Consider the following 57,671-nt stretch of genomic DNA (forward strand, 5'->3'; position numbering starts at 1 on the left):
CGCTGGAATTGTCTGCCGGGGTCTCCCCGACCGACCGTGTCATCGTCAATCCGAGCGATTCGATCGACGACGGCGATCAGGTGCAGGCCAAAGCGCTGGCGGTCAAGACCGCCCCGGCGGCCAAACCCGAAGGCAAGGCGCCAGGGGGCCAGTCGTGAACGCCCCAATGCGCGGCGCGCGCTCTGGCATGGCGCTGCTCGCCGTCGCCACATTGCTCGGTGGGTGTGCGGTCGGCCCCGATTATCGTCGGCCTGACGTCGCGGTGCCGCCCGACTGGAAGACGGACACCGGGTGGCAGCTCGCCCAGCCGTCGCACGCGGCGCTTCAGCCGGATTGGTGGAAGGCCTTCCGCGACCCGGTGCTGGAAGCGCTCGAAATGCAGGCGCTCGCGCAGAACCAGACGCTCGCCGCCGCCGTGGCGCATTACGACCAGGCCCAGGCGACGCTCTCCGGCACCTCGGCACAACGGCTGCCGGAAGTCGACGCGTCGGTCGGTCTGGCCCGCCAGCGCGTCTCGGCAAACCGGCCGGTCACGAGCTATACGTCGACCAGCATGTCGACTGTTCAGAACAATGTGCAGGCGGGTCTGGGTGTGAGCTACGACACCGATCTGTTCGGCCGCCTCCGTCGTCAGGTCGAAGGGGCGCGCGCCTCCGCCGAACAGGCGGGGGACGATCTGGCCAACGCGCGTCTGGTGCTCACGACACAGCTGGCCACCGCCTACGTCCAGCTACGGGCCGCCGACGACGAAATCAAGGTGCTCGACGAATCCGTCGCGCTGCAACGCAAGGCGCTCGACTACGTCAGCGCGCAGCACGATCTTGGCGCCGTGTCGGGTCTGGATGTCCTTCAACAACAATCGGAACTCGACACCACGCGGGTACAAGCGCGTCTGCTGCATCAGCAACGCGACCAATACGAGCATGCGATCGCCGCGCTCGTCGGCGTGCCCGCCCCGGCGTTTTCGGTGCCGGCGGGGACGCTGCCCGCCACGCTGCCGGTGATTCCGGTCGGGGTGCCAAGCGACATTCTGCAGCGCCGCCCGGACGTGGCATCGGCCGAGCGCGCCATGGCGGCGGCAAACGCCCAGATCGGCGTGGCGAAGGCGGCGTTCTTCCCCAGCCTCACGCTCAACCCAGGCATCGGTTGGCAGAGCACGGAATTCGCCAATCTGCTCTCGGCGCCGAGTCTGCTCTGGACGCTGGGCACGCTCGCCACGCAAGCGGTCTTCGACGGCGGTCGGCGTCAGGCAAATGTGGACTTTGCGAGTGCGGGATACCGTGCCGTCGAGGCGAATTACCGACAGACCGTGCTCTCCGCGTTCCAGCAGGTGCAGGACGGCGTGACCGGCCTGTCGGTGCTCGACGCCGCCGCGCGCGAATCGCACGCGGCTGTCGTCGACGCGCAACGACTCCTGAGTCTGGCCAACGACCGCTACTCGGGCGGGCTCACGGCCTATCTGAGTGTGATCACGGCGCAGCAGGGGCGCCTGGCGAGCGAGCGCCAGGATGTTCAGATCCGTGCTCAGCAATGGGTCCTGTCGGTGGCGCTGGTCAAGGCGCTGGGCGGCGGCTGGCAACCGTCGGAGCCCGGCGCCGACTCGTATAATGCGCAAAGATGAGGTGGCGAGATGAAAGTATTGATCGTTGAAGACGAACACAAGGTCGTGGACTACCTGCGCGCCGGGCTGACCGAGCAAGGCTGGGTGGTCGATGTCGCGCTCGATGGCGAGGAAGGCATGCATCTGGCGCTGGAATTCGACTACGACGTGATCGTGCTCGACGTCATGCTGCCCAAGCGCGACGGCTTTGCCGTGCTCGGCGCGCTGCGCGAGCGCAAGTCCACGCCCGTCATCATGCTCACGGCCCGCGATCACGTAAACGACCGCGTGCGCGGCCTTCGCGAAGGTGCGGACGACTATCTGACCAAGCCCTTCTCGTTCATCGAGCTGGTGGAGCGCCTGCACGCCCTCGCCCGTCGCACGCGAGTGCAGGAATCAACGCTGGTCTCGGTCGGCGACCTCTACGTCGACCTGATCGGTCGCCGCGCCACGCGCGATGGCCAGCGGCTCGATCTGACGGCCAAGGAATTCCAGTTGCTGTCGGTGCTCGCGCGCCGGCAAGGCGACATCCTGTCGAAGACGGCCATCACCGAACTCGTCTGGGACGTCAATTTCGACAGCCACACGAACGTGGTCGAGACCGCGATCAAGCGATTGCGTGCCAAGCTCGACGGGCCGTTCCAGTCCAAGTTGCTGCACACCGTGCGTGGCATGGGCTACGTGCTGGAGGTCCGCGAGGCCTGAGTGCCGCGCGTCGTTGCCATGTCATTGTCATCGTGAGCCATTCGATCTCCCGCCGCCTCGCCGCCATGTTCGCGATCGTGGCACTGTCGGTGTTCGCCATGGTCGGGGCCGGCCTCTTCCTGATGCTGCGCATCCAGTTGGAGCGGCATCTGCGCGAATCGCTCGACGATCGGGCCCAGATCGCCCACATCATCGTCTATCACGGCGCCACGCCGCAGAAGTGGCAGATCGTGCGCGAAAAGCTCAGCGACATGACGCCGCGCGACGGTGCCACGACCTATGCGGTGACGAGCGACGACCCGAATTACACGTTCGGCAAGCCCTTGACCGGCATGTTCGTCAAACGCCTGGCCAACGGCTACGTTCGGTTACGCCCCGATGGCGGGGGCGACGACATGCTGAGCACGCGCGAGATCCTGCCGCCCTATGGCACGCGTCCGGCCGTCACCCTGCAGGTGGCCGCCAGCTACTCGCGCAACGAGCGCACGTTGCGCGCCTTCGGCCTGGGACTCGCGGTGCTCTCCGCGCTAGGCTGCCTGAGCGTGCTGCTGCTCAGCTATTGCGCGACACGACTGGGTCTGGCGCCGCTCACACGCCTGACGCGCGAAGCGTCCGAGATCCGCCCTGACAACCGTTCGCAACGGCTCGACACGCGTTCATTGCCCGTCGAACTCGACGATCTGGCACATTCTTTCAACGGCGCCCTGGCGCGACTCGATAGCGCGTACGAACGCCTGGAATCGTTCAATGCCGACGTTGCGCATGAACTGCGTACGCCAGTGACGATTCTGATCGGGCAGACGGAAGTGGCGCTTACGCGAGAGCGACCGGTCGAGGATTTGCGAGCGTTGCTGCAATCGAATCTGGAAGAGCTGGGGCGCATGCGCACGATCATCAACGACATGCTGTTCCTCTCGCGTGCCGATCAGGGCGAACGGGCCACGGGGCTGAGCACGGCGTCGCTCGCGAGCGAGGCGGCGCACACCCTGGAGTTTCTGGAGATTTTGCTGGAAGAGGCACAGGTCACGGCCCGCTTGCAAGGGAGCGCCGTCGCTCAAGTGAACAAGGCGCTGTTCGGTCGGGCGTTGGCCAACTTGGTGATGAACGCCATCGAGCATTGCGCCCCGGGCGCGAACATTGATGTTCACCTGCGTATCCAGGCCGATGACGCCCGCACCGTGTGCATCGATGTCGTGAATCCCGGCCCGTCGATTTCGCCCGATGTGCTGCGGCACCTGTTCGACCGCTTCTACCGGGCGGAGGCGTCGCGCACCAACAGCCGCGAGAATCATGGCCTGGGGCTGGCCATCGTCAAGGCGATTGCCGACATGCATGGCGGCACGGTCTGGGCCCATAGCGCCAACGGTCTCAATACGTTCGGGTTCTCGGTGCGCGCCGACGCGGCGACCGGCGGGGATACAGACGCGGAGGCATCGAAGCGCGGTCACGGCCGAAACCTCCAGCCCGTCGGTCAAGGCACCGTTTGATCGGCGCCTCCGGCGCGCTGCCCTAGTCTCGCCCCACGCTCACCCCACGCTCACCTTGGCACGGCGCCGTCGTTCGGCGCGCTTGTGAGCGAGACGGTGAGAACGGTATCCTTGCCCCATGAACCGTCGCATTCTCATTGCTCCCGAAGACGTCGAACTCACTGCCATGCGCGCCCAGGGCGCCGGCGGCCAAAACGTCAATAAAGTCTCCAGCGCCATCCATCTGCGCTTCGACGTGATGCGTTCGTCCTTGCCCGACGATGTCAAATCGCGTTTGCTCTCCCGGCTCGACCAGCGCATCACTCAGGACGGCGTGATCGTCATCAAGGCACAGCAGCATCGCTCGCAGGAACTCAACCGGGCCGATGCCCTTGCGCGTCTGCAGGCGCTGGTCGATGCGGCAGCCGTAGCGCCGCGTCGGCGGGTTCCGACCCGGCCCACGCTCGGCAGTCAAGTCCGCCGACGAGACGCCAAACAAGGTCGCGCCCGCGTCAAGGCAACGCGTGGCAAGGTTCATGCGGGTCGCGAGGATTGATGATAACAATAACAATCTTTTAACAATAAAAGATCATCATTATTAGCTTTCATGGAAATTCTCTTGAGAAAATGCTAAGATAAAGCATCTTTTCCATGCAAAAGCACATCATGATGAGCTTCATTGCACCGCTGATCGCGGCACGCAAGGCAGCCGGCCTGACGCAGGCGGAACTCGCCGATCAGGCGGGGTTGTCACGCATGACCGTACAAAAAGTGGAGTCTGGCGCGTTCGATCCGCGCCTGTCGACCGTGCTTGAGGCCGCGCGCGCCCTCGGCCTCGAACCGATGCTGGTACCGGCGGGTCTGCGACAGGAGGTCGAAGCCTTTCTTCGCTCCGGCGGCAAATACCTCGCGCAACCCAGCGGCATCGCCGCCCCGCCCTCCATCGTCGAGACGCTTGCCGGCTAACCAGCCATGGGATCACGCCACTGCTCATGAACATCAAATACCTGCGCGCGTACCTGCACATGCCCGATGGAACACGCCGCCCCATCGGCTATCTGTCGCAGTACGGTGACATCCTGCGCATGTCGTTCGATGAAGACTACATCGCCGACGCCCAGCGGCCGGCGCTCTCCCTGGCCTACCGCGGCGCCAACGAGACGGCCACGCGAGCCATTCTCGCGTCGCCCCACGATGCGCGTCTCGTGCGCACCGACGGCCGTTGGCCGATGTATTTCGAGAACCTGCTGCCCGAGGGCCATAACCGCGAACGGCTCGCCGCCGAGCGCCGCTGCAGCCCCGACGACGAGTTCGAACTGCTCGCCGCCGCCGGACACGACCTGATGGGGGCACTCGAGGTCGAGCCCGTGCCCTTGCGCGAGGGCGTGCCCGACATCGTGCATCGCTGGCACACGGCGCTTGGTCTGGAAATGGTGGAACCCGGTTTCGTTGATACGCCGGTGGAAGACGCCGCATCGCTACCCGGCGTGGTGACCAAGTTCTCAGCCGTTCGCGATGGACGGCGCTACGTCGTCAAGCGCCAGGGGCGCGCGGGCTCGGTCATTCTGAAGTTGCCGACGACGCGCCACCCGGATCTCGTCGAGAATGAATTCACCGGCTACCGACTGTGCGAGGCGCTCGGCCTCGATTGCGCCAAAGCCGAAATCATCTCGCGACGCGATGCCGACTTGCCCGAGCAGGTACCGTTCGAACATATCCTCGCCGTGCCGCGCTTCGACCGGCTGCCCGACGGACGGCGCGTGCATATGGAGGAATTCGCGCAGGTGTTGCAATATCCACCACGCAGCAAGTACGGGCGCGGGCTGGACATCGACTACACGACGATGCTGCGGGTGCTGGATCAGCTATCCGCGCAACCGGTGCGCGACGTACGCGAGTTCTTGCGTCGTCTGATCGCCTTTATCCTGCTAGGCAATACCGACGCCCACCTCAAGAACTGGGCATTGATCTACCCCGACGCCCATACGCCGCAGTTGGCGCCGGTGTATGACCCGGTGTGCGTCGCCGCCTTTTTTCACGACGTGCCGGCATCGCATTATGGCGTGAACCGGGCGATCGACAAGACGTTGCGGGCATTCGACTGGGCTGCCCTCGACGCGCTGCTCAAGGGCGCTGGGCTGCTTCGCGTGAGCCGCCTGAGCGCCATCGCGCGGGAGACCGTCCGAGACGCTCAGGCCCAATGGCCGGCACTGCTCGCGGACGCCCCGGCCGCCGTGCGCGCCACCGTGCTCGAACGCCTGAACGGCGGCGTGGCGCTCACGACCTGAGACCGCAGCGACCTTAGCGGGCACCCGTCGGCTTACCGCGCCTTTCGACGAGCGTCGTGGCGCGCCCAGAGGAACATCAACATGCCGGCGCACGACAGCAAGACACCGACCCACCCGGTCGACGTCCAGCCGTAACCTGCGGAAATTGCCACACCACCGAGCCATGCACCGGCGGCATTGGCCATGTTGAACGCCGAATGGTTGAGCGCCGCCGCAAGTGTCTGCGCCTCACCAGCCACATCCATCAGGCGAATTTGCAACGCCGGGCCGATGATGATGATCGTGCCGATGCCAAGCACGTTGACACCGGCCAACCAGGGACTCGATGCCGTGAAGGTGAAGGCGCCCAGGAGCAGCGCCGACCAGATCAGCGTGCCGCCGATGGCGCGCATGAGCGACGCGGCCGCGACCAGGCGCGGCCCGACGACGGTACCCGCGACCATGCCGACACCGAACAATGCCAGGTAGAACGGCACCCACGCTTCCGCAACGCCAGCGACTTGCATGAGCGTCGGCTTGATGTAGCTGAACACCGCGAACATGCCCCCGAAGCCGATCGCGCCGATGCCCAACGTGAGCCACACCTGGGCGTTACGCAACGCGCTCAGCTCGCGCATCGGACTCGCGCCGTGAGGGGCCGGCACATTCGGTACCCAGCGCCAGACCATCACCGCTGTCAACGCGCCGATGAGGCCGACAAGGACGAACGCAGCACGCCAGCCGAGCCACTGCCCGAGACCGGCGGCCAGGGGCACACCAAAGAGCGTGGCGAGCGTCAGCCCCAGCATGATCTGCCCCACCGCGTGCACACGACGATGTGGCGGAACGAGCGATGCCCCGACCAACGCGGCGACACCGAAGTAAGTGCCGTGCGGCAGGCCGCTGAGAAAACGCAACACGATCAGCGCGAGGTAACTCGGCGCGAGAGCGCTGGCCAGATTGCCGATGGCGAACATCGCCATGAGCGCGATCAGGAACGCACGGCGCGGCTGGCGCACTCCCAGCACGGCGAGCAGCGGTGCGCCGATCACGACGCCCAGTGCATACGTGCTGATCGCATGACCGGCTTGTGGAATGGTGATGTTCAGGCCTTGGGCGACGTCGGGCAACAGCCCCATGATGACGAATTCGCCGGTACCGATGCCGAAGCCGCCCATGGCAAGCGCCACGAACGAGAGCCAGACGGGAATGGACGACGGAGGCAACGCTTCGGCCGCCTGGGCGGGCAGGATTTGGGGGGCACTCATTGGGATTGGGTCATGACAGCCAGTCCGGGACTGGCGAGGTTGTCGGCAACGACAAGCGAACGATATCGGGCGCGGCAGGCGGTGGATGTCCAACCTGGCGCGCGTCGCCGCCGACCCATAAAGGAGGCCGATTCTACGCCAACGCGACAAATTCTGCAGACAGCACGCCGCGACGCCGCTGCCCGGAGCAGGCGATCACTGGTGACGTGTTTTCGCGCGCCACTGACCGGATCCTTCGTCCTTTTCGTAGGTCTTCTTCACTGCGGCCCAAGCCACTTTGTGTGCCGTTGCTTCACGCGATTCATGACCGCGCCGCTCGCCGGGATCCCGGTATTCTTCCCAGGCGGCATTGAACGCCTTGAGGTAAATCTCTTCGCGTGCGCGGGCAAGTGATCCTTGACGCTTGCCGGCAGCTCCTCGGTCTGACGATAAGGCATGACTTTCCTCCGTTGGCGATCCGGCCCTGACGGACAGGAGTCGCTCCGTGTGCCGCCGCTGCCCGTCAAGTGGATCGCTCAAAGCAGACATATTTGCCCGGCGGCCGCAGCGGCGGCTCCTCAACCGGGGGATCCAGCGGTCTGTCGGGGGGAGGCGTCGGCGACGGCTCCTCCTCGTCGGGCGGCGTTTTCGGCGGCGGTGTCCCGGGCGGCTTGCCTGGGTCGTACGGCTCAGGCAGATGTGCGTACCGTCGTGGCGCTTTCGTCATCCAGCAAATCTCGGATTGACTCGACATGAGCAAGACCTCACCGGGCTTAATGCCAATAGGGGTCGACGGTGTAATACGTATGCACCTGTTCGGCCCATTGCATGTCAGCCATGCTTGGCCAATTATCCTTGTCGAAGCCTGGCGCCTTCTTGAGCGCTTCCTTGTCGATATCCAGAATGAAACGCTTGTTTCCGACGTCGAGCTGCAAGGCGTGCCAAGGAATGGCAAACAGCTTGTCGCCCATGCCGAGAAACCCGCCGAACGACAGCACCGCGTAGGCGACTGTGCCCCGTTGCACATCGAGCATGATGTGCTTGACCTTCCCAAGGCTTTCGCCCGCGCGGTTCACAACGTCTTCAGCATCGAGCGTGTCGGCGGCCATCACCGACGGGCCTGGCCCCTCGGGCAACTTGTGCGAATCGCCTACGATGCGGGCGCCTGACTGGGGCGTTTCGCCCCGACCGGTTTGCAGGGTCATGATCTTCTCCTTCTTCCAGTAATGTCGAGGCGCGCGGCACGCGCCGCCGACGGGGAGAGAATGCGGTTACTGTTGCGATTTCCGTTGCGGTTACTTGCCCATTACCTTGATGTCGTCCTTCACATCGACGACGCCTTCAACGCCCTTGACCGTGTCGACGACGAGGGTCTTCTGAGCGGATTGCGGCACTGAACCGGTCAGATGCACCACGCCATGACGCGTCGTGACGTGCACCTTGGTCGAAGGCACGTCCTTCTTGGCGAGCAATTCGGCCTTGACCTTGGCAGTGAGTGCCGAATCGTCAATCTTGCGGCCGGTATCGCTCATCACGCCGCTGGCGCCCGACTGATCGGCAATCTTGATGATGCCGCCCTGATCGAGGGCATGCGCGGCGATACCAGTCGTAGCAAGTGCACCGGCCATGACGAGTTTGAGTAGATTGGCTTGTTTCATGATTAACCTCCCGAAATTGAGTCGTCGCACCCATGGCATCGCTGCCTCGGGCGTCACCTCCGGCACGTTTGACGTGCCGCACCCCTGCGGCGACCGAGTCTTAGGTGATCCCTTCCCTGGCATTGAAATGCGGGGGAGTCTTTCGCTGCCTTCGGCACCCGGCAACCTTTTGCGTAAAGGGTTTGCCCGAATGTCCGCTTGCTCCATAAAGCGATGTCGCCCGAGTCAGATCTTGTGACCCTCCTGACTTTCTCCGGGACGGCTCATCGGCTGCGTGCGCCGCTCGTGCAATCGGTTGTCGACGCCGCTCACGCCGGGCACTTTCGAGACGATCGCCTGTACCTCATGTTGCATCCAGCGCTCCGGTACATCGCCGGTAAGCAGCGCCAGCCCCGAGGTCACCGTGACATCGATGTGCGAAATATCGAGGTCGGCCACGACGGCTAGCCGCCGACGAATGTCGTCTCGTATTGCCGCATCGCTCGACTGCTGCGCCTCATGCGGTTGCGCGGGTGTCGGACGCTCGCCTGCGGGCGTCGACGCGCCGGTTGTCTCGGCGTCACCGTCCTCGTGCGTCAACGCGTGCTCCTCGTCCGCCGTCCTTGGGCGGGATGTCCCATGCGGTACGGACGCAATCGGTGATGGGGGAATGCGCTTCGCCATGACAACCTCCTGTACGGCCGTCCGTGCTTTGGTGAATGGCACCCGACCTGTTGAAACCGATTGTAGAGAGCCCGTCTCGTTTGGCGAATCGGCGGAGTCCGAAAGATGTGTAGGCGGACACCGTCAAACGATGCAGCACCGAGGCCGCATTGAAATGCATTTCATTAATTTTTATTATAATCAATTACTTAAAACGCACATCTCATGTAATTTAGAGAAAAAAGTGGCGGCATTCGGACAATATCGCGTCCCAATTCCATCACTTCATCGGACGATTCCTGCGAAGCAGTCCTCCACCGGACCCTACGTCGACCGACGGCGTGCCGCGTTGCACGGCGCACCGATATCGAATGCGTGGCAACGCGAATTGGCATTGACCGGTATCAACAAGCGTTTCATTGGTCGACTTATGCTTGTTACGTGATTTTCCTGATCCGCAGCAGAACGCCATGCACAAACCCATCTTCATTACGCCCGGCGTTGTGGCTCATGGCATGAATGGTCACGCAACCCATCGCTTCCCACTGGACAAGGCCTTCCGTACGAGGCGAAATCGATCTGATAGCAGGACCTGCCACCACGTGACCATCGCGATGATGCTCCACAGGGTCAACGAACCACAGCCGTACGTCCGGTAAGGGGATGGATCATGAGAACCGTAAGCAGCCGTCGCTCAGTAACCAAGGCGCTTACGTATCGGAGCCTGGTCATGTGCCTCGACTTCGGGACGCTCTACCTGCTTACCGGCACCATTCACACCGCGGTCGGTTTCATGATCATCAGCAACATCTACACGTCCGTCGGTTACCTGGCTCACGAGCGTCTTTGGGCGCGTATCAAGTGGGGCATTGTTGAAACGTAGCGATGCGTTCGTTCGTCATGGCAGCGGTTGATCGACGCTTGTCTTGCCGACGAGCGGCCCGAGTGTCGGTCCGAGGGACTTCAGGAGCTGGACGGCCATCGCGCTGGTGTAGGTATAGTGTGTCGCGTAGGGCTCATGCACATAGGCGCTCAACACACCGTAGAAGCGGTTTCCGATCATGAACACGAATGTCGCCGTGCGGTTGACCTTGCGCGATTCGATGAGCTTGGCGCCGCGTGCATAGACGTTGAAACGCTGGTCGCCGGTGCCGGTCTTGCCGTAAACCTCGAGCGTGCGGCCCGAGCCTAGCGGCAGGCCGTCCGCGAGGCGCTTGCCCGTGCCGCCCGTCACGACGTCACGCAGCAGACCCCGGACGACGTCGACGATGGCGGGTGAAATCACGACCTGCCCCACGTCAAATGCGTGGGAAAAATGCGTCTCATATGGCGTGGCGGCCGCGAACGTGAGCGAACTCAGGCTTTCCTGTTGCACCTTTCGGCCGTCATTGGCGATGATGCCCATGAGTGTCGCAAGCGCGGCTGGCCGGTCACCCGCGGCGCCGATGGCGCACCCATAGGACGGCGTGATGCGCTTGAATGGATAGCCGAGCGAGCGCCACGCGCGCACGATGGGGGCGTACGCCTGAAGCTCGATCGTTTCCCGGATTCGGCGGTCTTGGGTGGCGTGAAAACGCGTCTTGAAGAGCCACGAGTACGATTCGAGACGCACGTCGCGGCTCGCGTCGCGCAAGTCGCTCTCGGTGGCTTGCGGATGGGCACGAAGGTAGGCGAGCAGCCAAAGCTCGACCGGATGCACGCGCGCAAGATAAGCGCGGTCGTTCAGGTCGAACTTGTCTGGTCCGTACTTTGCATATAGCCCCGCCATCTCTTCGGCGCTCATTGAGGCCGCCGGCGTGCCCTTCAGCGCCGCGCGCATCTGGCCCTCGAACCAGGCCGGCGAGCCGTCAGGCGCCACGCTACGCAGGGCTGCCGCGAGCCTGACGGGCGACTTTGGCATCCCCGCGACAAGCTTCGCCACCGCCTGGTCAGCCGCAAGCCCCGCATACCTTTTATTGAAGCGGTCGAGAAAGGTCAGGCTCTCTTCGTCGGCAAAGCGTGTCAGATACTGCTGCCGCAGCACCGGATCCGTGAGCCAGTGCGCCGACGGCCCCGCCTGCCTGACCATCTCGTAGTGGACAATGTCGCGCATGAGCCTCACGAATACGAGGTTGACCGAGCGCTGGAACGCTTCGTGCACGGTCAGGATGCGGCCATTGTCGGCGGGCTCGAAGTTCGAGAACGCCTGTTCGCCGCTGCCGGTGTGGAAGACTTCCCCGGGATTGGCCGAGTACTTGCGTTCGACGGCGGCCGCCAGCATCGCCGGCAACGAGTGGTCGGTCGTGTGCGCAAGATAGTTGAGCGCCCACGATGTCAGTGCGTCGAGCGCATCGGGCTTCACGCGCGCGAGTTCGGGGGGGGTGAGCGAAGCATAGTGTGCGTGGAGATCGGAGACGATCTGCAGATACAGGACGAGGGTGCGAAGCTTCGCGGTTGACCCGAGATTGAGGCGGGCACCCTGGTTGATGTCGAACGGCTCGTTCACGGTGTCGGTTTGCACGCGCAGCACATTCTCACCGCGGCGGCGCTCATAGAGCGAGAAGCTGAAGGCGATCTTCGCAGGATCGTCGCCGGGGCGAAGCATCTCGAAGCCATAGAGGCCGGCCTGCTGCGCGCCAGCCACCGTTTGTGCACGCGCAAGCTGCTTGCTGACAGCTTGCTCGAGCGCATCGGCGAGTGTCGAGCTGGCAGTGAGGTCGAGGCGATCGAGCGCGTAGGTATTTTTGAGGCCGAGTGTCTCGAGCAAATGCGCGCGCAATACCGAAATCGCCTTACGTTTGGCAAACGGGATTGCCTGCGCGGTAGCCAAACCGTGCCGTACCTGCAGGGGCTGACCGAGCGCGGCGTCGCGCAGCCGCGCCGAGATGACGTGGTTGTCGGCAAGCAGCCGCAGGTAACTGTTCGTCAGCGTCTCGAGCGCTGCATTGTTCCGTGTAAGGAAATACGACGGTGCGCGTTGCGCGATCAGGAGTGAGAGCACCTGCTTGAATGCGAGCGCTTCGTTGGTGAGTCCGCCGGTGACAGGCGCCCCGGTTTGACCTCGAGCGTCCGTGTCGAGCGCTGCGAGCAGATGGTTCGCCTCGTCGAAGTCGCGGCCGTACCAGGCCACGAGCCCGTCGCCAATGCCTTCGATCTCGCCGATGCCTGGCTGCGCACCAAGCGGCTCCGTATTCAGGTAGGCGACGACGATCCTGCGGCGTGCCGGGAGCGTCCGCTCACCGCCGAGATAGGCGCGCAACGCCGCCGAGACCATCTGCCGGAGCTTCTCGGACGGGTTGACGGTACGCCCCCCCGGCGAGTGACGATATTTCTCGATCTGGGTTGCGAGCGTGCTGCCGCCGGGCATTGCATGGTGATGGAGCACGTGTTTGAGTGCCAGATCAATGACGGCGAGCGAGAAGCGCTTCCAGTTGATCGCGGGATTGAGGTACGGTTCAGCAGCATCGAGCAGTGATCGGTCTTCGATGAAGGTCAGCGCATCGGCAACAACCGGTGGTACGGCGTCGAAATTGGCGTAGGTGCGCAACGGGTAGCGCGCCCCGTAAAGCGGCGCGCCGCTCGCGTCGAAGAGCCGAAGACCGGCTTGAGCCTTTTCCTCGTAGGGAACGAAGAGTCCCTGGTCTGCGATGCGGGCCATCGTGGCCGAGTCGCGCGCCTGAGCGGTGACGACGAAGCCACGTGCGGTGAGGCGAGCGGCAAACTCGGGTAGTCGCTCATAGCCCATGCGCAGGTCGTAGGGACCGCCGTGGGAAGGGAAGCGGATGGTGTCGCTCGGGCCTTGCGCAACCCTGAAGGAAACTTGGCGGTCAAGTGCCGCAAAGTACTTCGCCTGGAGGCGCGAAGTCTGCATCTCGCGTGCCACGAAATAGACCCCGATGGCGCACAGTGACGCGGCCGCAAGCAAGAGAAGCCATTTCAGACGTATGCCAAACGGCTTTGTCGCTACTGCGCGCAACGTCGAATTGGCGGGCGGGCGGTTCATGTCAGTTCCGGAGGACGCCCGCATGCAAGCATGCGTGGCGGTGGACGTCCAGCGTACCTAGTGTCGCGCTTGTGAATTCGCGCTTGTCAATAGTAGTTTAGTCACGCCCGATCGCCGATGCATTGGGGGAAGCCTGCATCGCCCCCGTTCGGCTCACGCAATGAAATCGGCGGCCATGTCGGCATCGGTGCGCGCCTCTAGCTGACCGTCACGACACGCCTTTCTGAACACCTCGTAGTCGCGTTCGATCTGGTCGGCGTAATCGGTCGCGTAATGGACCAACGCTTGCGCGAGCCGGTTGCCTTTGCCCACATACCCAACCAGCTCAGCCGCACAACCGCCCGCTTTGGCGTGCGCGCGCGCCAGCACCCATCCGCAAAGCCCGGCGTACTCACGGAAGCCGTCGGCGCGAAACAGCTCGAATTGCGCCGACACCTTCATGTCGCGCAGTTGACGTCCATACACGCTGCGCCCGAACGGGCCGCTGCCCCAGCCCAGAAAGGCGTCGGAGGCCGCCTGCATCAGTCGCTGCCCCTCCACGACGCGACGCCCGTCGTGCTTCGACGAGGCGCTTTTGAAGAAGCGCGAGACGACCGACTTCGACGCCTCCTTGAACTGCAGGAAGAGCGGTTGCTCGTGGGTATCCATCATCAGCAACACCAGACACCGGGTGCCGACGCTACCGACACCCACGACCTTGAACGCCAGATCCTCCTGCGTGTAGCTCGACAACATGAGCGCACGATCGGGCGAGAGCGAGTTCAGATAGCTCTTGTAGACGGGGGCGAACAGCGTGCGCCAATCGCCCAGGCCGAGCCAGTCGTCTTCCGTGCCGAACAGCGTGGTGGCGCCGTGCACATGGAAAATGCTCGGTGGTGCATCACGAATCTGCCAATGATCGCCCACCTGCTGGGCAAACTTGGGAAGCACGTTTTCATGCGTGCGCCCGGTGGCGCGCGCAATGCCGCGTTTCACGCCCTCGCGCACGCGCTCGCTTTGAGCGAGGTCGAGCATGCGCTCGAACGTCACCTGCTCATGCCATAACGCAATCGTCGGCATGTGGGCGTATTCATTCAGGCGCCGCGCGTACGTCTGTACCGCCGTGCGCACCATCTCGACGCCCAGCGTATCGCCGAAGCCGAATTGGCGGGCGGCCAGTACCAGGCTGGCGCACAAGCGCTTTAGATCCCACTCCCAAGGTCCAAGCGCGGTCTCGTCGAAATCGTTCAGATCGAAGATCAGGGTGCGCTCCGGTGTGGCAAAGCCGCCGAAGTTGGCCAGATGGCAATCGCCGCAGATCTGGAGCGTGAGACCGGTGTGCGGGGTACCCGCCAGATCGTGGGCCTGGACAATGGCGCTGCCCCGATAGAAAGCGAAGGGCGACGCGAGCATGCGTCCGTAGCGCAACGGCACGAGCGCATCGACGCGTCCCTCGCTGCTGGTTCGCAGCAGTTCCACAACGTCTCGGTCGACGTTACCGACATGCGCGTGGCTACCACGCGGTGTGGTGTCGCGCAGCTTGCGCCCGGCAGCAATGCGGGCTTCGAACGGCACGACGGGAACGGTGGGCGATGTTGCGACCGGAAACGCGGCGGAAGATGCGGCGGGGCTGGCCGTGGCCGAGCGCGAGGCAGACGACAATTTAGCGGGCATGACTGGCTCCCTGTTCGTGCAATGCCGCAACCATTCCACACACGCCACCGGCACGGGTGAGCGCGCCGCAAGCCGGCACTTTTCACGGTGCCAGCGGGGCATTTAACTATCAAAATTGACGCGGCGCGAGGAAATCCCGCGGAAATCAGGCAAAATTGAGGGCTGCCGTAATCTACCGCCCGCCGGCACCCGATGTCATACGCGTGTCATGTCCGAGACTTCGTGATTCTGGCGGTTGGCCGCCCAAGAGGGGCGCAGGTGATGCAGCTGATGCACGCGACGCCGCGTGCCGGGTCTCCACCCACGACACGGCTCAAGACGGGCATGGACGGATTATTCCCCATGATATCGGCAGTGTCGAGCGTCGGCACGACGCGCCCGGACGTCGGCGAAGTCCCCCGCTCACGCGCCACCCGACCCAATCGGCCGAGCGCTGTCGGAAACATTCCTACGTGCCCCTCAACTATCGGCCGTCCTTGCCGATAACCAGTTAAGCAGGACTTTTCGGTCGGTTCTCATATGTCCAGTTCGTACAGTGGTTGGCTCGTCGCACTATCGCTCGCGGTTGCCGTGCTTGCGTCGTACACCGCACTCGACCTTTCGGGTCGCATCTATCTCCTGACGCACCGCGGCATGCGTCACGCGTGGCTCGCCGTGGGCGCGGCCGCGATGGGCATCGGTATCTGGTCGATGCATTTCATCGGCATGCTCGCGCTGTCGCTCGCGCCGTTCGGGGCGCCGCTGGGTTCGCACGCCAACCTCGCGCTAGGATACGACCCCGTCATTACCGCGGCCTCGCTCGGCATTGCCGTCGTTATCTCGTGGGCGGCGCTCTGGCTGGTCGCCCGCGAGCGCTTCACCAAGCGCCGGCTGGTCACCGCAGGTGTCACGCTCGGCCTCGGGATCGCGGCCATGCACTACACCGGCATGGCGGCCATGAAGATGTATCCGAGCATCGAGTACGATCCAGCACGCTTTGCCGCCTCGATCCTGATCGCGATGGCGGCGGCCACGGCGGCACTGTGGATTGCGCGCACGCTGCGCGACGGCAGTCTGCGTTACGTTATGGCCAAACGCATCGGCGCCGCTGGGGTCATGGGACTGGCGATCACCGCCATGCACTACACCGGCATGTCGGCGGCCAACTTTATGCCGGGCGCCATCTGTGGCGCGGCGGGCGGGGTTAGCTCCCCGTGGCTGGTCACGACCGTCAGCCTGTTCACCTTCCTGATGCTCGTCACCACCCTGCTCGTCTCGCGCCTGGACGCCCGCACGAGTTTCCTGGCGAACTCCGTTCTGCAGCTGAACTCGCAGATCGCGAGAATGGCGACCTACGATGCGCTGACCGATCTGCCCAATCGTCGCGCCCTGCATGACTCCGCTGCGCGCATGCTCGTGAACTCGCGTCGCGACGAGCGCCGTTTCGCGGTGCTGTTCATGGATCTGGACGGCTTCAAGACCATCAACGACTCGCTTGGCCACAACGTGGGCGACGACGTATTGCGCGCGTTCGCCAAACGGCTTCGCAAAAACGTCAATGGCGACGATGTGGTCGCCCGACTCGGCGGCGACGAGTTCGTGGTGCTGCTGGGCTCCCTGTCGTCACCTGCGGTCGCGGGGCGCGTGGCGCAACGCCTGCTCGACGATATGCGCGACGGACTTCGCGTGGGCAATCAATCGCTGCACGTCATGCCCAGCATCGGCATCGCCGTGTTTCCGGACGATGGCGATACCATCGACATGCTGCTCAAGCACGCCGACACGGCCATGTACGAAGCCAAGCGCGCCGGACGCGGCATCTTCCGCTACTTCGAGCCGCGCATGAATGCCGCCGCTCAACGCACGTGGGAGATCCAGCAGGCGCTGCACGACGCGGAACACGAGCAGTATTTTTCGCTTCACTTCCAGCCGAAGTACCGGGGCGACACCGAGGCGCTGGCGGGTGCCGAGGCATTGCTGCGGTTGTCGCATCCCACCTTCGGCGAACTGCAGCCGGCCGACTTCATCCCCGTCGCCGAGCGCACCGGACAGATCGTGCCGATCGGCTATTGGGTCGTGCGGGCCACCTGCCGACAGATCAAGGAATGGGACGCCGCGGGTCTGCCGCCCGTCAAGGTCGCGATCAACCTCTCGCCGCGCCAGATGGCCCAGTCGCAACTGGTGGAAAACATCGTGGAGATCGTTCGCGAGGCGGGCATCGCCGCCGACCGGCTCATGTTCGAAATCACCGAGACGGTGGCCATGTTCGACGCCCAGCACACGATCGACGTGATCCAAGCCTTCCACGAGCAGGGTTTTGAAGTGGCGATCGACGATTTCGGCACGGGCTATTCGAGTCTGGCGTACTTGCAGCGCTTCCGCGTCAAGCAATTGAAGATGGACCGCTTCTTCACGAGCGGGCTGGACACCTGCGGCCGCGAGGGCAGCGCCGTGGTCTCCGCCATCATTGCGCTGGCGCACTCGCTCGATATGGATGTGGTGGCCGAAGGCGTCGAGACGCCGTCGCAGCGCGAGGCGCTCAAGACCCTCGATTGCGACGAACTGCAAGGCTTCCTGCTCGGCAAACCCGTCACGGGCGACGCCTTCGCCCGGATCTTATCGGCACTGCCGGGCGCCTCCGGTGCGGCGGCGATGGCCTGAGAGCGGCCATCCGCGCTCGCCCGGTCGGGGGGCGCCGAAGAAGGGCGCCGCAGGGGTGGCGCCGGGGTTGCCGGCACCGGCTGGAACGACCGTGTTACTTCACCGGGGTCAGGATCGGCGCGCCCTGTTTCTTGATCAGGAACACGACAAACTTGGCCGGCCGCGTGGTACTCGCATTCCGCCCCACCGTATGAATGTCGTTGGGGCCTTCGTGGAACGTATCCCCCGCCTTCAGCGTCACCGTTTTGCCCCCCTTGACGCCCATGACAATGCTTCCCTCGAGCACATACACAAACGCTTGCGCGTCGTGACGGTGCACGGGGTCGACTGCGCCCGGCGGATACTCCACAACGATCATCTTGACTTCCTTGCCCGGGTACTCCGGCAACGGCGTCGAACGCAGCGGCACCACCTGCGCCTCGGGCGCGGCCGTGACCGGGCGCACCCCCATCAGGCACAGGCACATCAGCGTTGCGCCGAACAAAACCATTCGTTTCATGACTTCACTCCATCGGGGGGCCTTCGTCGGCCCGAAAAATCAGCCTTCGCGCGTTTGGGCGAGCCACTGGTCGAGACCGATACGGCCGATCGTCGCGTCGCCGAGCGGAACAAGCGACAGTTCCTCGACGATGCCGCCGTAGTACCGCGCGTTACGATCCGTCACGACCGGGCGCGCATCGCCCTTCGCGCTCAGATAGCGCGCAATGATCTGCGCCAGCGACGCGCGGTCCGGGCCGGCAATGTCCATCGTGGCGTTACGCGGCGCCGCGAGCGCCACCTGTGCGAGGATCTCGACGATGTCGTCCACAGCGATCGGCTGGAACAGCCCGTCGCCGACGCGCACACTGTCGCCATCCGTGCTGAAATCCGCGATGCCGCCGATGAACTCCATGAACTGCGTGGCGCGCACAATCGTGTATGGCACGCCAGCGGCTTCGATCGCAGCCTCCTGCGCGACCTTGGCCGTGAAATACGCGTTCTCCGGCATGCGGTCGGTACCGACGATCGACAACGCAACATGATGACGCACCCCCGCGGCCACCTCAGCCTTGCCGAGATTGCGAGCCGAGGTGCGGAAGAAGTCCAGCACGGCCTGAGGCTCCCAGGACGGTGCGTTCGTGACATCCACCACGACATCCGCGCCGACGAGCGCGGCATCCAGACCTTCGCCAGTCACGGAGTTGACGCCGGTACGCGGGGACGCGGCGAGCGCCTGATGGCCTGCCTGGCCGAGCCGGGTGACGAGACGTGAGCCGATCAGGCCCGAACCACCGATTACCACGATTTTCATGACAGATTCTCCAAGGGGTAACTGAACGCGCGAGACGCGTACTGAGCGTGGCATCGCGTGGAAGTGTCCTCGCCATGGCATTGCTTAAGGGCAGTATGTAACAATCATGTCGTAACAATAAGGGCCAAAAATCATCGATCCGACTAGTCCAAATCAACTTGGCCCGCCCTCATCCACGAGACACCCATGCCCGCACGAACGCCCTCCCTGGACATTCAGATAGATCGCCAGCGACCGCAGCCGATCTATCTGCAGATTTGCGAGCGTTTCAGGACGGCGATTGCCGCGGGGCATCTGCGTCCTGGAGATCGCGTGCCGGCACTTCGCAGCCTCTGCGCGCAGTTGAATACCGCCCGCGGCACCGTCGAACTGGCCTATACGATCCTTGTCGACGAGGGTTATCTGCAGATGCGCGGCGCGGCCGGCACGTTTGTTTCCCCGTCGCTGCCGCCGTCAATCGTGCATTCGACTTACGGAACAGGTCACCAAACACCGCAAGGTGTGCCGCACACGGAACGAACGAACGTGGAACGCGCCGACCCAGCGAAATCGTCAACCGCGTCACCGAGTCGACCGGCACCGCCCCACGTGTCCATCACTGTCGCAATGAGCGGCGAGCCACGACCGTTGCAGGCCGGGCAACCGGCGCTCGACGCGTTTCCCCGCAAGATATGGAGTCGACTGGTTTCGCTTCGTGTGCGCAGCGGCGATCGCGCGATGCTCTCGTGCCCGGATCCGATGGGCTACCGGCCGCTTCGAGAACGCATTGCCACCTATCTGGGTCTGTCTCGCGGTGTCACGTGTCTGCCCGAGCAAGTGTTCGTGACCGGCGGCTACCGCGCGACGCTTGAACTCGTGTTGCGCAGTCTCGCGAAACCGAACGATCGCGTGTGGTTCGAAGAGCCCGGCTATCTGCTCGCGCGCGATTTTCTGTCCGAGTCCGGCATGCAGTTCGTCCCCGTACCGGTCGACGATGAGGGGATCGATGTAGAGCGCGGCATACAACTGGACCCAGAAGCGCGCTTCGCCCTGGTCACGCCATCGCACCAGAGCCCGCTGGGTCATACGTTGTCGCTCGCAAGACGCCTGGCACTGCTGAATTGGGCCGAGAAAGCGTCTCGCTGGATCATCGAGGACGATTACGACAGTGAATTCCGATATTCGGGCAGGCCGTTGCCGGCGCTGAAGAGCCTCGATCGGCACGATCGCGTGATCTATTGCGGCACGCTCAGCAAGCTGATGTTCCCCGGCCTGCGGCTCGCTTACGCGGTGGTGCCGGAGCGTGCCGTGGAGCGCGTCGCGCGGGTGGCGTGCAGCATGAACACCGGCTCTCCAGCGCTATTGCAGGCGGCCGTGGCAGATTTCATGGCGCAAGGCCATTTTGCGCGACATGTGAAGCGAATGCGCACGTTGTACGGACAGCGGCGCGTCTGGATCACACAAGCGCTGACGCAAGCGTTCGGCGAGCGAATTCGTCTGGATTTGCCGCACGGTGGCATTCAGTTCGCGGTGCAATTCCCGGAAGGCCCGCACGGCCCAGTCGACGACGTTGCCGTTGCCGCCCGGGCCAGCGAGGCGGGACTTGCCGTGTTGCCCCTCTCGAGCTGGTATGCGAACGGGCATACACCGCACACGCCGCGCGGCCTCGTGCTTGGCTTCGCAAACGTCGCCGATGCCGGGGAAGCCACTCGTCTCGCGCAGACGTTGCGCGCATGCCTGGACGACTGACTTGCTGACCGACGGTTCGCCAATGCCGACAAATATCAGACACCCCGCGCTACCTGTCTCATGGCCGGCGCACGCGACGCAACACTGACGTTGTCGGCACGCCCGCATGGCTCACGCGACGCTTTTTTCCCGACAGGTTGCCGCGCCCGGACGATAACGTCATCGGCGCGGCCAGCATCGACTGATACGTTGCCGCCAATGCCTCCTGCGCGCTGACCTGCTCGCGCAGCCTCGCCACGACTGCATCCTGCAGTGCCTTCGCGGCCCGCATCGCGTGCTGTGCCTCGGTCATCGCCGCAAGCCCGGTTTCGGCATCCTGCAGTTGACGCTGCACCTGTTTGCGCTCCTGCTGCAGCGACTTGATCGACTCGCGTGCGGCGTCCAGTTCAAGCATCAAGCGGCGTTCATTGGCTTCGGCCCGCTCGCCAAGCCGGGTGCGCTCGACATCCCAATGGGACCGTTGCGCCGCGTGTTCCTCCTGAAGCGCATGCGTACGCTCACGCGCCACCGACAGTGCCTGCCGCGATGCCACCGCATCGGCTTGCGCCTCAATCAACAACGCCTCGGCGCGCCGCGCCTGCGCCTGTGCTTCCTCCCTCGCCTGGCGCGCATCCGCCGCCGTCATCTCGGCAGCGGCAATGCGCTCGTGGAGCACGGCCCGCGCCTGCTCCAGCGCCTCGCGATCCGCTGCCAGCTCGGCTTCGCGCGCGTCCAACACTGCGCGCCGCGCCGCTTCGTCTTCCGCCAGGGCAGCACGCCCCTCGTTCAACGCCAGCGCCCACAGATCGAGCGCGGCACGCGCCACCGATTCCGGCATCGTCACGCCATCCGGTAACCCGGGCGCGGCGGCCGTCGCGCCTTGCAAGCGCGCCCCCAGTCCGGCGAACCACGCATCCAGATAAGGGCTCACGGTATTGGGCGAGCCGCGCCCCAACTGCTGACGAATTCGCTCGATGGTCGGGCGCTGCCCCGCCATCAACAACGTATCGGCCGCCGTCCAGACGTCGTGCGCCGAAATACCTCGCCCGCCTTGCCGCGGCAACGGCGTGGACATGGCGGACGTCGGGGTTTGAGGCGTAGTCATCACGTAGCGCTCCTGAATATCGAGGGCATTGCCAAATAACCCACGATAATGGAAGATTATCGTTATCTATTTGCTGATTTGATTATATTTAGTACATATTACATATTAAATCATATGTCCGGTAAAAAAATAACACCCACGCGACCGTGGCCGGCCGAATCGGCGCCCAGCGCAGCAATGGGAGGCGCGTCGGCCCTCGGTCTGCCCCCACCGCGAAATCCGGCGACGCTCCATGACGACGCGCTCAATGCGGCACAATCGCTCGCCCGGGAAGGCGACTCGCAGAACACGCGTCAGAGCTATCAATCGGCCATGCGCTACTGGATGGGCTGGTATCGCCTGAGGTACGGGCAGGCGCTCGTCGCGCCGCTGCCGGTCGCCGTGATCGTGCAGTTCGTGGTCGATCATGCGCTGCATCAAGGCAAGCACGGTCTCAGAACCGAGATGCCAGACGCACTCGACGCCGCACTCGTCGCTCAAGGCCTCAAGGCCCGTGTGGGGCCACCGGCGCTCGCCACACTGCTCCACCGGTTGAGCGTCATCGCCAAGCTGCACACGTCGCACCACCTGCCGAACCCGTGCGCGGAACCGGCGGTGCGCGAACTGCTGGCAAAGACGCGTCGCGCCTATGCAAAACGGGGCGTTCGCACGGCAAAAAAAGAGGCACTGACGCGCGAGCCTTTGCGTGCGCTATTGGCAACCTGCGACGACACCCTGCGAGGCAAACGCGATCGCGCGCTATTGCTGTTCGCATGGGCGAGCGGCGGCCGCAGGCGCTCGGAAGTCGTACGGGCGACATGCGAGAACGTGCGGCGCAGCGGACCCGACCATTACGTCTACACGCTCGCTTGGTCGAAGACGAATCAGCAGGGCGCAGACCTGCCCGAGAACGAAAAACCGGTCACGGGTGCGGCGGCCGTGGCGCTCACGGATTGGCTGACGGCGGCGGACATCACGGAAGGGGCGATCTTTCGGCGCGTTCGACGCGGCGGTCACGTGGGCGAACCGCTCTCCGAGGCCGCCGTGCGCGACATCGTGCGCGAGCGATGCGCACTCGCCGGTCTCGAGGGCGACTTCTCCGCCCACTCGCTGCGCGCCGGCTTCGTCACCGAGGCCGCGCTTCAGCAGGTGCCACTGGCCGAAACCATGTCGATGACGGGACATACGAGCGTGGCGACCGTCATCGGCTACTTCAGGCGGGCCGATATGCAGCGCTCGCGCGCCGCCGATCTGATGGGCGCCGAAGATACGGGCGGAACCCACGAAGGCCCCGGCGAACGTGCGGGCCCCAAAGCGTGACCCCGATATCGCGAGCCAATGCCCCCGCCGATGCTGCGGGTGGTCGACATAAAGATACATTTTAGTGATATCTTTTGTCGCCCCGTGTGTATGCCATAGTGAATCTACTCCCTGCTGCGACGGGTCCGGTTTCCCCCTACCGAACACTCAAAGGTGCAGATCGTCATGTCAAGCTCCACCGTCTCGCAATCCCGCCACCGCGCACTCATAGAACGACTCGGCCTGTCGACGCCGATCGTTCAGGCCCCGATGGCCGGCACGTCCACCCCCGCCCTCGCGGCGGCCGTCTCCAACGCGGGCGGGCTCGGCTCAATCGGTGTCGCCGCGATGAATGCCGACGCCGCTCGCAAGGCCATTCACGATACGCGCACCCTGACGCGCAAGCCGTTCAACGTCAACGTGTTCTGCCATGCGCCCGCCACGCTCGACGCGTCGCGCGACGCCGCCTGGTTGGCGTATCTCGCCCCGGAGTTCGCGCGTTTCGACGCCGCGCCGCCGACCACGCTCGGCGAGATCTACAAGACCTTTGCGGCCGACGACGCCATGTTTGCCATGCTTCTGGAAGAACGCCCGGCCGTGGTCAGCTTCCATTTCGGACTGCCGTCGCAGGAGAGAATCGATGCACTGCACGCCGCGGGCATCGTGCTGTTCGCCTCGGCGACGAACCTGGCGGAAGCCAAGACGATCGAGGCTGCGGGGGTCGACGCTATCGTTGCGCAAGGGTATGAGGCAGGCGGTCATCGTGGCCGCTTTGAAGATCTCGGCGACCGTGTGCCGACCGATGACGAGCAACTGGGCACGCTGGCGCTGGTGCGGCTGATCGTCACACACACGTCGGTGCCGGTGATTGCCGCCGGCGGCATCATGGACGGCGCGGGCATCGCTGCGGCCCTCGCGCTGGGTGCGCAGGCCGCTCAACTCGGGACTGCCTTTGTCCCATGCCCCGAATCGTCGGCCGATGCGGCCTACCGCGAACGGCTGACCGGCGGCGCTGCGCCGCGAACCGCCTTGATTCGTGCGATCTCCGGGCGTCCGGCCCGCGGCTTCGTGAACCGCCTCTATGCGCTGGAGCAAGCAGCCGACCGCCCCGACCTGCCCGCCTATCCGGTGACGTATGACGCAGGCAAGGCGATCAACGCCGCCGCCAAGGCCAAGGGCAACAGCGATTACGCGGCCCAGTGGGCCGGTCAGGCGGCACCGCTGGCTCGCGCCATGCCCGCCGCCGACCTCGTGGCCACGCTACGGACCGAACTGCGCGAGACGTTCAACACGCTACGCGAGCTTTCCGCCACCTACTGAGCGAGGTACGCCGGCAAAGGTCAGTGACTGCCGCCGAGATAAGCGGCGCGCACCTTGTCGTCGTTGCGCAGGTTTTCCGCCGGGCCGTGCACGGAAATCTGGCCGTTCTCCAGCACGTAGCCATAGTCGGCCACGGCCAGCGCGGCCGCGGCGAACTGCTCCACGAGCAGCATCGTCACGCCCTCCGACTTCAGGTTGCTGATAATGCGGAAGACCTCGTCGACCAGGATCGGCGCCAGCCCCATCGACGGCTCGTCGAGCAGTACGATATCGGGGCGCAGCATCACCGCGCGGGCCATGGCGAGCATTTGCTGCTCGCCGCCCGACAGCGTGCCGGATAACTGATTACGCCGCTCTTTCAGACGCGGGAACAGGTCCATCGCGCGCTCCAGATCGGCCGCCACATCGCCGCGTGGGCGGCTACCGGTCAGACGCGGAAAGGCACCCAGGCGCAGGTTGTCCATCACCGACATGGTCGAGAACACGCGTCGGCCTTCGGGGGAGTGCGCCAGGCCAAGCTTGGCGATGCGATGCGAGTCGAGTCCGTCGATACGCTTGTCACCCAGCGTGATCTCGCCTGCCGTCGGCTTGATCATGCCGGACACGGCACGCATGGTCGTCGTCTTGCCCGCGCCGTTCGATCCGATGAGTGTGACGACCTGGCCGCTCGGCACATTGATGTCGATGCCGTGCAGCACCTGCACCTTGCCGTAGCCGGCTTGCAGATTACGAATGGAAAGCATAGTGGTTCCGTTTGTCCGTCGTGGCTGCGGCGCAGGGCATCGTCCCCGCCGTGCGCCGCATGCGCGAATGTCGTCAGTGCGCCGTCGATGCGCCGCCCAGATACGCTTCGATCACCTTCGGATCGGCCTGGATCTGCGCCGGCAGGCCCTCGGCGATCTTCTGTCCGAAGTCGAGCACGGAGACCGTCTGGCACGTGCTCATCACCACGTCCATGTGGTGCTCGATCAGGATGACCGTAATACCGTGGTCGCGAATCTTGCGGATGATCGTGAGCAATTCACGAATGTCGGGGGCCGTCAGACCGGCGGCCGGCTCGTCAAGCAACAGCAGACGCGGATCGAGTGCCAGTGCGCGCGCGATTTCGAGCAGACGCTGCTTCCCATACGGCAGGTTGCGCGCCTCCTCGTCGGCGAGCGACGCCAGCCCCACGAAGTCGAGCAGTCGCATCGCCCGCGCCCGTGCCGCCCCTTCCTCGCGCTTGTAACGCGGCAGACGCAGCGATACATCGATCAGCGTCGCGCCGAACGTGTGATGCAAGCCGACGAGCACGTTTTCCAGCGCCGTCATTTCGCCGAACAACTGCACGTTCTGGAACGTACGGGCCACGCCCGAGAGCGCAATATCCGACGACGAGCGCCCCGCAAGCGACTGACCCGCGAACTCGATGCTGCCCGCCGTCGGCACGTAAATGCCCGTGAGCACGTTCATCATCGTGCTCTTGCCCGAGCCGTTCGGGCCGATCAACCCGTGAATGGTGCCGCGCTTCACACTCAGATCCACTTGATTGAGCGCTTTCAGGCCGTCGAACTGCATGAGCAACTGGCGCACGTTGAGCAGTTCGTCGGGACCGCCCGCCGCCGCTGTCAGGACCGGGTCGCGCTCGCCGTCGACCGACTCGTCGATTTGCGTGGCCGAGACGGTCAACGTGCGACGGCGATGCAGAATGCGCGAGCGCACGAAGCCGATGATGCCGTCCGGCAGGTAGTACACGACAAATAGAATCATCAGCCCGAAGATCGTCAGGCGCCAGTCGGTGATGCTGTCGCGCCACCAGGTTACGCCGGCCAGGGCCGCCGTCCCCACGATCGGCACCGCCGCCTTGGCGAGCGAGGTGCGCCCGCGGGCGATGGCGGTCACCGCCACGACGGCGGTCACCGCGGCGATGGCTGTCGCGACGATTCGGAAGGTGCCGATGTCGTCGAGCAATTGCGGCAACAAGACGACGATCGCCGCGCCTAACAACGCGCCGCTGCGCGTCTTGCGCCCGCCCATGATGACGGCGAGCAGGAACAGGATCGTCAGCTCGAAGTTATACGTGTTCGGCGAGATGTACTGCTCCGAGTAGGCGTACAGACTGCCCGCCAGGCCGGCGAATCCGGCGCTGATCACGAACGCATACACCTTGTAGCGATACACCGACACGCCCATGCAGTCCGACGCCACCGGTGAATCCCGCAACGCCTCGAAGGCCCGCCCGAGATGCGACTTGAGAATCCGGTGCGCCACGAGCATGCTCGCCAGCAGCAACGCGGCCACCAGCCAGTAGTACTCGGTCTCATTGATCGGATGCCCCCCGACGAGTGGCTTCGTGAGCGTGATGCCCATGGGCCCGTCGGTCAGGAAATCCATCTCGTTGATGAGAATCTGGATGATGGTGCCGAACGCGAGCGTCACCATCGCCAGATACGGGCCGATGACCCGTAGCGCGGGCAAAGCGAGCACGGCGCCGAACGCGGCCGTAATCAGGATCGAGGCCGGAAGCGCGAGCCAGAGCGTGAGTCCGAGCTTGGTGAAGAACACCCCCGCCACGTAGGCGCCGATGCCGAACAGGCCCGCATGGCCCAGCGACACCTGCCCGGTGTAACCCACGACGATATCCAGCCCGAACAGCAGGATCGCGTAGATCATGATCGTCTCGATCATGTGGATGTAATAAGGATTGCCGATGGCCATCGGAAAACCGAACAGCGCAACGATGCCCACGATGGCAGCCAGCGTCGTGGTCACGCGCAGGCCGCCGAGATCGCGGGCCCCGCGTGCGGTGGAGGTCTGAGCGGTCATGGTTACACCTTCTTGATGGCGGTCTTGCCGAACAGGCCCGCCGGCTTCACGGCCAGCACGAGCAGCAGCAGTACGAGACCCGGCACGTCTTTGTAGCCGGTCGAAATGTAGAACGCGGTCGTCGTCTCGGCGATGCCGAGAATCACGCCACCCACGAGCATGCCCATCCCGCTCGACAGTCCGCCGATAATCGCCACGGCGAACGCCTTGAGCCCGAGCACCGCGCCCATCGTGGCGCCGGTGAGCGTGAGCGGGGCGACGAGCACGCCCGCAAACGCGGCCGCCATGGACGACAGCGCATACGAGAACGTGATGACCAGACTGGTGTTGATGCCCATGAGACCGGCGGCGTCGCGGTCGTTGGACGTGGCCACCACCGCCTTGCCATAAATCGAGCGCCGGTTGAAGAACTCGACGGCGGCCATCATGAGCAGCGCGCCGACCACGACGAGCAGCTCCATCGGCAACACGTTTGCGCCGAACAGGTGGATGGGCGACTCGGGCAGCGGCGAAGGAAACTTGAGATCGTCGCGTCCCCAAACGTTTTCCGCGACGTTACGAAAGATGATGCCCAACGCGATCGTCGACATGATCCAGCCGAACTCCGACTTGATCCGCAAGGCAGGCTTCACGCCGACGCGCTCGACCAGCGCCCCTTGCACGAGACCGAACAGGCAGACGATGGGGATCATCAGCCAGTAATTCAGACCCAGGGTATCGACCAGTGTCAGGCCGACCAGTGCGCCGAGCATCAGCGATTCGCCCTGGCCGAAGTTCAGCGTGCCGGACGTCGCGAACGTCAGTTGGTAACCGAAGGCGATCACGGCGTAGATCATCCCCAGCGCGATACCGCTGTAGATGAGTTGAATCAGGATGGTCATGCGGTCCTCTCTCGCGAGTGCGAGCCTACGAGCGATGCACGGGAGGTATTCGAGACGTGTGCCGCGCGCCGGTCCCGAGTGCCGGTGCATGGCCCGGTTGAGCAGACGGCGCGCGCGCTGCCCCCGGACACCCCGTTGCCAGGGGCCCGGATCGCAAGCAACGCGCGCCGTTGTTCATCCGTCATGGCTGCAAAGCGCAACCGAAATGCAAGGGGGTGGGAGGGCGAGTTACTTCGCAGCCTTCTCGCGGACCTTGCTGCCCGCCTTCAGATCGCTGTCGTAGGCATACACGACACGGCCGCCCTTCACTTCGCCCATCACCGGAATATTGGCGGTGATGGCGTCGTGATCGTCATGCGTGAACGGGTGATCGTAGGTCGTGACCACGCCGTCGACCGGCGCCTTCAGGTCTTCGAGCGCGGCGCGCACCTTCGGGCCGTCCGTGCTGCCGGCTTGCTTGATGGCCGCGGCCAGCAGGTAGACCGAGTCGTAGCCCTGCGCCGCCGACACCGCCGAGTCGATGCGGTTGTTCTTCGGCTTGAACATGGCCAGGTACGCGTCGATGAAGGCCTTGCGCTTGGGCGTGTTGGGCTCCTGAATGAACGTTTGCGGCATACGGGCACCTTCGCCGTTCGCCCCCGAGTTGTCGATGTAGTTCGACATCGCGAGCGTCCAGCTACCGACCAGCGGCAGCTTCCAGCCGAGCTTGGCCATGCCATTGGCGATCTGCGCCAGTTCCGGGCCAATGCCGTACGTGAGGATGACGTCAGCGCCGGCCTGCTTGGCCTTGAGCAACTGGGCCGTCATGTCGACGTCCTTGATGTTGAACTTCTCTTCGGCCACCGGCTTGATGCCCTTGGCGGCGAGCGCCTTTTCCAGATCCTCGCGGCCGAGCTGGCCGTAGTTGGTCGAGTCCGCGAGAATCGCCGGCTTCTTGAAGCCACGGCGCGTAATCGCCTCTTCCACGATCATCGGCGCCTGGATGCTGTCCTTGGCCGAGTTGCGGAAGACATAGTTATCGGCGTACTGAGGCGGTTTGAATTGCTGGGTGATGACCGTACCCGTCGCCACGTTGTTGAACACCGGAATCTTGGCGTCTTGATAGAAACGCTGCGAGGCAAGCGCCACGCCGGTATTGATGAAGCCGACGGTCGCGACCACCTTTTCCTTGTTGATCAGTTCCTGCGCGACCTGCACGCCGCGCTCGTTCTTCGCTTCTTCGTCGCGCTCGACCAGCACGATCTGGCGGCCCAGCACGCCACCCGACTTGTTGATTTCCGATGCGGCGAGACGCACGCCGTCGCGCATGGAAACGCCCATCGACGACGAGCCGCCGGTGAACGGGCCGGATACGCCAATCTTGATCGGATCGGCCGCCACAGCCATCGAGGCGGACAGGGCAAATGCCACGGCGCCAGCCATGACCTTGAATCGGAATTGCATAAGGGTCTCCTTCGGTGCGATGCGTTTCGATATGACGCTTTTCTGCTGCGATTTCCTGATGTCGCAGGCCCTGCCGTAGAATGCGCGACGCGCGAGTCGACTTCCCCCCGCCGCATCCCCCCGATGTTGTAATTCGTGTCAGGGCGATGCCGTACCGCACGCGTTGAACGACCAAGCTAGCGCGCCGATTATGTGTTCGCTGAGTTTTGCCCGCAAAGGCGGGAATACCCCTACGCTCGCGAGGGTATACGCGCTGCTATCGCCGATTGGCGCGGGTTTCCAAGGGGTTTGACGGCACGCGCCACGGGTGGCGCGTGTCTTGAGATCGGCACGGAGTGCCAAAGAGTTCGACTCGGAGGGCGGGTCGTAAGGCAGGTGTAAGGGATGGCGATTACTCGCCCGGTGCAATCACTTCGCGCGCGCCGTTTCGCCCCATCGGGCTGACGAGTCCAGCCGTTTCCATCTGCTCGATGAGACGGGCGGCGCGGTTGTAGCCGATACGCAATTGCCGCTGCACCGCTGAGATCGAGGCGCGACGGGAATTCAGCACGAATGCCGCCGCGTCGTCGTAGAGCGGATCGGCCTCGGCATCGCCCGACGATTCGCCGAACAGATCGGCGGAAGCGGCCTCGCTCGGGTCGCCCGCGAGGATCGCTTCATCGTAGTCCGGTTCGCCATATTGCTGCCAGTGCTGGACGACGCGATGCACCTCGTCGTCGGCAACGAACGCCCCATGCACACGTTGCGGATACCCCGTGCCCGGCGGCAGGAACAGCATGTCGCCCTGCCCCAGCAACGATTCCGCGCCCATCTGGTCGAGAATCGTGCGCGAATCGATCTTCGACGACACCTGAAAGGCCACCCGCGTCGGGATGTTCGCCTTGATGAGGCCGGTAATGACGTCAACCGAAGGCCGCTGCGTCGCGAGAATCAGGTGAATGCCCGCCGCGCGCGCTTTCTGCGCCAGCCGTGCGATCAGTTCTTCGATCTTCTTGCCCGCCACCATCATGAGATCCGCCAACTCGTCGATGACCACGACGATGAATGGCAGACGGTCCAGCGGCTCCGGTGCGTCCGGGGTGAGCGAGAACGGGTTGCGCACCTTGTCGCCCGCCGCGCGTGCGGCATCGATCTTCTCGTTGTATCCGGCCAGATTGCGCACGCCAAGCGCGGACATCAGCCGGTAACGCTTTTCCATCTCGCCCACGCACCAGTTCAGGGCATGCGCCGCCTGCTTCATGTCGGTCACGACCGGAGCGAGCAAATGCGGAATGCCACCGTAGACGGATAGCTCCAACATCTTCGGATCGATCATGATGAGGCGCACGTCGTCCGGGGTTGCCTTGTAGAGCAACGACAGGATCATCGCGTTGACGGCCACCGACTTGCCCGAGCCGGTCGTGCCCGCCACCAGTAGGTGCGGTGCACGCGCCAGATCGGCCACGACGGGCTCACCCGTGATGTCCTTGCCCATGGCGAGCGCAAGGTGCGAGCGATGGGTGTCGAACACGGGGGCGGTCAGGATTTCAGACAGGCGAATCATTTGCCGCTGCGCGTTGGGCAGTTCCAGTCCCATGCAGGTCTTGCCGGGAATCGTCTCGACCACGCGGATCGACGTCACGCCCAGCGCTCGCGCCAGATCCCGTACGAGTCCGACGACCTGCGCCCCGCGCACCCCCACCGCCGGCTCGACTTCGAAACGCGTGATGACCGGGCCGGCCGACGCGCCCACCACCGTGACCGGCACCTTGAATTCGGCCAGACGCTGCTCGATCAACTGGCTCACGGCCGCGAGCGCTTCGTCCGAAACGACATTGGCGACATCCAGCGACGTCACAGGCGACAGCAGGTCGAGCGACGGCAAGTCGTAATCGATGACGACGCGGGGCGGCGCAAGTTCGTAGGGGGTGTTCCCCGAGAAGCTGGCGGCGCGCGGCTCAGCCGTCGTCGCCATGCCGAACGGCGGTGACGCGGCGAACGCCGGAATGGCAGGCACGGCGGCCGCGGGCGACGGCATGGTGGGCGTCGATGACGAGATGGCGTCGTCGTGCGTCAACGGTGCGTAGGCCGGATGGCCGGGATGGGGAGACGCTTCAGCGCGCGCCCAGGTGCCGTCGGCACGCAAGACATAATGCGGCTTCGACGCTAACGCTTCGGCCTCCAGCGCGTCGGGTACGTCTACGGATGCAGCGTCCTCTGCCCGGTAGCCCGGTTCGTCGCGCGTGGCGTTGTGTGGCACATCGAAAGGTACGTCGATCGGCAAGTCCTTCGGCACATCGAAAGCTTCGACGCTGGCCAACACATCCGCAAAGACGAACGGACGATGTGGCGTCGAAGCCGCAGGGGCAGAAGGCGAATCGGGTGCGAACGGCGCCGCAGCGGTCATGTCGACGCGCCCGGCGGCCGGTGGCGATGGGTCGGACGCGGCCGACACCGGCATGGCTTTCGCAATGGCGACGGGTTCGATAACGTTCGCCACTTCCATGCTCAAGCGTTCCTCGTCTACCGCGACGCTTTCCCGGCGATCGACGGTGGTCGCCGGATACGCCGATGCCAACGCGGGTACATCAGTTGCCTGCGCCGTGTCGGATGCTGTCCATTGACGCAAGTCGCGAAGCAACGCTTGCGCCTCGTCGCGCAGCACGGCCAAGGCCTGCACGCGCGCCTGTTCGGCGGCACGCGCGGCCGCTTGTTGGGCCAGCACCTCCGAGGTGGGGGCAGGCGGCAAGGCTTCGAAGACGGGTGCGTCAACGTCCTTCGCCGACAAATCGACGGGCGAAAATGCGGAGACGGCCGCGCAAAGCGGTGAGGCGGCATCGGTCGCGGACCAGGACGCGGCCCCCCGCATCGCAGGCGCCGCCGGGCGAGGCGCGACAGCGCCCGACGCCGCAACGTTGGCCGACGTGTCGACGATCGCCGGCATCCCGGCATCCGCCGGGGACGACGGGACAGGCGGCGCCCCCCGTGGCGGCATTTCTTCAAGCCCGAGCTGCGGCTTGCGGAACGGGCTATGCACGATCGTGCCGCGCAGATGGGCGGGCGCGACGCCCACGGGGCGGCGATATCCCGTCGCCCCAGAAATCGACGTCGAATTCAGCGGATCGGCGGGCATCGGCGGCTTCGCGGGCATGCCTGCCTTGGTTGCCGTGAGCGGCGCAGCAACACTAGAGGGAGCGGTCGACGCAACCGATGTCGCGGTCCTGACCGAAGCCGCAGATAAGGAAGCCCCGCTCGCCCTCGTGGTCGCTGCGGAGGCGACGGTGGCAGCCACGGCGGTCCCTGCACGTCCCACCGAGGCGCCCTTGCCTGTCGGACGAAGTCGCGCGCCATTCGCAAACGACGGCTCGGTGCGCGGCGCACCCGGCACCCTCAACGGCGGCGGTCGCATGGCGTCGAGCCGCGCGCGCTCCTCGTCGGACAACTTCCAGCGCGGCTGTGCCGCCAGACCACGGCGGCGCGGCACCGGGTCTTCCCTCAGGCTACCGACATCGTGATGCCCTTGTCCGAGCGTGGGCGTGAAACGCTCGCCACGCTCACCACGCTCACTCGTGTCGAACGACATGTGCGAGAGACCCCGCGCCGGCTCGCGGGCGGCGCCATCGAAACGCGATTCGTAGCCGGGCGCCTCGATATCGTCGTCGGACGATTCGCCGCGCGCGAACATGCCCCACCAAGTGGTGCCGAAGACCAGCGGAAGGGAAAAGAGCAGGACGAAGCTGGCCACGCCAATCGCGAGCGTACCGCCCAACGCGACATGCAAGCCGTGAGACAGGGATTGGCCGACGCTGCCACCCGCGGTGTTGCCCTCCCCGCCCGTCAGCGCGGCGAGCGTGGCACTCGATCCGATCGCGAGCGGTATACCGAGCAGCATGCGCAGCGTGCCGGGGCCGAAGATTCGTATCTCACCGCCAAGCAGACCCCGCACGCCAGGCCAGCACAACGCCAGCAACCAAAACGTCGACAGTCCGAACCAGCCAAACCCCATAATCGCTCGTGCTTCAGGAAAACCCGGAGTGCGATTGTAGCAGGTAGACCACCGTGCGGAGGCCCTCTCGGCAAGGACTTTCGCGCATCGGCTGACGTGGGTGCCGCGCGTGGCAGACGTTACGGCCGACCGTGCGTGCCGGTCGAGCGCCACGTCGGCATGCTGCCGAGACCGGCGCTCTCGCCGCTCGCGTCCGGTACGACCAGACTCAGGTTCCGGCGACGCAGCGCGCGCCAGTCGACTTTGGCGAAGATGTCGTCCCCCAGCGCGCTCGCTTGCGACAGGTTCTCGACGCGCACACCGCGTGCGCGCAAGACCGCCGACGCGTGGCGGAACGACGGCTCGATCAGGCTGGAGAACTCCACGTCCAACCGCGTCGGCGCACGCGTTTGCAGGGTCTCGTAGAACCGTGGCGTCTGCGCGGCGTCGCGCAAGTCGACCCCATGCAGATACACCTCGGTGAAGCCCAGCCACGTCGCCACCTGGAGTGCAAAATACGCGACGGTGCCACCGTGGAAGAAGCCATGGTCGAGATCGAAGCTGTACCCGAGGCGGCCCTGCTCGCCCTGGAACGCAGCGCTTGCCGCGACCTGCGGGTTCGCGCGCAGCGCTTCGGGCGTCCTGGCCGCCTCCATCCCGCGCTTGAAAATATCGTCTACAAGATAGAAGCGGCACCCGAACGCCGACGCCGGGAACGTGTCCAGCAGACGGGCGAGCACGACCGGCGTGACGAACAACACCAGATCGCGCGCCACGACGCGGCGCGCCAGATCCGGACGCTGACGCACGAAACCGGCGTCGAGAATGCAGTAGAAATTGAATTTGACCGGCGCGTGGTCGGTCAGCGCGATGGCCCCATTCACGCCCATGACGTGATGCATCGGCAGCGCTTCGTAATCGATATCGGCAACCGATGGGCCGCTGGCGATGATGTGGCACGGCAAGCGGCGCAGGCGCTGCAATTCGGCGCGCCGAACGAGTGGCACCCGGCGCGAGCGCCACGTAAAGCGCTCGATGGCTCCCATGGCATCGCGCTCGATGCGCGCGTGCGGCCAGAGGCGTTCGTTGTGCCGCCACTTCGCTGTATGGCTGTAGCGGTAGACGAGTTTGAGAAGCGTCGAGATCATTGTCGTTGTTCTGGCTAGGTCCTACGGTTGCGCCGCGCGCATCTCGTGAATGTGCGCGTTCCTAACCCCGTTGCATATCGCGTGCCTGTCATTTGCCGAACGCCGATGCGCCGCTTTGCATTCCGCGTCATGCCCCACACACGGATACGGTTCACCGGCGCATGGAGGATGCGCTCCACCACGTCGATGCGTTGATTCTGCCACCCGGCCTTTACCGGGGACAAGATTTATTCCAATTGGAATTCTTACTTCGGGTTACGTTTTGATGACGCCCCGAAAAAAATGACTTGACGCGGAAACGCCCGATTCATGGGGGTTTCCGGCATATTGGGCACCGCGGATCGAGTGCCGGGCGGGAATCGCGTGGGCAATACAGTATTGCGAAAAATACGGATAATTCGCACGACAAATCGTCGACTGATGCGACTTTTATCGGCTAACGGACGCACCTCGCCGACGGACTGTCGAAGCGTCGCGTCGGGAGAATCGAATCAGTGCAATGCCGAGTTGCTGCGATGACGCGGGTAGAACGCATCCCCCAACTCGAGCAGCAAAGATGCCAGTTGGGGATCGCGAACGAAACTGACGGCCGAGTCGGCGGCCAGGATAGCCTCGGGCGTTTGCGGGCGCGCAATCAGAAAGCCCTGAACATAGTCGACCCCCAGTTCCGACAAGGCTTCGAGCGTTGCGGTGTCTTCCACCCACTCCGCGACGCTGCGAATCCCGAGATTCTTCGCCAGCGCCACAATCGCTTCGACGATCGCCAGATTGGCCGGATGCGCCGCCATGCTTTTCACGAACGCGCCGTCGATCTTGATGGCGTCGACCGCCAGATCCTTCAGGTATGAGAAAGAACTGAAGCCCGCACCGAAGTCGTCCAGCGCGATGCGTCCGCCCAGTTGGTGAATCCGATCGACAAAGCGACGCGTATTGTCGAGATCGTGCAGCGCCACGGTTTCCGTGATCTCGATGCACAGCAACCCGACGGCACGCTCATGGGCCGCCAGCGTGGTGAAGATGTCCCGAATGAAATGTTCGTCGTTGAGCGACGCCCCCGACAGATTGACACACACAAACCGTGTTTTTGCGAGACGGTCGCGGTTCAGGTCGATCCAGGCGAGCGTGTTCGTCAGTACCCATTTATCGATCATGCCGATGCTGCCGTTCTCCTCGGCCGCGCTGATGACACGCGAGGCCGGTACGATGTTGCCGTCGGAATCGCGCATGCGCAGCAACACCTCGAAGTTGAGCGACTCGCCGGGCGACGCCATCTCCATGATCGGCTGCATTTCGAGAAACAGCGTGTTGGGCGTGAGTCCGGCGTCGAGCGCATCGATCAACCGCAATTCGGCGAGGCGCTCACGAAATGCCGCCGCCCCGCGCTCATAGACCACCAACTCCCGGCGACTCTTCTTGGCCTCGCGACAGGCGCGGTCGGCCGATGAAATCGCGTCGGGCACCCGCATATCGGCGGTCAGCTCGATGACCCCGGCCGACGCGCGCACCTGAAAGGCGCGCTCCCCAATCTGATAAGGCTCGCCGCAAATCGCGTCGACCAGACGGCGCGCCACGGCGGCCGCCTCCTTGATCGTCGCATCGCGAAACACCACGATGAACTCGTCGCCGCCGGTGCGCCCCACGCTCTGATCCGTCGACAAGCGTGCTCGCATCCGATCGCATGCCTGGCGCAACACCTCATCGCCCGCCGCATGGCCGAAGAGATCGTTGACTAGCTTGAACCGATCCAGATCCAGATAGGCCAATGCCGCCGGCCTGGCGTCGGATAAGGTACGGATGGCCTCGGCCAGCGCCTTTTCGATGCCGCGCCGGTTCGAGACGCCGGTGAGCGGGTCGTTCTCCGCCAGATAGCGCAATTGCTCCATCGTGCGAGCCCGTTCGGTGATGTCCTGCAACGAGCCTTCGATGCGTCCTGCGGAGAAAATCGCCTTGACGAGATAGCGGCTGGTGCGGCCGTCGTCGCGGGGCAGCGAGAGAATTTCGAGTTCCGATTCCTCGCTGTGCTGCGCGACATCGAGCAGCATGCGCCAGGTGCTCTGGCCGAAGTACTGGTCCCAGCGGAACGTTCGCCCTTCGGTATTGGGAATGCCCAGCATGGTGTGCAACGCCGCGTTGCCACGAACGAAAACACCCTGATCGTCGAGGGTGAACAGGCCGACAGGCGTCACGTCGTAGGCGTTGCGCAGTTCGGTCTGGGCTTCGAGCTTGCCCTGGTGCTCGGCCCGCATCTGCTCGGCAATGGCCAGCGCCGCCATGAGGCTCGAGAACAGCGCCGCGGTCACGCTGTTGAACGCCGTCGCCAACGCGCGCGCATTGAACGCGGCGGCGATCACTTCGGAAAACGTGGCAAACAGGACGATCGACAGCGACGCGCTGTACCACATCGCGACCCGCGAGCGCGTCAGCACGAGAATGCGGGTCAGCAGCACCAGGACGATGGCGATGCCCAGGGCGGCCACAACCCACAGCACGGGGATGAAATGCGCATACGGCAATGCGATGGCCGCGCAGCAGAGCACCACGCCGGCCCATTGCAGCACCATCACCATCCACCGCCAGCCGATGCGGCGCAACTCCCGCTTGAAGAGCTGCGTGAACAGTGAATACGTCAGCACGTAGTAGATGGCGAATGTCGCCTTGCGCACCAGAGCGTCAAGGTCGGTCGGAATGGCGCGTTCCAGCCATTGCGTGTCGGCCCCGAGCGAGTTCGCCGCGAGCCGCAAGTTGCCGATCAGCCACGCCGCGAACAGGACGTAGAGCCATTCCTTGTTGATGATGGCGGTGACGAGCACGAATGCCGAAAGCGTCAACAGACCGCCTTCGAGCAAGCCGTTGCTGCGATGGAACTCGCGTTCGGAGACATTCAGTTCGGACGCCGGCCAGGCGACCAGCGTGAGATGCGCCGGCCCGGAGAATGTGCCCTCGCACAGGAGTGTCACCGGCGCGACGAGTTGCCCGAGATCGATCGCAAAGCCCGCTTTCGACATTCGGATCGCCCCGCGCACGGCGCTGCGGTCCGCGCGTCCGATGGCCGGGGCGTCGGGGTTGCGCCAGCAGATCAGCGTTTGCGCATGGCGCGAGGGAAATTCGATGACCGTATGTTGGGCAGCGCCCACGGGCGGCACGGTGACCCGGAACCACACCGGCGCCTCGGACAGATGCGTGCTGAACTGCCGAACGGCGGGCGCGCGCTCGAGGACGCCCTGCACCATCGGCGGGCCGAACGTCGCGGGTACATCGCCTTTCGCCTGAAAGGTCAACGATGTTTCACCCCGCACGGCGTACTGGCTCTCCTGGAACATCAGCACCAGGCCCGAGAGCAGCATGATGGCGGCGGGAACGGCGTACAGCGAAATCGTACGAAAAAGCTCGTCGAGCCGCGCGCTCACGCGCCAACGGCGCCGCGAACCGGAGCGTTCCGCCCACTCGTCGGCGAAATCGGTCGAATTGCGGCTGTAATCGTCACGCTCGTTGCCGAGTTCCCCCGCCATAGAAATCTTAAGCCCTTATCTTATTGGTCGCCCCCGCGAGCTTCGCCGGGCAAGGCGTACCCCTCGGCACGCCCTGCCGGCCGGGCCGGCCCTGGCCCGTGCGACCCCGATGCAGGCCGACACGGGCAGGTCTCTTTTGCCCGCCTTGCGCGTTATCGCCATCGCCCAAAAGACCGAATGCGGCAGGCGACGGGATAACGTTAGTTCGAATAACGGCATTACACCGACAAGCTGAAGCCTGATGCACCGCATCGTACCGCGTCGCCACCAAAAGATAAATCCCGCAAATGCGCGCCAACACTGGCTTCGCCTGATGACGCCCGCACAACGTCCTGCATTCCGGGCACCCCCAGCCGCAGGTCGGGATGATGGGTGAGGCACATATAGGCGAACAAAGGATGCTCCGCCGCCTGCCAACGCGTGCGTGCCTGCGCCACGTCCAGCGCCAGCACGCGGTGTCCGATGCCGCCGACGTGTGCCATCGGGATCAGGGCTTGCGACGGGAACACGTCGATAAACATCAGGGCTTCATACTGCCGATGCAGCGGCGGACGCGCCGTAATCACCATCCAGTCGACCGCGGACAGCAGGCAATACTGATAGAAGGCCTTGAACAGCGCCGTCTTGACGACACGTCCGGCCGGCCCAGCCACCACGCCCAGACGCGTCGCCTCGGCCAACGCGGCGCTGTCCAGCCACTGGGGCAACGGCGCCGAATCCTCGAGATGCAACGGCTGGTAACGGTTGGTCTGGATACGCATTGTGCCAAGAACCGCGCCGTCGAGCCGCGCGCGCGCCACGAGCACGATGGCCCCCGGCTCGCGGTCGCTGGGCTCCGGCTCGCTCAACGTGGCGGCCAGATCGGGAAGGTGGCGGCCGTAGGCGGCCTGACGCATGGCGACGGCGTCGCGCAACGCTGCGTCGTCGCTCGCGATGGTGACGATGAAGGGCAGACGCTCTTCTCGCATCGTATCGAGATCGGCCGCCGGGGCGCGCACCGCAGCCGGCAACGACGTGGGACGGCGCTGACCGGACGACAGGTCGGTCGGGGTGATGGACAGGACATCCGAGGCTTGGGCGAGGTCAAACATGATTGATACTCCTTAAGGTCAATAGAGGATGAGTGCCATGCACAGGCGTGCTCGCCGATACATCGCACATATCCTTTCTTGATCCGCCAAGGCGAAGTGTCAAGTGCTTATTTTTCTTGGCTTTTTCAGATTTTCACGGGCGGCGCAACAGCGTCTGTCCGGGGATTGTGCCCACCGCCCGCGAACCCTCGTCACACCGGGCGAAACCGGCCGACCACATTTCAGCGCCTTCGGCCGTCGAGTATGGGTGTCACCTATTTGCGACAGTTGCAGTCCGAAGAAAGTGTCTGGCAAAATGATAAACCTGTTTACTAATTGACCTTGCCGGGACTCCCCGAAGGCGACCCCGGCGCACCTTCCGATATGCCGAAAATCGATTGGTCTTCCCGTTTCGGCACGCTGGTACATGACGTCGCGCGCGTTCATTCGCGCCTGTTCGACCGGCGTGCCCGCGGCAACTTCGACCTCACGCGCGCGCAATGCCGCGTGCTGGTCATGTTGCATCGCTATGGGGTCCAGACACAGGCCGAATTGGCCGAACGCATGGAGTTGACGCCGATGGCGCTGGTGAGACTGCTGGACCGGCTCAGGGACAAGGGACTCGTGCGGCGCGAACGGGATCCGAACGACAAACGCGCGCACCGGCTCTATCTGACGGAGGCCTCGGAGGCCAAGATCGACATGATCGTCGCATTCGCCAACGCGACCGAACGCGAAGCGCTGGCCGACCTCACCCCGGCTGAACGGACCGAACTGTCGCGCTTACTGGGCAAGGTGCTGACGAACCTGACGCGCGCCGAAGCCGAATGCCCGTCACCGGCGCGTCGCGATAACCCTCACGATCCAGTAAAAGAATGACCGTGGCATCCCCCCAAACAGCTGACGATCCGGGCAAGCATCGCGCGCTCGTCAGCCTGTCCGTCATGCTCGCGACGGTGTTGCAGACACTCGACAGCACCATCGCCAACGTGGCACTCCCCCACATGCAGGGCAGTCTTTCCGCCTCGCAGGACTCCATCACCTGGGTATTGACGTCCTATATCGTGGCGGCCGCCATCGCCACGCCGCTCACCGGCACGCTCTGCGCGCGCTTCGGTCGCCGGCGCGTCTTCCTGTGGTCCGTCGCCGGCTTCACGATCGCCTCGGCCTTGTGCGGCATGGCGCATTCGCTCACGGAAATCGTGGCCGCACGGCTGTTCCAGGGGATTTGCGGCGCGGCGCTCGTGCCGCTGTCGCAGGCGACCATGCTCGACATCAACCCGCCGCACAAGCACGGCTCGGCGATGGCGGTGTTCGGCATGGGCGTGATGGTCGGGCCAATTCTCGGCCCGTCACTCGGCGGCTGGCTTACCGACAGCTACAACTGGCGCTGGGTGTTCTACATCAACCTGCCCATCGGGTTGATCGCGTTCCTCGGTATTGCCGCTTATCTCAGAGAGCCGCCGGAGCAGAAGGCCGGGAAATTCGATGTGCTCGGTTTCGTCACCCTCAGTCTGGCCATCGGCCTGCTGCAACTGCTGCTCGATCGCGGGGAACAGCAGGATTGGCTGAACGCCACCGAGATCTGGCTGGAGATGCTCGGCGCCATCATCTGCTTTGCGTACTTCGTCGTCCACACGTGGACGGCCGGCGAGCATTCGTTCTTCGACCGCGCGTTGCTGCGTGACCGAAACTTCAACACGGGCGTCGTCTACATCTTCGTCGTCGGCATCATTCTTTACGCCACGCGCGCCCTGCTCCCGCCGATGCTGCAAAGTCTGTTCGGCTACCCTGCGATTCTCACCGGGCTGGTGACGGCGCCCTCCGGCGCGGGGACCATGGCCGCCATGCTGATCGTCGGACGCCTGGTCGGCAAGGTCGACGTTCGCTACCTGCTGGGTTTCGGCTTCGCACTGACCGCCTATTCGCTGTATCTGATGGCCGGTTACTCGCTCACGCTGCGGCCGTCGGACATCGTCTGGCCGGGGGTCATTCAGGGCTTCGGTCTGGGCTTCGTCTTCGTGCCGCTCACCACGGTCACGTTTGCCACGCTCGCCGGCACGCTACGCGCGGACGGCGCCGCCATCTACAGCCTGTCGCGCAACATCGGCAGCAGTATCGGTATCTCGGTCGTGCAGACGCTGCTCACCCAGAACACGCAGGTCAACCACGCGGTGCTCTCGGAGCGCATTACGCCGTTTACACAAGGGGTGGAGGCTTACGTGCAGACGTACGGTGCCGCGGCGATGGCCGCCCTGAATGCGGAAGTCACGCGACAGGCGGCGATGATCGCTTACCTGGACGACTTCCGGCTCATGATGGCACTCACGATCGCCGTCATGCCGCTGCTGCTCTTCATTCGGCTGAAAAAACGCGCCCCCGGCGAGATCGACAAGCACGACGAGATCGTGCACGTGGCGGCCGACTGACGCGGCGTCAGCTCTCCTGGCGCCGCCGCGCCGACAACGCGCCGGCCGTCTGGATCACGAGGTCGGCGAAGCGCCGTTCGTCGCGTTCGGCGTTCCACCGCACGCGCGGCACGGCAATGTTGATCGCCCCGATGGCCCGGCCGTCCTGGTTCACCACGGCCGCCGCCGTCGAAATGTCGCCCATGAAGAATTCGTCTTCCGTGTGCGCATATCCCTGCTTGCGAATGCGCGCGAGCCGTTCCTTGATCTTGCGCGGCTGCGCCACGGTCGCCGGCGTGAACTGCACGAGATTCGTGCGCGCGAGAATGTCGTCGACCTCGGCATCGTCGAGCGTAGCCAGCAACGCCAGCCCCGGTGCCGTGCAATAGGCCGGCAGGCGCGAGCCGACGATGACGTTCGCATTGAACACGCTGCGGCTCACAATACGCAGCACGAACACAATGTCCGTGTCGAGCCGCACCGTCAGGTTCGTCGCCTCCTCGGTTTCCGCAGCGAGTTGCTGAAGATACGGAGCGGCGCGGCTCACGAGTTCGTTCGAGACGAGGTAGTGATAGGTGAAGTCCAGCAGCTTCGGCGAGAGTTCGTACTTCTTGCTCTGCGCGTCCTTGAGCAGATAGCCCAACGCCGAGAGCGTAAAGGTGAAGCGCTGCGCCGCGCTGATGTCCAGCCCCGTGGCCGCGGCGATTTCCGAAAGCGAGAGATGGCGCTTCGACCCGTCGAACGCCGTCAGTACCTTCATCGCCTTCTCCACGGACTGCACGTAAAGCGTGGATTCGGTCGATGGGGCGGGAGCAGCAGCTATCTCGCTGGCGATTGCCGCTTTGGCGCGGGTGCGGGGTGTCTTGGTGGTGGCCACGATATCGAGGAAATGGGGCAGGCAGGGACGAATTATCTCATGAAAATAACAGTCTATCTTATACCGATAACACCAGAATTACCGTCATCGTCGCCGCGCCGGTGACGAGCGCCCTGCCCTCACGGGTTACGATGCCACCGTCACCTCCCACGCCTGCGAGGTATCGCGCGAGAGAAGATGCTTGCGAATGCGCTCCGAAGGCGTCGTTTCGAAACCTTCGGTGGCGCGATAGTAACGCGGGCGCTGGTAGCTGGCGAGTTTGTCGGCGGCCCATCGCGCGAGTACCGTCCAGTCCAGTGTCTGGCCGTCGCGGAACTGGACGTAAAGCATCACATCCTGCTCCCCGATGTCGCTTGCCACGCCGATGGCGGCACAGGCCACCACCGCCGGGTGTCGCGCAAACACACGCTCGATTTCCCAGGCCGACACGTTCTCGCCGCGCACCCGCATGCTGTCCGTGCGCCGGCCGATGAAGACCAGGCTGCCGTCGGGGCCACGCCGCGCACTGTCGCCCGTGAAAAGCTTGCCGTCGCGCAACGCCTTCGACGTGGCTTCCGGATTATCGAGATAGCCTGGCAGGAAGACGCCTTCCACGTCGCTCGACAGCACGATCTCACCGGGTTCGCCGTCGGGCACGGGCTGTCCCGCGTCGTCGAGCAACGCCAGCGTCAGCCACGGCAGGGCGTGGCCGATGGCACCCGGCACATCCGCGTCGTTGAGGGTGGCGAAGCTCGAGCACTCCGTCATCCCATAGCATTCGCGCAACGCGCATTGCAGCCGCTCTCGTGTGGCTTGCCAGGCGCTCGCCGACACGCCCGCGCCCCACGCCACGCGCAATGAGTTCTGCGCCGGCTGGGCCTCGCGCGGCAGTTGCATGAGGATGTCGAGGATGCCGCCGAGATAGTGCAGATGCGTGGCCTGCGCAGCGGCGCATTGCTGCCAGAAGCGGCTGGCCGAGAAACGCTCCACCACGTGCATCTCGACATCGGCGAGAAAGGGCAGCAGCAGCATCTGGGCACCGCCGATATGGCACAGCGGCTCCCACAGAAACAGCCGGTCGCCGTCGTGCGCGTCGGCCACGCGCAGCGCCGCCTCACTGGCGATGCGCATCATGCGGTGCGTGAACAGCACCCCCTTGGGCGCGCCGGTGGTGCCCGACGTGTAGATGATGCACAGCACCGACGCGGGCGTGAGCTCCGCCGCCGCCGGCGCGCTACCCATGTACGCCGCGGCCTGGGTCATGACGTCCGCGAGCCAGTGACGCACGACGCGTGTCCCGTGGTGCCCCGGCTGCTGTGCCGCGAGGGTGGCACCCGCGTCGAGCACGTCGGCGAAGGTCGGTTCGGCAATGAGCAGCGTCGGCTTGGCGTGGCCGAGCAGGTATTCGATACCGTCGCCCTTCAGGCGCGTGTTGACGGGCACCCACACCAGACCGGAAAGCATGAGCGCATAGATCAACGCCACCTGCGCCGCACTGTTGCCCAGCATCACCGCCACGCGGTCGCCCGGCACGAGGCCTTGCGCGGCAAGCCAGCCCTGCATGGCGCCCACGCGCGCGGCCATCTGGGCCCGGTCGATGGCTTCACCCTCGAACACGACGACCGGCTTGGCCGACGTGCCGTGGAGTCCTGCCAAGAGCAGCGGTACGACATCGAGCCGGTCGCCCTCGGCCCGCTGGGGAAAGTACTTCGTATAAGGATGCACGGAAGAAAACGTCTGCGCATTCACCGGCGCGACTCGGGCAACGTTGGACATGGACATACAGAGTTCCGCAGATATCAATAGCGCTTGCGTTTAAAGATCGACGACAGCCAGACGATGAACACCATCAGAAACACCAGCGAGGTCGCCACGGCAGCCAGCGTCGGCGTGACGGCCAACTGGATGTCGTCCCACATCTGCTTGGGTAGCGTGGTGTTGATGCCGCCAGACACGAAGATGGCGATGGTCAGGTCGTCGAACGACACGATGAAGGCGAACAGGAATGCCGATCCCAGGCTCGCCGCGAGCAACGGCAGCAACACGGTGCGCACGCGGGTAAAGGCCGATGCACCGAGCATCTTGGCGGCATCGTCGAGCCGCCAGTCGAAGCGCTTGAAGCTCGCCGAAAGCGTGACCACGACATAGGGAATCGCAAGCACCGTGTGGCCGATGACCAGACCGGCATTGGTGCCGGCGAGCCCCCAGCGCGCAAACAAATACAGCAAGCCGACGGCGACCACGATGCGCGGCACGATCAACGGTGCGATGAACATGGCGAACAGCGGCTTGCGCCACCGCGACGGCAGCCGCACGAGCGCCAGGCTGGCGCCGAAACCGAGGATGAGGGCAAGCGTCGCCGTGGCGAAGCCCACGCCGAGCGAGCGCAGCAACGCCGCCTGCCACACGCTCGACTCGATGAACGCCACAAACCATTTCACTGTGAAGAGTTGCGGGGGAAACGCCACGAACGACTGCTTGGTAAAGGCCAGCGGCACCACGAACGCAATTGGCAACACCAGGGCGAACACGACCGCCCCCGTGTACGCCTTGAGACCGAAGCCGCCCCCGGCCCGCGCGCGTCCGCCCGAGAGCGACACCTTGCCCGCGAGCCGCCCAATGGCGATGAGCATGGGCAACATGCGCCCACCGGTCCCCGCACGGCGTTCCGGCGCTTCGCCGGCGAGCGACGATAACCCCACGACGCGGTCGTACACGAAGAACACGACAATCGAGCACAGCAGCAGCACGCTCGAGAGCGCGCCGGCAAAGCGCAGGTCGAACAGATCGAGTACCGACGAGATGACGAGCTGCGCCACCATCGATTCGCGCGGCGAGCCAAGCAGTGCGGGCACGATAAAGAAGCCCAGGCTCGTGATGAAGACCAGCAACCCGGCCGCCGCCGCGCCCGCCCCGGACAGCGGCAGGAAAACGGTGAAGAAGCCCGTCGCGCGGTCGGCCCCGAGCGTTTGCGCCGCTTGCACCAGTTGCATGTTGATGCCGCGCATGATCGGCAACATCGTCATGACGGCGAGTGGCAGCATCGCGTGCACCATGCCGATCAGCACACCGGTGAGCGACGGCGCAAGCGTGCCCGCGCTATCGATCAGCCCGAGATGCGTGGCCACGACCGTGAGCAGGCCGGTCTTCGAGAGCAGCAGCATCCACGCATACGTCTTGACGAGATAACTGGTCCAGAACGGCAGCACGATCCATAGCAACCAGCGCTCACGCGAGCGCGCCGACAACCGCGCGAGCAGATACGCCACCGGATAACCGAGCAGGACAGAAAGCCCGGCGGTGAGAAACGCAATCCAGAACGTCGAAGCCAGCACTTTGATGTACACAGCCGAGTGCGTCATGCGGGCAAACTGAGCGACGGACAGCACGCCGTCGGCATCGTAGAGGCCGCCCTGCAGAATCTCGACGACCGGCACGATGAAGAACACCACGAGGAACAGCAACGCGGGCAAGGCCGGCAACCACCGGGCCACCTGTCGCGGCCAGGCAATACGAGGCCCCGCCTGAGGTAGGCGCTGAACAAGCCACATGACAAAAACTCCTGAAGCGGATGACGAGGGCGTTGACGAAATTTGCTCAGCGCGTGAGCAGCGTCGCACGGCCGTGATCCCACGCCAGTCCAACGCGCTCACCGACGCGCGGCGTCAGGTCGCGCGGGCAGCGCACGGTGAAGTCGGCCCCCTGCGCCCCATCGTTCCCGTGCCCCAGCGAGACAATGGCGCGCGTATCCGAGCCCACGAAAACGACCTGGCGAATCGTGCCGGCGAGCGCGCCGTCTTCGGGCGACGTCAGACGCGCCGCCTCCGGGCGCACCAGCAGACTGGCCTCTCCCGCCGCGGGCAAGTCGGGACTCGGGCCGATCGGCACCCAACGCTCGCCCACCCGTAGCGCAACACGGCCATCGTCCATGCGCTCGACCACGCCGTCGAGCAAATTGGAATGGCCGAGGAAATCCGCCGCGAAGCGCGTTGCCGGGCGGTCGTACAACTGTGTCGGCGTACCGATCTGCTCGATGCGCGCCTGATTCATCAGGCAAATGCGGTCGGACAGCGTGAGCGCCTCATCCTGATCGTGCGTGACGTAGATGAACGTCGCGCCCAACTCCTGGTGCAGACGCCGGATTTCCAGCTGCATGTGCTCGCGCAATTTCTTGTCGAGCGCGCCGAGCGGTTCGTCGAGCAAGATGATCGAGGGACGGAACGCGAAGCAACGGGCAAGCGCAATGCGCTGCTGCTGCCCACCCGACAACTCCGACGGCAGTCGCTGCGCGAACGCTTGCATCTTGACCATCGCGAGCGCGGCGTCGACGGCCGGCGCCAGTTCGGCGCGCGGCAGCTTGCGCATGCGCAAGCCGTACGCCACGTTGTCCCAGACCGTCATGTGCGGAAAGAGCGCGTAGCTCTGGAACACCATCCCGATGCCGCGCTTGCCGGGCGCTTCGTGCGTGGCGTCGCGCCCGTCGATGAGCAGTTGCCCGGCGCTCGGCTCGACCAGCCCCGAAATCATCTGCAACAGCGTGGTCTTGCCCGAACCTGACGGGCCGAGCAAGGTCAGAAATTCTCCCGCCGCGACCCGCAGGTCGGTCGGCAGGAGCGCGGGGGTCTCGCGATACGTCTTGGCAAGACCGATGGTTTCCAGTTTGGTACTCATAGTCGTCTCTTCCTGCTTCGCGGTGCTTGACGGCTTACGACAACAGCCATGCGTTGAAACGCTCGGTCGCCTTCGTACGGTTCTCGGCCCACCACTGCGGGCTTGGCAAACGCATGCCCTTCAAATTGGCCGGGGCCGTGGGCATCAACGGGGCGCGATCCTTCGGGATCGCGTCGAACGCCTTGAGGTTCGTCGGACCGTACGCAAGATCCTGGGTAATCAACGCCTGACGTGCCGGGTCGCCGCAGAACCGAACGAACTGCCGTGCGAATTCGGCGCGCGGCGTGCCCTTCGGAATGCCCCACCCTTCAATGGAATACAGCCCCTGGTTCCAGACGATCTTCACCGGCGCCTTGTTGTCGATGGCGGCCTGTGCGCGACCGTTCCACGTCGACATCATGTCGACGTCGCCGTTCTGGATCGCTTGCATGGCCTGCGCGCCAGACGTCCACCAAAGATCGATGTGCGGCTTGATCTTGTCGAGCGACTTGAAGGCGCGGTCGAGATCGAGCGGGTAGAGCTTGTCGATCGACACACCGTCGGCCATGAGCGCCTGCTCGAGCGTGTCGAGCGGGCTGCGGCGCAGCGAGCGGCGGCCCGGAAAGCGCTTTACGTCCCAGAAGTCCGCCCACGTCTGCGGCGCGTCTTTCGGGAATTTGTCGGTGCGGTAGGCCAGTACGGTCGAATACACGTCGACCCCCAGCCAGTCGGGCGTCACCGCCTCGGGCATGATGCCGGGGAAATCGGCGACCTTCATGCCGATGGGCTCGAGAAAGCCCTTCGACTCCAGATACGGAATGTCGGCGGAGAGCGTGAGCGTCGTCACATCCCACACGAAGTTCTTCGTCTGCACCATCGCGGCGAACTGCGCCACCGGCTGCGAATCGCGCGCCACGCTCACCACCTTGATGCCGGTGGCTTTCTCGAACGGATCGTAGAACGCGCGGCGGTACGCCGTCGTGTACGGGCCGCCCGGATCGGAGACGATCAATTGGCGTGCCTGGGCATACGCCGTGCGCGATGCGGCCAACGGCAAAGCACCTGCCAGCGCGGCGGTGCCGGCCATCTGCAGAAGGCGGCGACGGGACGGGTTTTGCGGGTCGTGCGAATGTGACATTAGAAACTCCGCTAGCGTGTGGACAGACGCGGTGCGCATGCCCTGTTATGGTTGCCGCCCGGCAATGCTGAGCACAATGCCGAGCGGCGCGACGTGATTGAACAGTGGACGGAAGCGCTCAGGCCTTCGCTGTCTCGGCCTTGGCCGCGCGCTTGGCAAAGAACGCCGCCATCATGCGTGCCGGCTCGCCCGATTCATACGACTCGCGTTGAATGCGCATACCGGCTGCGATGGCATCCTGGAACGTCCCTTCGGTCATCTCGCGAAAGCGCTGCTTGTCCAGGCGCATGGCCACCGGCGGCTTTTCGGCCAGCTCGGAGGCGATCTCCAGGGCCTTCTCGAACACCTTCTCCTCCGGTACGAGGTGATGAATCAAGCCGAGGCGGTGGCACTCGTCAGCTTCCATCAGACGGCCGGTGAGCGTGAGTTCGATGGTGCGCGACAGGCCGAGCATGTGATTCATGATCCACGGGCCGGTCGTGCTGGCGATCCCGGCGTTGATCTCCGGCTGCCCCATGCGCACGCCTGGATGGCCGACGCGAATATCGCCAAGCAGCGACACCTGGAAGGCCGAACCCGCTGCCGTACCGTTCAGCGCCATGACAAGCGGTTTCTTCAGGCTGCGAATCACGTCGTAATAGTGCTCCCAGCCCTTGATCCATTCGATGGCGGTGTCACCGTCGAAATGCTTTGCCTCGGCCAGATCCTGCCCCGCGGAGAAGGCGCGCCCCGCCCCGGTCATGATCACGGCGGCCACGCTGTCGTCGGTATTGAACCGCTCGAGCGCATCGATGATCAGTTCGCGCATGGCGATGGTCCAGGCGTTGAGCGCCTGCGGGCGGTTCAACGTAATCACCGCGACACGACCGACCTGCGTGAAAAGAACTTCCTGCTCCGATTGCTTTGCTGTCTCGCTCATTTGAACTCCAAGGGCACGCCACGCGTGGCATCACGCGGGCATTGAGATGACGATCATGCGATGAACGCATTTCTCACTAAACAGTTATCTCAGTGCAATAACTGTTATCTGAGAGAAATATAGTTATTTCAAAAAGATGGCGCAAGTCGAATCGCTTCGGGGTTTACCTCAGGGGGTTGCACCTCGGGAGCGAGGGGCGAAAAAAAACGGGCAGCCCGTGAGGACTGCCCGTCTTGCTGGCGTTGGCGTTGGCGCCGATGCGCCGTGTCACTGGCTCAGCGAGACCCCTTTTGCTTGCGAATGCGTCGGATGGCCTGCAATTGCGCCACAGCTTCCGTCAGCTCCGCTTGCGCCTTGGCGTAATCGATATTGCTCGCCTGGGTTTCGAGCACCGCCTTGGCCTCCTCGCGCGCGCGCTCGGCGCGGGCTTCATCAAGACTCTCGGCGCGGATGGCGGTGTCGGCCAGAATCGTCACCCGATTCGGCTGAATCTCGACGAAACCGCCTGCGATGTAAAGAAACGTATCGGTGCCGTCACTCGCCTCGATCCTCACCGTGCCGGGACGCACGCCCGTGAGCAGCGGCGTGTGCCCGGGGAGCACACCCAATTCGCCCGCTGTGCCGGGCACCGCGATGAAACGGGCCTCGCCCGAAAATATCGCCCGCTCGGTGCTCACCACGTCGACCTTGAGTAATGCCATGCCTTTCACTTCTCCCTGCGATGCCGCGGACATCGCTTAAATCGATTCGCTGTTCACGTTGCGTTGCGTCGCGCCAAGATATGGGTCGCCACGCATGGGTATCGCTTTCCTCTGGGGATGATGTTTTACGGACGCATCAGGCGGGCTCATAAGGGGGCTGGGGGACGGAATGGCATGCCCGCCGTCGGCATGTGTTGACGGGATGCCACACGTTGGCTGCGGATTCATGCTAACCGCATTGCGCTTGGCGAGGCAAGCTTGAGCGCAAGGCGCGCCAATGTGCCTGAAAGGCTGGGGGTGCAGGGCCGGCGCGGGTGCAATGCGCAGCGCGCGACGCGCGACTCGGCGCGCATAACGCATCGGATACCGATCAATTCGGCGGGGAATGCGGCATGCGCATTGCCCGTATCGCACCGGAAATGCATGGGTGTCCCGCGGCGCGGCCGGTCGGCCGCGATGGGGCAGATGGAGCACAAGCACCCGATGGGGTTAGAAATGCAGCCCGAAATATTCAGGTGCGCCGGCGAAGAGTTGTGTGCTCGATGCAGGATTGGACAGCGCGCGATGCCAGACGGTTTGATACAGGCCCGTCAGCCCGGCGTGAGGTCCGGTGACCATGCCGTCGTCGGATCGCATCACCCCGGCATTCCCCAGCATGCCGCCGAGTGTGCCGCCGCTCACGACAATCGGATCCGACGCCCAGACGCCTGCATCCGTGAACACATCGTGCCACGGGGCCGGCGCGACACCGACGAGTGCCGGCGGAGGGGCGCCTGGCGGTGCGAAGTCGGGCGCTCGGGCCGCACGCTTCATGCGTGCGGCCCTCGACAGCCGGACGCCATGCCGAGTGTGTGCGGCCGTGGTCTTCTTGCTCGCCGATACCCTCGCATGACGCAGGGTGCCCGACGGATTCGCGGCATGTGCCGATGCCGGTATCCAGAAGCAACACAGCCACGCCAGCGCTAGCATGGCGCCCATGAGGCGAAAGAGCGACTTCGTCATGACATCCTCGTCCACATCGTCTTCTGTCTGCGGTGAATCCCGCCTGTCCCGAGCGATTCAGAGCAACTTTCGGGCCACGAGCCACAACCCATTGATTCTTAGACACTTCCATTTCCGTGACATGCGCGTTGCCGCGGCGATACCCACGAATTGTTTCATTTCAGAAACATCCGATGGCTACGCGTGACACGTCCGCGTGCGATCGGCGCAGGCGATGCGGCAATCGCCGACTCGGGCCTCGGATGGCTCTGAAATCGTGGTGGCCCGCCGACGTGCCGAGCCGGTCTCTGGCACAATCGCTCATCGCCAGAAGCCGTGGTCGTCGACACACTGCGCGCACTTGCGCTGCCACGGTTCGACGCGCGGCACGGCCAACAGGAGTCAGCAATGTCCCAGTTCGATGTGGATCTTTTCGTGATCGGTGCCGGTTCGGGCGGTGTGCGCGCAGCACGCGTCGCGGCGCAATACGGCGCCCGTGTGAAAGTCGCGGAGGAGTTTCGCGTCGGCGGCACCTGCGTCATTCGCGGTTGTGTGCCGAAGAAGTTGCTCGTCTATGCGAGCCGTTTCGCCGACGAGTTCGAAGATGCCGCCGGTTTCGGCTGGCAAGTGCCCTCCCCCACGTTCGACTGGAAAACGCTCATTGCACGCAAGGACAGCGAAATCGCGCGGCTCGAAGGCATCTATCGAGCCAACCTCGAACGCGCGGGCGCCGAACTCGTCGAGGCGCGGGCCGTGGTCGAAGGTCCGAACACGGTCGTCCTGCCCGCCACGGGCGAGCGCATCACGGCGCGGCACATCCTGATCGCCACCGGGGGAAAACCGGCGGACCAGCCGCACTTCATTGGCCGCGAACATGCGATTTCGTCGAACGAAGTGTTCCATCTTGAATCGCTGCCCGAGCGCATCACGATCATCGGCGGCGGCTACATCGCGCTGGAGTTCGCGGGCATATTTGCCGGACTCGGCTCGAAGGTCACACTCGTGCATCGCGGCCCGCACCTGCTGCGCGGCTTCGACGACGACGTTCGCACCTCGCTCGAAGCCGCATACCGCGACCGCGGTATCGACATCCTCCTCGAGCGCACGGTGGCACGCGTCGACAAAGCGCCAGGCCAATTGCGTGTGACGATGTCCGACGGCAGCGCGCACGACACCAATGTGTTGCTCAGCGCGGCAGGACGCGTGCCTTACACGCAAGGTCTCGGCCTGGCCGCGAGCGGTGTGGCGCTCAATGAAAAGGGCGCGGTGATCGTCGATGAGTTCTCGCGCACCAACGTGCCGTCGATCTTCGCCGTGGGCGACGTCACCGACCGCGTCAACCTCACGCCGATGGCGATTCGCGAAGGACAGGCATTCGCCGACACGGTGTTCGGGGAACGCACGACACGCGTCGATCACAAGCGGATTCCGACGGCCGTGTTCAGCACGCCCGAGATCGGTGTGGTGGGTCTCACCGAGAGCGAAGCGCGCGCCGATTATGCACAGCTTCAGGTGTACAAAGCGTCGTTCCGGCCCCTCAAGGCAACGCTGTCAGGCCGTCAGGAAAGGGTGCTGATGAAACTGCTCGTTGACGGCGCCACCGACAAGATCGTCGGCGCCCACATGGTAGGCGATCACGCCGGCGAACAGGTGCAGTTGCTCGGCGTGGCCCTGACGATGGGCGCCACGAAGGCCGACTTCGACCGCACGCTGGCGGTACATCCGACCGCCGCCGAAGAATGGGTGACCATGCGAACGCCGGTCGCGTGATTCGCTGGCGCGTCGCGTAGGTTGTCCAAATCGCGGATGCGCGCGACGGTCCGTCGTGCGCATCAGAGGCTCTGATACCACACGCCAACGATGGCAATCGGCGTGAGCACGAGTAATAGCGCTCGCCACACAGGCACGAACCATTGCGCTCGCGTGCCGTCGAGTACGGTGCGCGCCGTTGGCCAAATCCGTACGCCGACGAAGCATGCTACGCACAACCCGCCCGCGGGCATCAGCAGATTGACAGTCGCATAGTCCATCAGCTCGAAAATCGTACGGTCGAAAATACGTATGTCCGACCACACACCGAACGACAATGCGGCGGGGGCACCGAAGGCAAACGTGGCCACCAGCACCGCCGCCACGGCCGGTCCGCGGCGCCATTGATATTCGTCGATGAGAAATGCGACGACCGGCTCGAACAGCGAAACGGCGGACGTGAGCGCTGCAAACAGGAGCAGCAGGAAGAATGCGATCGCCACGAGATGGCCGAATGGCATCTGCGCGAAAATGGCGGGCATCGTGATGAAGGTCAGACCAGGCCCTGCGTTGGGCGCCACTCCGAACGCGAACACCGCTGGCAGAATCATCAGCCCGGCGAGGCAGCAGGCCAGCGTCGCAAGCGTCGCCACCCAAACGGCCGAACCGGCCAGGCGTGCGTCTTTGGGCAGATAGGAGCCGTAGACCACGATCATGCCCGCGCCGAGCGACAACGAGAAGAACGCCAAACCCAGCGCTTCGAGCAGCGTGGCACCGGATATGACGGAAAAGTCCGGCGTCAGGAACCAGGCAACACCGGCCATCGCGCCCGGCAGGGTGAAGGCGCGCGCGATGACCAGCAGCATCAGCAGGAACAGCGCGGGCATGAGCCACTTGCCTGCCCGTTCGATGCCCTTTTGCACACCCGCGGCAACAATGACGGTCGTCAGCCCGAGAAAGACCCCCATGCTGGTCAGCGACGCGACCGGATCCGCGATGAACGCCGCGAATTCGCCAACCAGACGCTCGGTGTCGTTGGCCAGCACCGTGCCGGTCATGGCCCGGACGAGATACGCCACCGTCCAGCCACCCACGACGACGTAAAACGACAGAATCGCGAACGCGTTGAATGTCGCAATACGTCCGACCCAGGCCCAGCGGCGCCCGCCCAATTCACGCAGCGCCGTCGTGATCGACTTGCCCGTCAACCGGCCGATCGCCATTTCGGCAAGCAGCAGCCCGACGCCAAGCGTCAGCACGCAGCCCAGATATACCGCAAGGAACGCGCCACCGCCGTGCTTGCCCACCACGTAGGGGAATTTCCATACCGCGCCAAGTCCCACGGCAGAACCGGCCGCCGCGAGAATAAAGCCCAGCCGCGATCCCCAGGTGGCGCGGCCGGCGACGGCGAGCGCGTCGGGCGTGGCACACGCCGAGGCGACGGGCGGTACTACGGGCGTATCAGGCAAATGGGACACGGGGCTCCTCCGGAAACGGCCGTGCACGCCGTGTCAACCGGGGTCGACCTCAGCGCATCACGACACTTGTATGGAATGGCGTCAGGCAGATTACCGGCGTGGCACGGCATCGACGTCGGGACGATGCGACCCAGAAGTGCCAGCGCACAACACCATCAGGGTGGCCGGAGAGTCTACGCGGGAAAAGGTGCCGACCGAATTAGGAAAGCGCCCAAAATGATTGGCGACGCCGGAGAACGGGCGTTCCCGGCGCAAGGCACGTCAGTGGCCCAGTGCGACTTCGCCGGCCGACGCGGAGCGTGTGCCCGGCGTTGGCGGATTACTCTCGCCGCGATACGCAAACACGACGGAGAATTTCGTGGTATCGCCCTCGTTGCGCCCGGCCGCGTGGAACAGACCGCTGTGAAACAACACGACATCGCCCTGCGCCAGGGCCACCTGCCGACCCCGTGCGACGAGCGGCTGATTGTCGGGCTCGTCGGGACGCAGGAAGTCCAGCGAATCGAGCTGGTGCGGCTGGAGTTGTTCGCGATGCGACCCGGGGATGAAGCGTAGCGCACCGTTCTCACGCGTTTCCGGCCCCAACGCCAGCCACACGGAGATCAGCGAATTCTGCGGGAATGACCAATACCGAATATCGCGATGCCAACCGGTCGCCGTGCCGAAATGGGGATGTTTGGTCATCACGCAATTGTGATGCGCCAGCGTGAGCACTACATCCTCGCCAAAGATTTGCGCGAGCGACTCGACCAGATCCGGACGCGTTGCCCAGCGACGCAGCGCATCGCCACGATCGTAGGCCTTGAGCAGCCGACGAACGGTCTGGCCACCCTGCGCGTCACGCGATGCCGGTGCTCCTGCATAGCCCACATCGGCTTCGAACTCGAGCGGTAACGTGGCCGAGGCCAGTTGCGCTCGCGCGTCGGCCAGCATCGCCTCGCAGTCGGCCTGCGCCACATAGCGCGGGAGAATCAGATAACCGTCGTTACGGAAGGTTTCGAGTTGCGATGCGGTAAGCGCCATGATGGTCGGCGAAGCGGGCAAGTAACTGGACGTTGAGGGAAATTCGGTGGCTTAACGAAGTCGATCGGGAGAACTGGCTCGGCAGGCTTTCCGAGACGGCGGACTCAGGCGGCGCGTTTGCGTCGTCGCGGCGGTAGTTCGGCGGCGGGCTTGCGCTCAAGGGCGAGTTCAGGCTGCGGCACGTCGGTGCCGGGCAGCGATGCTTGCGGATTTCCGACAGGGCGCGGCGTATCGACTACAGTGCGAAGTCGATCGAGTTCGCGCGTGAGCTTCGCCAACTGGTACTCGAGCTGACAATTTCGGCGGTACAACGTGCGCATCTTCTGGCTAAGCGCCTGCGTCTGCGTCCAGTACTCCGGATACATGACGAAACGCCCGTCGGGGCGCTCGACGACACCCAGTCCGCTCTGCCCCATCACATCGATGGTTTCCAGCGCGTAGCGTCGAACTTTTTTTACCGTACCTGCCGCCATTGAATTCCTACAGTCCCAGCCTGAGAGAGTCAGGCGCGGAATTTTGCCACGAATTCGCCCCGGCCGGGCGGCAAACCACCACCGGGCCGAGATTTATTTTCGGCCGCCAGCCCCGCCCGCGGGACCTGTCGAGTCACCCGATGTCGACTTGGGCGCCCGTTTTGGCTTGTCGATTTCGATGGAAACCGGGTCACTTGCCGGAAACGTCTCCTCAAGGGCTTCATCAAGGTCGCGTTCCACGACGTCCTCCGGCTCAGACTTCTGTTGGACCGGCTTGCGCGTCTGGGTATCGCTCATCAAGTCCTCCTCGGGTAAAGCCGCGCCGAAGCGCGACGGCAGCTCCCACTATACTGCGAGCGACGTGTCTTCGCCTGGAACCGGCCTCACCCAGCCGGCGTCAGCCGCTCACGATGGCGGACGAGCGCTTCACGCACCAGCACGTGCATCTCGGCGGAGACCGGCGTGTCGGCCAATGCGAGGATCTCGGCGCGCATGCGTGGATCCCAGAACTTGTGCAGATGCGCGGCGACTTCATCCAGCGCTTCGTCGCGATCAGGTAACGATTCAAAGAAGTCCGCGATGCGATTGGCCATGCGCACGAGGTTATTACCGTCCATCAGGAAGCTCCTGCTCGTTTGTTGGCGTCAGGCGCTGGCGTCGAGCGCCGCCCCGCCGGTGTAGATCACGCACTGCTCCCCGCGCACGAAGCCGACCAGCGTCACGCCCGCCGCCGCTGCCGTTTGCACCGCGAGGGCCGTCGCCGCCGAAACGGCCGCGACCATTGGAATGCCGACCTGCGCGGCCTTTTGCACGATTTCGACGCTCGCACGACTCGTCATCAGCACAAAGCCACGATCGAACGGCTGTCCGCTGCGCGCGAGCGCGCCGATCAGCTTGTCGAGCGCGTTGTGCCGGCCGACGTCTTCACGCAAGCAAAGTATCTCGCCCTGCGGCGAGCACCAGGCCGCGCCGTGCACGGCGCCCGTCACGCCGTTCAGCGGCTGATGGCGCGCCAGCCCGGCATACGCGGCGGCCAGCGCCGCGTGCGACACACGCAGCGGCGCACCGGCGGGCGGCAACGGCCGCAGAACCTGATCGAGACTTTCCGTGCCGCACAGTCCGCAGCCGGTGCGTCCCGTGAGATTGCGGCGCCGTTCCTTGAGTCCGGCAAACGCGCGCGACGAGACGTCGAGATGCGCCGTCACGCCCTGTGTCGTTGCCGTCACGTCAATGCCGTAGCACTCGCGCCGGTCGTTGAGAATGCCCTCGGACAACGCGAACCCCAAGGCAAAGTCGTCGACGTCTGCAGGCGTGGCGAGCATCACCACGTGGGAGATGCCATTGAACTCCAGCGCTACGGGCACTTCTTCGGCCAGTTCGTCGCTCGCCGACTGCCACGTCCCATGACGGAAGCGCCGAACGTCAACCGTCGCACTCGGCGCGAGACTGTCCGGGTCGAGCACGGCGGGCGCCGCGTCGCACACCGGCGCGACACGTCCGCCAACCGTCTCGTCGATCACGTCGGCATCGCCCGGCCCCGCACGCTCGCCCTGCGGTTCGCCTGCAGGCTGCCGGTTGTCCCGGTCACCTAATGGGTTGAACATCGTCAAACGCTGACTCCACGTCAATTCACCGAACGCGCCCTACTTCGCCGGCACCGGCTCGGAGGGCACATGGGCCGCATCGAGCAGCGCGAGCTGCGTGCGGTTGAAGGTTGAGTATTCCGACTGCCATGCGGAGGGCTGTACCACCGGCAGCACTTGCACGGCCGTCACCTTGTACTCGGGACAGTTGGTCGCCCAGTCCGAGTTGTCGGTCGTGATGACGTTTGCGCCCGACTCCGGGAAATGGAAGGTCGTGTACACCACGCCCGGCTGCATGCGCTCGCTGATGACAGCACGCAGCACTGTTTCG

At 64.5% G+C, this 57,671-nt stretch carries 48 protein-coding genes (2 of these 48 only partly in view); 15 read left to right on the plus strand and 33 right to left on the minus strand.

Translation table 11 applies throughout. The features are described 5' to 3' along the window. From PanNE5_RS19190 to PanNE5_RS19220, 7 genes are all read left to right on the plus strand, one after another. Positions 1-158, plus strand: the 3' end of a protein-coding gene (locus PanNE5_RS19190; protein WP_017234361.1) for an efflux RND transporter periplasmic adaptor subunit. Its footprint begins 1,096 nt before the window's first position; the window shows 158 of its 1,254 coding nt (coding positions 1,097-1,254); its start codon lies beyond the left edge, outside the window; the stop codon is at positions 156-158. An 8-nt stretch (positions 159-166) separates the two neighbouring features. Beyond that, positions 167-1,621, plus strand: a complete 1,455-nt coding sequence (locus PanNE5_RS19195; protein WP_261939874.1) for an efflux transporter outer membrane subunit — start codon at positions 167-169, stop codon at positions 1,619-1,621. Between the two features lie 9 nt (positions 1,622-1,630). Then, a complete protein-coding gene (locus PanNE5_RS19200) occupies positions 1,631-2,305 on the plus strand; it encodes a heavy metal response regulator transcription factor (protein ID WP_017234359.1) in 675 nt (224 codons plus the stop codon). A gap of 32 nt (positions 2,306-2,337) precedes the next feature. After that, positions 2,338-3,792, plus strand: a complete 1,455-nt coding sequence (locus PanNE5_RS19205; protein ID WP_261938646.1) for a heavy metal sensor histidine kinase — start codon at positions 2,338-2,340, stop codon at positions 3,790-3,792. Between the two features lie 118 nt (positions 3,793-3,910). Further along, positions 3,911-4,327, plus strand: a complete 417-nt coding sequence (gene arfB / locus PanNE5_RS19210; protein WP_017234357.1) for an alternative ribosome rescue aminoacyl-tRNA hydrolase ArfB — start codon at positions 3,911-3,913, stop codon at positions 4,325-4,327. 95 nt (positions 4,328-4,422) lie between these two features. Further along, the gene (locus tag PanNE5_RS19215; protein WP_017234356.1) at positions 4,423-4,737 is read left to right on the plus strand and encodes a helix-turn-helix transcriptional regulator; all 315 of its coding nucleotides are present in this window, start codon (positions 4,423-4,425) and stop codon (positions 4,735-4,737) included. 26 nt (positions 4,738-4,763) lie between these two features. After that, positions 4,764-6,059: a type II toxin-antitoxin system HipA family toxin gene (locus PanNE5_RS19220; RefSeq protein WP_410007545.1), complete on the plus strand. Its 1,296-nt coding sequence runs from the start codon at positions 4,764-4,766 to the stop codon at positions 6,057-6,059. Positions 6,060-6,091: 32 nt separating this feature from the next. Here PanNE5_RS19220 and PanNE5_RS19225 read toward each other — a convergent pair whose 3' ends face one another. The 5 genes from PanNE5_RS19225 to PanNE5_RS19245 form a co-directional block, all read right to left on the minus strand. Beyond that, entirely contained in the window at positions 6,092-7,306 is a 1,215-nt protein-coding gene (locus PanNE5_RS19225; RefSeq protein WP_410007546.1) for an MFS transporter, read from the minus strand. A gap of 195 nt (positions 7,307-7,501) precedes the next feature. Beyond that, a complete protein-coding gene (locus PanNE5_RS19230; protein WP_261938647.1) occupies positions 7,502-7,834 on the minus strand; it encodes a ChaB family protein in 333 nt (110 codons plus the stop codon). 224 nt (positions 7,835-8,058) lie between these two features. Further along, on the minus strand, positions 8,059-8,490 hold the full coding sequence (locus PanNE5_RS19235; protein ID WP_261938648.1) for a PRC-barrel domain-containing protein: 432 nt from the start codon (positions 8,488-8,490) through the stop codon (positions 8,059-8,061). A gap of 90 nt (positions 8,491-8,580) precedes the next feature. Beyond that, entirely contained in the window at positions 8,581-8,943 is a 363-nt protein-coding gene (locus tag PanNE5_RS19240; protein ID WP_017234351.1) for a BON domain-containing protein, read from the minus strand. A gap of 225 nt (positions 8,944-9,168) precedes the next feature. Then, complete coding sequence (locus tag PanNE5_RS19245; RefSeq protein WP_017234350.1) at positions 9,169-9,522, minus strand: BON domain-containing protein; 354 nt, start codon at positions 9,520-9,522, stop codon at positions 9,169-9,171. A gap of 733 nt (positions 9,523-10,255) precedes the next feature. On the opposite strand from PanNE5_RS19245, the gene PanNE5_RS19250 reads away from it, so the two are divergent. Further along, positions 10,256-10,468, plus strand: a complete 213-nt coding sequence (locus PanNE5_RS19250) for a DUF2061 domain-containing protein (protein WP_083902323.1) — start codon at positions 10,256-10,258, stop codon at positions 10,466-10,468. A gap of 15 nt (positions 10,469-10,483) precedes the next feature. On the opposite strand, the gene PanNE5_RS19255 is transcribed toward PanNE5_RS19250, so the two are convergent. Next, entirely contained in the window at positions 10,484-13,567 is a 3,084-nt protein-coding gene (locus PanNE5_RS19255; protein ID WP_261938649.1) for a transglycosylase domain-containing protein, read from the minus strand. 153 nt (positions 13,568-13,720) lie between these two features. Continuing rightward, the gene (locus PanNE5_RS19260; RefSeq protein WP_261938650.1) at positions 13,721-15,220 is read right to left on the minus strand and encodes a DUF2252 domain-containing protein; all 1,500 of its coding nucleotides are present in this window, start codon (positions 15,218-15,220) and stop codon (positions 13,721-13,723) included. 519 nt (positions 15,221-15,739) lie between these two features. Here PanNE5_RS19260 and PanNE5_RS19265 point away from each other — a divergent pair. Further along, complete coding sequence (locus PanNE5_RS19265) at positions 15,740-17,860, plus strand: putative bifunctional diguanylate cyclase/phosphodiesterase (RefSeq protein WP_261938651.1); 2,121 nt, start codon at positions 15,740-15,742, stop codon at positions 17,858-17,860. 94 nt (positions 17,861-17,954) lie between these two features. Here PanNE5_RS19265 and PanNE5_RS19270 read toward each other — a convergent pair whose 3' ends face one another. Then, positions 17,955-18,359: a cupin domain-containing protein gene (locus PanNE5_RS19270; RefSeq protein ID WP_017234344.1), complete on the minus strand. Its 405-nt coding sequence runs from the start codon at positions 18,357-18,359 to the stop codon at positions 17,955-17,957. 39 nt (positions 18,360-18,398) lie between these two features. Continuing rightward, positions 18,399-19,151, minus strand: coding sequence for an SDR family oxidoreductase (locus PanNE5_RS19275; RefSeq protein ID WP_017234343.1), 753 nt, complete (start codon positions 19,149-19,151; stop codon positions 18,399-18,401). A gap of 186 nt (positions 19,152-19,337) precedes the next feature. Between PanNE5_RS19275 and PanNE5_RS19280 the strand changes: the two genes are divergently transcribed. After that, positions 19,338-20,879: a PLP-dependent aminotransferase family protein gene (locus tag PanNE5_RS19280; RefSeq protein WP_261938652.1), complete on the plus strand. Its 1,542-nt coding sequence runs from the start codon at positions 19,338-19,340 to the stop codon at positions 20,877-20,879. Between the two features lie 58 nt (positions 20,880-20,937). Here the strand turns inward: PanNE5_RS19280 and PanNE5_RS19285 are convergent, their stop codons facing one another. After that, the gene (locus tag PanNE5_RS19285; protein WP_261938653.1) at positions 20,938-21,963 is read right to left on the minus strand and encodes a DNA-binding protein; all 1,026 of its coding nucleotides are present in this window, start codon (positions 21,961-21,963) and stop codon (positions 20,938-20,940) included. A gap of 177 nt (positions 21,964-22,140) precedes the next feature. On the opposite strand from PanNE5_RS19285, the gene PanNE5_RS19290 reads away from it, so the two are divergent. Together PanNE5_RS19290 and PanNE5_RS19295 are read left to right on the plus strand one after the other, a co-directional pair. After that, positions 22,141-23,262: a site-specific integrase gene (locus PanNE5_RS19290; RefSeq protein WP_017234340.1), complete on the plus strand. Its 1,122-nt coding sequence runs from the start codon at positions 22,141-22,143 to the stop codon at positions 23,260-23,262. Positions 23,263-23,427: 165 nt separating this feature from the next. After that, positions 23,428-24,561 carry an NAD(P)H-dependent flavin oxidoreductase gene (locus PanNE5_RS19295; protein ID WP_261938654.1) on the plus strand — a complete coding sequence of 378 codons (1,134 nt, stop codon included), beginning with the start codon at positions 23,428-23,430 and terminating at the stop codon, positions 24,559-24,561. A gap of 20 nt (positions 24,562-24,581) precedes the next feature. Here PanNE5_RS19295 and PanNE5_RS19300 read toward each other — a convergent pair whose 3' ends face one another. The 8 genes from PanNE5_RS19300 to PanNE5_RS19335 form a co-directional block, all read right to left on the minus strand. Continuing rightward, the gene (locus PanNE5_RS19300; protein WP_017234338.1) at positions 24,582-25,304 is read right to left on the minus strand and encodes an ABC transporter ATP-binding protein; all 723 of its coding nucleotides are present in this window, start codon (positions 25,302-25,304) and stop codon (positions 24,582-24,584) included. 73 nt (positions 25,305-25,377) lie between these two features. Further along, positions 25,378-27,258: an ABC transporter permease subunit gene (locus tag PanNE5_RS19305; RefSeq protein ID WP_051060217.1), complete on the minus strand. Its 1,881-nt coding sequence runs from the start codon at positions 27,256-27,258 to the stop codon at positions 25,378-25,380. Positions 27,259-27,368: 110 nt separating this feature from the next. Next, entirely contained in the window at positions 27,369-28,247 is an 879-nt protein-coding gene (locus PanNE5_RS19310) for a branched-chain amino acid ABC transporter permease (protein WP_261938655.1), read from the minus strand. A 228-nt stretch (positions 28,248-28,475) separates the two neighbouring features. After that, the gene (locus PanNE5_RS19315; protein ID WP_150549775.1) at positions 28,476-29,690 is read right to left on the minus strand and encodes an ABC transporter substrate-binding protein; all 1,215 of its coding nucleotides are present in this window, start codon (positions 29,688-29,690) and stop codon (positions 28,476-28,478) included. A 391-nt stretch (positions 29,691-30,081) separates the two neighbouring features. Beyond that, positions 30,082-33,675: a DNA translocase FtsK gene (locus PanNE5_RS19320; protein WP_315973443.1), complete on the minus strand. Its 3,594-nt coding sequence runs from the start codon at positions 33,673-33,675 to the stop codon at positions 30,082-30,084. A gap of 119 nt (positions 33,676-33,794) precedes the next feature. Next, on the minus strand, positions 33,795-34,802 hold the full coding sequence (locus tag PanNE5_RS19325; RefSeq protein ID WP_261938656.1) for a hypothetical protein: 1,008 nt from the start codon (positions 34,800-34,802) through the stop codon (positions 33,795-33,797). A 491-nt stretch (positions 34,803-35,293) separates the two neighbouring features. Continuing rightward, positions 35,294-38,311, minus strand: coding sequence for a putative bifunctional diguanylate cyclase/phosphodiesterase (locus tag PanNE5_RS19330; protein WP_017234333.1), 3,018 nt, complete (start codon positions 38,309-38,311; stop codon positions 35,294-35,296). A 218-nt stretch (positions 38,312-38,529) separates the two neighbouring features. Continuing rightward, positions 38,530-39,402, minus strand: coding sequence for an N-acyl amino acid synthase FeeM domain-containing protein (locus PanNE5_RS19335; protein ID WP_150563866.1), 873 nt, complete (start codon positions 39,400-39,402; stop codon positions 38,530-38,532). Positions 39,403-39,765: 363 nt separating this feature from the next. Here PanNE5_RS19335 and PanNE5_RS19340 point away from each other — a divergent pair, with 363 nt between their 5' ends. Next, the gene (locus tag PanNE5_RS19340) at positions 39,766-40,260 is read left to right on the plus strand and encodes a MarR family winged helix-turn-helix transcriptional regulator (protein ID WP_261938657.1); all 495 of its coding nucleotides are present in this window, start codon (positions 39,766-39,768) and stop codon (positions 40,258-40,260) included. After that, a complete protein-coding gene (locus PanNE5_RS19345) occupies positions 40,257-41,810 on the plus strand; it encodes an MDR family MFS transporter (protein WP_017234331.1) in 1,554 nt (517 codons plus the stop codon). The genes PanNE5_RS19340 and PanNE5_RS19345 overlap by 4 nt, the downstream gene beginning before the upstream one ends. A 7-nt stretch (positions 41,811-41,817) precedes the next feature. Here the strand turns inward: PanNE5_RS19345 and PanNE5_RS19350 are convergent, their stop codons facing one another. The 8 genes from PanNE5_RS19350 to PanNE5_RS19385 form a co-directional block, all read right to left on the minus strand. Further along, the gene (locus PanNE5_RS19350) at positions 41,818-42,624 is read right to left on the minus strand and encodes an IclR family transcriptional regulator (RefSeq protein ID WP_240756298.1); all 807 of its coding nucleotides are present in this window, start codon (positions 42,622-42,624) and stop codon (positions 41,818-41,820) included. 168 nt (positions 42,625-42,792) lie between these two features. Next, positions 42,793-44,427 carry an AMP-binding protein gene (locus PanNE5_RS19355; protein ID WP_261938658.1) on the minus strand — a complete coding sequence of 545 codons (1,635 nt, stop codon included), beginning with the start codon at positions 44,425-44,427 and terminating at the stop codon, positions 42,793-42,795. 17 nt (positions 44,428-44,444) lie between these two features. Further along, the gene (locus PanNE5_RS19360; RefSeq protein ID WP_017234328.1) at positions 44,445-46,196 is read right to left on the minus strand and encodes an ABC transporter permease subunit; all 1,752 of its coding nucleotides are present in this window, start codon (positions 46,194-46,196) and stop codon (positions 44,445-44,447) included. A 46-nt stretch (positions 46,197-46,242) separates the two neighbouring features. Continuing rightward, on the minus strand, positions 46,243-47,316 hold the full coding sequence (locus PanNE5_RS19365; RefSeq protein WP_017234327.1) for an ABC transporter ATP-binding protein: 1,074 nt from the start codon (positions 47,314-47,316) through the stop codon (positions 46,243-46,245). Between the two features lie 34 nt (positions 47,317-47,350). Continuing rightward, positions 47,351-48,433 carry an ABC transporter substrate-binding protein gene (locus tag PanNE5_RS19370; RefSeq protein ID WP_017234326.1) on the minus strand — a complete coding sequence of 361 codons (1,083 nt, stop codon included), beginning with the start codon at positions 48,431-48,433 and terminating at the stop codon, positions 47,351-47,353. Positions 48,434-48,551: 118 nt separating this feature from the next. Beyond that, positions 48,552-49,352, minus strand: a complete 801-nt coding sequence (locus PanNE5_RS19375) for an enoyl-CoA hydratase/isomerase family protein (RefSeq protein WP_150563861.1) — start codon at positions 49,350-49,352, stop codon at positions 48,552-48,554. A 275-nt stretch (positions 49,353-49,627) separates the two neighbouring features. Continuing rightward, on the minus strand, positions 49,628-50,053 hold the full coding sequence (locus PanNE5_RS19380) for a F0F1 ATP synthase subunit epsilon (protein WP_026132016.1): 426 nt from the start codon (positions 50,051-50,053) through the stop codon (positions 49,628-49,630). A 489-nt stretch (positions 50,054-50,542) separates the two neighbouring features. Next, a complete protein-coding gene (locus PanNE5_RS19385) occupies positions 50,543-51,055 on the minus strand; it encodes a hypothetical protein (protein WP_261938659.1) in 513 nt (170 codons plus the stop codon). Positions 51,056-51,442: 387 nt separating this feature from the next. Between PanNE5_RS19385 and gor the strand changes: the two genes are divergently transcribed. Then, the gene (gor, locus tag PanNE5_RS19390; RefSeq protein ID WP_261938660.1) at positions 51,443-52,804 is read left to right on the plus strand and encodes a glutathione-disulfide reductase; all 1,362 of its coding nucleotides are present in this window, start codon (positions 51,443-51,445) and stop codon (positions 52,802-52,804) included. Between the two features lie 62 nt (positions 52,805-52,866). Here gor and PanNE5_RS19395 read toward each other — a convergent pair whose 3' ends face one another. The 7 genes from PanNE5_RS19395 to fdhF form a co-directional block, all read right to left on the minus strand. Further along, positions 52,867-54,261, minus strand: a complete 1,395-nt coding sequence (locus PanNE5_RS19395) for a sodium-dependent transporter (RefSeq protein WP_261938661.1) — start codon at positions 54,259-54,261, stop codon at positions 52,867-52,869. A gap of 261 nt (positions 54,262-54,522) precedes the next feature. After that, positions 54,523-55,284 carry a phytanoyl-CoA dioxygenase family protein gene (locus PanNE5_RS19400; RefSeq protein WP_039830415.1) on the minus strand — a complete coding sequence of 254 codons (762 nt, stop codon included), beginning with the start codon at positions 55,282-55,284 and terminating at the stop codon, positions 54,523-54,525. A 104-nt stretch (positions 55,285-55,388) separates the two neighbouring features. Then, on the minus strand, positions 55,389-55,757 hold the full coding sequence (locus PanNE5_RS19405; protein ID WP_017234319.1) for a hypothetical protein: 369 nt from the start codon (positions 55,755-55,757) through the stop codon (positions 55,389-55,391). A 93-nt stretch (positions 55,758-55,850) separates the two neighbouring features. Then, complete coding sequence (locus PanNE5_RS19410) at positions 55,851-56,054, minus strand: hypothetical protein (RefSeq protein ID WP_017234318.1); 204 nt, start codon at positions 56,052-56,054, stop codon at positions 55,851-55,853. Between the two features lie 86 nt (positions 56,055-56,140). After that, entirely contained in the window at positions 56,141-56,374 is a 234-nt protein-coding gene (locus PanNE5_RS19415) for a formate dehydrogenase subunit delta (RefSeq protein ID WP_017234317.1), read from the minus strand. Positions 56,375-56,401: 27 nt separating this feature from the next. Next, the gene (gene fdhD / locus PanNE5_RS19420) at positions 56,402-57,367 is read right to left on the minus strand and encodes a formate dehydrogenase accessory sulfurtransferase FdhD (protein ID WP_315973444.1); all 966 of its coding nucleotides are present in this window, start codon (positions 57,365-57,367) and stop codon (positions 56,402-56,404) included. A 33-nt stretch (positions 57,368-57,400) separates the two neighbouring features. Beyond that, positions 57,401-57,671: the 3' portion of a formate dehydrogenase subunit alpha gene (fdhF, locus tag PanNE5_RS19425; protein ID WP_017234315.1), read on the minus strand. The gene runs 2,615 nt beyond the window's last position; only the last 271 of its 2,886 coding nucleotides appear in the window; its start codon lies off the right edge, out of view; its stop codon occupies positions 57,401-57,403.

It is taken from the genome of Pandoraea sp. NE5, assembly GCF_024363545.1.
Taxonomy (GTDB): domain Bacteria; phylum Pseudomonadota; class Gammaproteobacteria; order Burkholderiales; family Burkholderiaceae; genus Pandoraea; species Pandoraea cepalis.

What these genes read in the sequence shown, in the direction of transcription:
- PanNE5_RS19195 (WP_261939874.1), top strand. Translation starts at nt 167, where the DNA reads ATGCGCGGCGCGCGCTCTGGCATGGCGCTGCTCGCCGTCGCCACATTG.
- PanNE5_RS19200 (WP_017234359.1), top strand. Translation starts at nt 1,631, where the DNA reads ATGAAAGTATTGATCGTTGAAGACGAACACAAGGTCGTGGACTACCTG.
- arfB (WP_017234357.1), top strand. Translation starts at nt 3,911, where the DNA reads ATGAACCGTCGCATTCTCATTGCTCCCGAAGACGTCGAACTCACTGCC.
- PanNE5_RS19215 (WP_017234356.1), top strand. Translation starts at nt 4,423, where the DNA reads ATGCAAAAGCACATCATGATGAGCTTCATTGCACCGCTGATCGCGGCA.
- PanNE5_RS19220 (WP_410007545.1), top strand. Translation starts at nt 4,764, where the DNA reads ATGAACATCAAATACCTGCGCGCGTACCTGCACATGCCCGATGGAACA.
- PanNE5_RS19225 (WP_410007546.1), bottom strand. Translation starts at nt 7,306, where the DNA reads ATGAGTGCCCCCCAAATCCTGCCCGCCCAGGCGGCCGAAGCGTTGCCT.
- PanNE5_RS19230 (WP_261938647.1), bottom strand. Translation starts at nt 7,834, where the DNA reads ATGTCTGCTTTGAGCGATCCACTTGACGGGCAGCGGCGGCACACGGAG.
- PanNE5_RS19235 (WP_261938648.1), bottom strand. Translation starts at nt 8,490, where the DNA reads ATGACCCTGCAAACCGGTCGGGGCGAAACGCCCCAGTCAGGCGCCCGC.
- PanNE5_RS19240 (WP_017234351.1), bottom strand. Translation starts at nt 8,943, where the DNA reads ATGAAACAAGCCAATCTACTCAAACTCGTCATGGCCGGTGCACTTGCT.
- PanNE5_RS19250 (WP_083902323.1), top strand. Translation starts at nt 10,256, where the DNA reads ATGAGAACCGTAAGCAGCCGTCGCTCAGTAACCAAGGCGCTTACGTAT.
- PanNE5_RS19255 (WP_261938649.1), bottom strand. Translation starts at nt 13,567, where the DNA reads ATGAACCGCCCGCCCGCCAATTCGACGTTGCGCGCAGTAGCGACAAAG.
- PanNE5_RS19260 (WP_261938650.1), bottom strand. Translation starts at nt 15,220, where the DNA reads ATGCCCGCTAAATTGTCGTCTGCCTCGCGCTCGGCCACGGCCAGCCCC.
- PanNE5_RS19265 (WP_261938651.1), top strand. Translation starts at nt 15,740, where the DNA reads ATGTCCAGTTCGTACAGTGGTTGGCTCGTCGCACTATCGCTCGCGGTT.
- PanNE5_RS19270 (WP_017234344.1), bottom strand. Translation starts at nt 18,359, where the DNA reads ATGAAACGAATGGTTTTGTTCGGCGCAACGCTGATGTGCCTGTGCCTG.
- PanNE5_RS19275 (WP_017234343.1), bottom strand. Translation starts at nt 19,151, where the DNA reads ATGAAAATCGTGGTAATCGGTGGTTCGGGCCTGATCGGCTCACGTCTC.
- PanNE5_RS19280 (WP_261938652.1), top strand. Translation starts at nt 19,338, where the DNA reads ATGCCCGCACGAACGCCCTCCCTGGACATTCAGATAGATCGCCAGCGA.
- PanNE5_RS19285 (WP_261938653.1), bottom strand. Translation starts at nt 21,963, where the DNA reads ATGACTACGCCTCAAACCCCGACGTCCGCCATGTCCACGCCGTTGCCG.
- PanNE5_RS19290 (WP_017234340.1), top strand. Translation starts at nt 22,141, where the DNA reads ATGGGAGGCGCGTCGGCCCTCGGTCTGCCCCCACCGCGAAATCCGGCG.
- PanNE5_RS19295 (WP_261938654.1), top strand. Translation starts at nt 23,428, where the DNA reads ATGTCAAGCTCCACCGTCTCGCAATCCCGCCACCGCGCACTCATAGAA.
- PanNE5_RS19300 (WP_017234338.1), bottom strand. Translation starts at nt 25,304, where the DNA reads ATGCTTTCCATTCGTAATCTGCAAGCCGGCTACGGCAAGGTGCAGGTG.
- PanNE5_RS19305 (WP_051060217.1), bottom strand. Translation starts at nt 27,258, where the DNA reads ATGGCCATCGGCAATCCTTATTACATCCACATGATCGAGACGATCATG.
- PanNE5_RS19310 (WP_261938655.1), bottom strand. Translation starts at nt 28,247, where the DNA reads ATGACCATCCTGATTCAACTCATCTACAGCGGTATCGCGCTGGGGATG.
- PanNE5_RS19315 (WP_150549775.1), bottom strand. Translation starts at nt 29,690, where the DNA reads ATGCAATTCCGATTCAAGGTCATGGCTGGCGCCGTGGCATTTGCCCTG.
- PanNE5_RS19320 (WP_315973443.1), bottom strand. Translation starts at nt 33,675, where the DNA reads ATGGGGTTTGGCTGGTTCGGACTGTCGACGTTTTGGTTGCTGGCGTTG.
- PanNE5_RS19325 (WP_261938656.1), bottom strand. Translation starts at nt 34,802, where the DNA reads ATGATCTCGACGCTTCTCAAACTCGTCTACCGCTACAGCCATACAGCG.
- PanNE5_RS19330 (WP_017234333.1), bottom strand. Translation starts at nt 38,311, where the DNA reads ATGGCGGGGGAACTCGGCAACGAGCGTGACGATTACAGCCGCAATTCG.
- PanNE5_RS19335 (WP_150563866.1), bottom strand. Translation starts at nt 39,402, where the DNA reads ATGTTTGACCTCGCCCAAGCCTCGGATGTCCTGTCCATCACCCCGACC.
- PanNE5_RS19340 (WP_261938657.1), top strand. Translation starts at nt 39,766, where the DNA reads ATGCCGAAAATCGATTGGTCTTCCCGTTTCGGCACGCTGGTACATGAC.
- PanNE5_RS19345 (WP_017234331.1), top strand. Translation starts at nt 40,257, where the DNA reads ATGACCGTGGCATCCCCCCAAACAGCTGACGATCCGGGCAAGCATCGC.
- PanNE5_RS19355 (WP_261938658.1), bottom strand. Translation starts at nt 44,427, where the DNA reads ATGTCCATGTCCAACGTTGCCCGAGTCGCGCCGGTGAATGCGCAGACG.
- PanNE5_RS19360 (WP_017234328.1), bottom strand. Translation starts at nt 46,196, where the DNA reads ATGTGGCTTGTTCAGCGCCTACCTCAGGCGGGGCCTCGTATTGCCTGG.
- PanNE5_RS19365 (WP_017234327.1), bottom strand. Translation starts at nt 47,316, where the DNA reads ATGAGTACCAAACTGGAAACCATCGGTCTTGCCAAGACGTATCGCGAG.
- PanNE5_RS19370 (WP_017234326.1), bottom strand. Translation starts at nt 48,433, where the DNA reads ATGTCACATTCGCACGACCCGCAAAACCCGTCCCGTCGCCGCCTTCTG.
- PanNE5_RS19375 (WP_150563861.1), bottom strand. Translation starts at nt 49,352, where the DNA reads ATGAGCGAGACAGCAAAGCAATCGGAGCAGGAAGTTCTTTTCACGCAG.
- PanNE5_RS19380 (WP_026132016.1), bottom strand. Translation starts at nt 50,053, where the DNA reads ATGGCATTACTCAAGGTCGACGTGGTGAGCACCGAGCGGGCGATATTT.
- PanNE5_RS19385 (WP_261938659.1), bottom strand. Translation starts at nt 51,055, where the DNA reads ATGACGAAGTCGCTCTTTCGCCTCATGGGCGCCATGCTAGCGCTGGCG.
- gor (WP_261938660.1), top strand. Translation starts at nt 51,443, where the DNA reads ATGTCCCAGTTCGATGTGGATCTTTTCGTGATCGGTGCCGGTTCGGGC.
- PanNE5_RS19400 (WP_039830415.1), bottom strand. Translation starts at nt 55,284, where the DNA reads ATGGCGCTTACCGCATCGCAACTCGAAACCTTCCGTAACGACGGTTAT.
- PanNE5_RS19405 (WP_017234319.1), bottom strand. Translation starts at nt 55,757, where the DNA reads ATGGCGGCAGGTACGGTAAAAAAAGTTCGACGCTACGCGCTGGAAACC.
- PanNE5_RS19410 (WP_017234318.1), bottom strand. Translation starts at nt 56,054, where the DNA reads ATGAGCGATACCCAGACGCGCAAGCCGGTCCAACAGAAGTCTGAGCCG.
- PanNE5_RS19415 (WP_017234317.1), bottom strand. Translation starts at nt 56,374, where the DNA reads ATGGACGGTAATAACCTCGTGCGCATGGCCAATCGCATCGCGGACTTC.